The sequence below is a fragment of the Streptomyces sp. WM6378 genome, from assembly GCF_001279695.1.
In the GTDB taxonomy this organism is placed as follows: Bacteria; Actinomycetota; Actinomycetes; order Streptomycetales; family Streptomycetaceae; genus Streptomyces.
Genome location: NZ_LGDD01000306.1, coordinates 112,068 through 167,285, shown reverse-complemented (window position 1 = coordinate 167,285; position 55,218 = coordinate 112,068). Strand labels below are relative to the sequence as shown.

General features: G+C 70.8%; 53 protein-coding genes and 3 pseudogenes. 29 read left to right on the top strand and 27 right to left on the bottom strand.

Annotation, left to right across the window (positions count from 1 at the left end; translation table 11 throughout):
- Positions 1-105: 105 nt before the first annotated feature.
- From ADK54_RS28550 to ADK54_RS28535, 4 genes are all read left to right on the top strand, one after another.
- Positions 106-666 (top strand): hypothetical protein, encoded by a 561-nt coding sequence (locus tag ADK54_RS28550; RefSeq protein WP_053728678.1) that lies wholly within the window; start codon positions 106-108, stop codon positions 664-666.
- Between the two features lie 366 nt (positions 667-1,032).
- Positions 1,033-2,148 (top strand): mechanosensitive ion channel family protein, encoded by a 1,116-nt coding sequence (locus ADK54_RS28545; RefSeq protein WP_053728606.1) that lies wholly within the window; start codon positions 1,033-1,035, stop codon positions 2,146-2,148.
- A 138-nt stretch (positions 2,149-2,286) separates the two neighbouring features.
- Positions 2,287-2,745 (top strand): helix-turn-helix transcriptional regulator, encoded by a 459-nt coding sequence (locus ADK54_RS28540; RefSeq protein WP_053728605.1) that lies wholly within the window; start codon positions 2,287-2,289, stop codon positions 2,743-2,745.
- Between the two features lie 10 nt (positions 2,746-2,755).
- Positions 2,756-3,166 carry a VOC family protein gene (locus ADK54_RS28535; protein ID WP_053728604.1) on the top strand — a complete coding sequence of 137 codons (411 nt, stop codon included), beginning with the start codon at positions 2,756-2,758 and terminating at the stop codon, positions 3,164-3,166.
- A gap of 34 nt (positions 3,167-3,200) precedes the next feature.
- Here ADK54_RS28535 and ADK54_RS28530 read toward each other — a convergent pair whose 3' ends face one another.
- Complete coding sequence (locus ADK54_RS28530; protein ID WP_159047925.1) at positions 3,201-3,455, bottom strand: hypothetical protein; 255 nt, start codon at positions 3,453-3,455, stop codon at positions 3,201-3,203.
- On the opposite strand from ADK54_RS28530, the pseudogene ADK54_RS48895 reads away from it, so the two are divergent.
- The 8 genes and pseudogenes from ADK54_RS48895 to ADK54_RS28495 form a co-directional block, all read left to right on the top strand.
- Positions 3,448-3,699: pseudogene (locus tag ADK54_RS48895) on the top strand (hypothetical protein); the annotation flags it as partial. The gene ADK54_RS28530 and the pseudogene ADK54_RS48895 overlap by 8 nt on opposite strands.
- Positions 3,635-3,841: a hypothetical protein gene (locus tag ADK54_RS28525; protein ID WP_053728602.1), complete on the top strand. Its 207-nt coding sequence runs from the start codon at positions 3,635-3,637 to the stop codon at positions 3,839-3,841. The pseudogene ADK54_RS48895 and the gene ADK54_RS28525, both read left to right, overlap by 65 nt.
- Before the next feature lie 352 nt (positions 3,842-4,193).
- Positions 4,194-4,490 (top strand): ester cyclase, encoded by a 297-nt coding sequence (locus ADK54_RS28520; RefSeq protein ID WP_234392233.1) that lies wholly within the window; start codon positions 4,194-4,196, stop codon positions 4,488-4,490.
- A gap of 190 nt (positions 4,491-4,680) precedes the next feature.
- The gene (locus ADK54_RS28515) at positions 4,681-5,619 is read left to right on the top strand and encodes a ribosome-inactivating family protein (protein ID WP_159047924.1); all 939 of its coding nucleotides are present in this window, start codon (positions 4,681-4,683) and stop codon (positions 5,617-5,619) included.
- Positions 5,620-6,087: 468 nt separating this feature from the next.
- Positions 6,088-6,711, top strand: a complete 624-nt coding sequence (locus ADK54_RS28510; RefSeq protein WP_234392232.1) for a TetR/AcrR family transcriptional regulator — start codon at positions 6,088-6,090, stop codon at positions 6,709-6,711.
- A gap of 137 nt (positions 6,712-6,848) precedes the next feature.
- Positions 6,849-7,301 carry an ester cyclase gene (locus ADK54_RS28505; protein WP_053728600.1) on the top strand — a complete coding sequence of 151 codons (453 nt, stop codon included), beginning with the start codon at positions 6,849-6,851 and terminating at the stop codon, positions 7,299-7,301.
- Between the two features lie 120 nt (positions 7,302-7,421).
- The gene (locus ADK54_RS28500) at positions 7,422-7,997 is read left to right on the top strand and encodes an NADPH-dependent FMN reductase (protein ID WP_053728599.1); all 576 of its coding nucleotides are present in this window, start codon (positions 7,422-7,424) and stop codon (positions 7,995-7,997) included.
- Positions 7,998-8,067: 70 nt separating this feature from the next.
- The gene (locus tag ADK54_RS28495) at positions 8,068-8,442 is read left to right on the top strand and encodes a nuclear transport factor 2 family protein (RefSeq protein WP_053728598.1); all 375 of its coding nucleotides are present in this window, start codon (positions 8,068-8,070) and stop codon (positions 8,440-8,442) included.
- 229 nt (positions 8,443-8,671) lie between these two features.
- Here the strand turns inward: ADK54_RS28495 and ADK54_RS46285 are convergent, their stop codons facing one another.
- On the bottom strand, positions 8,672-9,088 hold the full coding sequence (locus tag ADK54_RS46285) for a hypothetical protein (RefSeq protein WP_159047923.1): 417 nt from the start codon (positions 9,086-9,088) through the stop codon (positions 8,672-8,674).
- 200 nt (positions 9,089-9,288) lie between these two features.
- Complete coding sequence (gene sigJ / locus ADK54_RS28490) at positions 9,289-10,221, bottom strand: RNA polymerase sigma factor SigJ (RefSeq protein ID WP_078966701.1); 933 nt, start codon at positions 10,219-10,221, stop codon at positions 9,289-9,291.
- Between the two features lie 170 nt (positions 10,222-10,391).
- Between sigJ and ADK54_RS28485 the strand changes: the two genes are divergently transcribed.
- Positions 10,392-10,862, top strand: coding sequence for a carboxymuconolactone decarboxylase family protein (locus tag ADK54_RS28485; protein ID WP_053728597.1), 471 nt, complete (start codon positions 10,392-10,394; stop codon positions 10,860-10,862).
- A 33-nt stretch (positions 10,863-10,895) separates the two neighbouring features.
- Entirely contained in the window at positions 10,896-11,096 is a 201-nt protein-coding gene (locus ADK54_RS28480; RefSeq protein WP_078966700.1) for a DoxX family protein, read from the top strand.
- An 89-nt stretch (positions 11,097-11,185) separates the two neighbouring features.
- Here ADK54_RS28480 and ADK54_RS28475 read toward each other — a convergent pair whose 3' ends face one another.
- Positions 11,186-12,103 carry an NADP-dependent oxidoreductase gene (locus ADK54_RS28475; protein WP_053728596.1) on the bottom strand — a complete coding sequence of 306 codons (918 nt, stop codon included), beginning with the start codon at positions 12,101-12,103 and terminating at the stop codon, positions 11,186-11,188.
- Positions 12,104-12,308: 205 nt separating this feature from the next.
- Here ADK54_RS28475 and ADK54_RS46885 point away from each other — a divergent pair, with 205 nt between their 5' ends.
- Positions 12,309-12,467 (top strand): hypothetical protein, encoded by a 159-nt coding sequence (locus ADK54_RS46885; RefSeq protein WP_199827047.1) that lies wholly within the window; start codon positions 12,309-12,311, stop codon positions 12,465-12,467.
- 296 nt (positions 12,468-12,763) lie between these two features.
- Here the strand turns inward: ADK54_RS46885 and ADK54_RS46880 are convergent, their stop codons facing one another.
- A complete protein-coding gene (locus ADK54_RS46880; protein ID WP_199827046.1) occupies positions 12,764-13,180 on the bottom strand; it encodes an Lrp/AsnC family transcriptional regulator in 417 nt (138 codons plus the stop codon).
- Positions 13,181-13,210: 30 nt separating this feature from the next.
- Between ADK54_RS46880 and ADK54_RS47760 the strand changes: the two genes are divergently transcribed.
- Positions 13,211-13,573, top strand: coding sequence for a hypothetical protein (locus ADK54_RS47760; protein WP_234392231.1), 363 nt, complete (start codon positions 13,211-13,213; stop codon positions 13,571-13,573).
- A gap of 34 nt (positions 13,574-13,607) precedes the next feature.
- Here the strand turns inward: ADK54_RS47760 and ADK54_RS48890 are convergent.
- Positions 13,608-13,718: pseudogene (locus tag ADK54_RS48890) on the bottom strand (AsnC family transcriptional regulator); the annotation flags it as partial.
- Positions 13,719-14,263: 545 nt separating this feature from the next.
- Entirely contained in the window at positions 14,264-14,464 is a 201-nt protein-coding gene (locus ADK54_RS28460) for a hypothetical protein (RefSeq protein ID WP_159047922.1), read from the bottom strand.
- A 157-nt stretch (positions 14,465-14,621) separates the two neighbouring features.
- On the opposite strand from ADK54_RS28460, the gene ADK54_RS28455 reads away from it, so the two are divergent.
- Positions 14,622-15,914 carry a CAP domain-containing protein gene (locus ADK54_RS28455; protein WP_053728592.1) on the top strand — a complete coding sequence of 431 codons (1,293 nt, stop codon included), beginning with the start codon at positions 14,622-14,624 and terminating at the stop codon, positions 15,912-15,914.
- A 503-nt stretch (positions 15,915-16,417) separates the two neighbouring features.
- On the top strand, positions 16,418-17,800 hold the full coding sequence (locus tag ADK54_RS28450) for an MFS transporter (RefSeq protein WP_053728591.1): 1,383 nt from the start codon (positions 16,418-16,420) through the stop codon (positions 17,798-17,800).
- A 48-nt stretch (positions 17,801-17,848) separates the two neighbouring features.
- On the opposite strand, the gene ADK54_RS28445 is transcribed toward ADK54_RS28450, so the two are convergent.
- The 6 genes from ADK54_RS28445 to ADK54_RS28420 form a co-directional block, all read right to left on the bottom strand.
- Positions 17,849-19,765 carry a helix-turn-helix domain-containing protein gene (locus tag ADK54_RS28445; RefSeq protein ID WP_078966714.1) on the bottom strand — a complete coding sequence of 639 codons (1,917 nt, stop codon included), beginning with the start codon at positions 19,763-19,765 and terminating at the stop codon, positions 17,849-17,851.
- Positions 19,766-19,861: 96 nt separating this feature from the next.
- On the bottom strand, positions 19,862-20,665 hold the full coding sequence (locus ADK54_RS28440) for a 3-hydroxybutyrate dehydrogenase (protein ID WP_053728589.1): 804 nt from the start codon (positions 20,663-20,665) through the stop codon (positions 19,862-19,864).
- A gap of 56 nt (positions 20,666-20,721) precedes the next feature.
- Complete coding sequence (locus tag ADK54_RS28435) at positions 20,722-21,204, bottom strand: NUDIX hydrolase (protein ID WP_053728588.1); 483 nt, start codon at positions 21,202-21,204, stop codon at positions 20,722-20,724.
- Between the two features lie 35 nt (positions 21,205-21,239).
- Positions 21,240-22,856, bottom strand: a complete 1,617-nt coding sequence (gene lnt, locus ADK54_RS28430) for an apolipoprotein N-acyltransferase (RefSeq protein ID WP_053728587.1) — start codon at positions 22,854-22,856, stop codon at positions 21,240-21,242.
- Positions 22,857-22,923: 67 nt separating this feature from the next.
- Positions 22,924-23,511 carry a hypothetical protein gene (locus ADK54_RS28425; protein WP_053728586.1) on the bottom strand — a complete coding sequence of 196 codons (588 nt, stop codon included), beginning with the start codon at positions 23,509-23,511 and terminating at the stop codon, positions 22,924-22,926.
- Positions 23,512-23,557: 46 nt separating this feature from the next.
- Positions 23,558-24,340 carry a glutamate racemase gene (locus tag ADK54_RS28420; RefSeq protein ID WP_053728585.1) on the bottom strand — a complete coding sequence of 261 codons (783 nt, stop codon included), beginning with the start codon at positions 24,338-24,340 and terminating at the stop codon, positions 23,558-23,560.
- An 81-nt stretch (positions 24,341-24,421) separates the two neighbouring features.
- On the opposite strand from ADK54_RS28420, the gene ADK54_RS28415 reads away from it, so the two are divergent.
- On the top strand, positions 24,422-25,597 hold the full coding sequence (locus tag ADK54_RS28415; RefSeq protein WP_053728675.1) for a glycosyltransferase: 1,176 nt from the start codon (positions 24,422-24,424) through the stop codon (positions 25,595-25,597).
- Positions 25,598-25,603: 6 nt separating this feature from the next.
- Here ADK54_RS28415 and ADK54_RS28410 read toward each other — a convergent pair whose 3' ends face one another.
- The 3 genes from ADK54_RS28410 to ADK54_RS28400 form a co-directional block, all read right to left on the bottom strand.
- Positions 25,604-26,938 (bottom strand): TerD family protein, encoded by a 1,335-nt coding sequence (locus tag ADK54_RS28410; RefSeq protein WP_078966698.1) that lies wholly within the window; start codon positions 26,936-26,938, stop codon positions 25,604-25,606.
- Positions 26,939-27,137: 199 nt separating this feature from the next.
- Entirely contained in the window at positions 27,138-29,714 is a 2,577-nt protein-coding gene (locus tag ADK54_RS28405; protein ID WP_053728583.1) for an AMP-binding protein, read from the bottom strand.
- Positions 29,714-31,114, bottom strand: coding sequence for an MFS transporter (locus tag ADK54_RS28400; RefSeq protein WP_234392240.1), 1,401 nt, complete (start codon positions 31,112-31,114; stop codon positions 29,714-29,716). Before ADK54_RS28400 ends, ADK54_RS28405 begins: the two co-directional genes overlap by 1 nt.
- Here ADK54_RS28400 and ADK54_RS47750 point away from each other — a divergent pair.
- Both ADK54_RS47750 and ADK54_RS28390 read left to right on the top strand, forming a co-directional pair.
- Positions 31,029-31,391, top strand: a complete 363-nt coding sequence (locus tag ADK54_RS47750) for a hypothetical protein (RefSeq protein ID WP_234392243.1) — start codon at positions 31,029-31,031, stop codon at positions 31,389-31,391. The genes ADK54_RS28400 and ADK54_RS47750 overlap by 86 nt on opposite strands.
- A 343-nt stretch (positions 31,392-31,734) precedes the next feature.
- A complete protein-coding gene (locus ADK54_RS28390) occupies positions 31,735-32,766 on the top strand; it encodes a hypothetical protein (RefSeq protein WP_053728580.1) in 1,032 nt (343 codons plus the stop codon).
- A gap of 117 nt (positions 32,767-32,883) precedes the next feature.
- Here the strand turns inward: ADK54_RS28390 and ADK54_RS28385 are convergent, their stop codons facing one another.
- From ADK54_RS28385 to ADK54_RS48590, 4 genes and pseudogenes are all read right to left on the bottom strand, one after another.
- Positions 32,884-33,771, bottom strand: coding sequence for an ArsR/SmtB family transcription factor (locus ADK54_RS28385; protein WP_159047919.1), 888 nt, complete (start codon positions 33,769-33,771; stop codon positions 32,884-32,886).
- 85 nt (positions 33,772-33,856) lie between these two features.
- A pseudogene (ilvN, locus tag ADK54_RS28380) lies at positions 33,857-34,084 on the bottom strand (acetolactate synthase small subunit); the annotation flags it as partial.
- Positions 34,085-34,091: 7 nt separating this feature from the next.
- Positions 34,092-36,014 carry an acetolactate synthase large subunit gene (locus ADK54_RS28375; RefSeq protein WP_420717419.1) on the bottom strand — a complete coding sequence of 641 codons (1,923 nt, stop codon included), beginning with the start codon at positions 36,012-36,014 and terminating at the stop codon, positions 34,092-34,094.
- 1,039 nt (positions 36,015-37,053) lie between these two features.
- Positions 37,054-37,224 (bottom strand): winged helix-turn-helix transcriptional regulator, encoded by a 171-nt coding sequence (locus ADK54_RS48590; RefSeq protein ID WP_324610201.1) that lies wholly within the window; start codon positions 37,222-37,224, stop codon positions 37,054-37,056.
- A 546-nt stretch (positions 37,225-37,770) separates the two neighbouring features.
- Between ADK54_RS48590 and ADK54_RS28365 the strand changes: the two genes are divergently transcribed.
- From ADK54_RS28365 to ADK54_RS28350, 4 genes are all read left to right on the top strand, one after another.
- Entirely contained in the window at positions 37,771-38,226 is a 456-nt protein-coding gene (locus ADK54_RS28365; RefSeq protein WP_053728576.1) for a DUF6643 family protein, read from the top strand.
- Between the two features lie 57 nt (positions 38,227-38,283).
- On the top strand, positions 38,284-39,117 hold the full coding sequence (locus tag ADK54_RS28360; RefSeq protein WP_053728575.1) for an MOSC domain-containing protein: 834 nt from the start codon (positions 38,284-38,286) through the stop codon (positions 39,115-39,117).
- Between the two features lie 138 nt (positions 39,118-39,255).
- Positions 39,256-39,861, top strand: a complete 606-nt coding sequence (locus ADK54_RS28355) for a hypothetical protein (RefSeq protein WP_053728574.1) — start codon at positions 39,256-39,258, stop codon at positions 39,859-39,861.
- Between the two features lie 113 nt (positions 39,862-39,974).
- The gene (locus ADK54_RS28350) at positions 39,975-42,377 is read left to right on the top strand and encodes a right-handed parallel beta-helix repeat-containing protein (RefSeq protein ID WP_053728573.1); all 2,403 of its coding nucleotides are present in this window, start codon (positions 39,975-39,977) and stop codon (positions 42,375-42,377) included.
- Here the strand turns inward: ADK54_RS28350 and ADK54_RS28345 are convergent.
- Complete coding sequence (locus ADK54_RS28345; protein ID WP_420717412.1) at positions 42,347-44,728, bottom strand: hypothetical protein; 2,382 nt, start codon at positions 44,726-44,728, stop codon at positions 42,347-42,349. The two genes, ADK54_RS28350 and ADK54_RS28345, sit on opposite strands and share 31 nt — an antisense overlap.
- 135 nt (positions 44,729-44,863) lie before the next feature.
- On the opposite strand from ADK54_RS28345, the gene ADK54_RS28340 reads away from it, so the two are divergent.
- Together ADK54_RS28340 and ADK54_RS28335 are read left to right on the top strand one after the other, a co-directional pair.
- A complete protein-coding gene (locus ADK54_RS28340) occupies positions 44,864-45,724 on the top strand; it encodes a DeoR/GlpR family DNA-binding transcription regulator (protein ID WP_053728674.1) in 861 nt (286 codons plus the stop codon).
- Positions 45,725-45,847: 123 nt separating this feature from the next.
- On the top strand, positions 45,848-46,330 hold the full coding sequence (locus tag ADK54_RS28335) for an SRPBCC family protein (protein WP_199827045.1): 483 nt from the start codon (positions 45,848-45,850) through the stop codon (positions 46,328-46,330).
- Between the two features lie 21 nt (positions 46,331-46,351).
- Here the strand turns inward: ADK54_RS28335 and ADK54_RS28330 are convergent, their stop codons facing one another.
- The 3 genes from ADK54_RS28330 to ADK54_RS28320 form a co-directional block, all read right to left on the bottom strand.
- Entirely contained in the window at positions 46,352-47,965 is a 1,614-nt protein-coding gene (locus ADK54_RS28330) for an FAD-dependent monooxygenase (RefSeq protein ID WP_053728570.1), read from the bottom strand.
- Positions 47,966-48,120: 155 nt separating this feature from the next.
- The gene (locus tag ADK54_RS28325; protein WP_053728569.1) at positions 48,121-49,026 is read right to left on the bottom strand and encodes a universal stress protein; all 906 of its coding nucleotides are present in this window, start codon (positions 49,024-49,026) and stop codon (positions 48,121-48,123) included.
- Between the two features lie 61 nt (positions 49,027-49,087).
- Entirely contained in the window at positions 49,088-50,188 is a 1,101-nt protein-coding gene (locus ADK54_RS28320) for a PLP-dependent cysteine synthase family protein (protein ID WP_053728568.1), read from the bottom strand.
- A 218-nt stretch (positions 50,189-50,406) separates the two neighbouring features.
- Between ADK54_RS28320 and ADK54_RS28315 the strand changes: the two genes are divergently transcribed.
- A complete protein-coding gene (locus tag ADK54_RS28315; protein ID WP_053728567.1) occupies positions 50,407-50,736 on the top strand; it encodes a hypothetical protein in 330 nt (109 codons plus the stop codon).
- Positions 50,737-50,886: 150 nt separating this feature from the next.
- Complete coding sequence (locus ADK54_RS28310; protein WP_078966696.1) at positions 50,887-51,411, top strand: ATP-binding protein; 525 nt, start codon at positions 50,887-50,889, stop codon at positions 51,409-51,411.
- Positions 51,412-51,448: 37 nt separating this feature from the next.
- Here ADK54_RS28310 and ADK54_RS28305 read toward each other — a convergent pair whose 3' ends face one another.
- From ADK54_RS28305 to ADK54_RS28295, 3 genes are read right to left on the bottom strand one after another with little or no spacing between them, the layout of a single operon-like run.
- Entirely contained in the window at positions 51,449-54,004 is a 2,556-nt protein-coding gene (locus ADK54_RS28305) for an ABC transporter permease (protein WP_053728565.1), read from the bottom strand.
- The gene (locus ADK54_RS28300; RefSeq protein ID WP_053728564.1) at positions 54,001-54,783 is read right to left on the bottom strand and encodes an ABC transporter ATP-binding protein; all 783 of its coding nucleotides are present in this window, start codon (positions 54,781-54,783) and stop codon (positions 54,001-54,003) included. Before ADK54_RS28300 ends, ADK54_RS28305 begins: the two co-directional genes overlap by 4 nt.
- On the bottom strand, positions 54,780-55,067 hold the full coding sequence (locus ADK54_RS28295) for an SHOCT domain-containing protein (protein ID WP_053728563.1): 288 nt from the start codon (positions 55,065-55,067) through the stop codon (positions 54,780-54,782). Before ADK54_RS28295 ends, ADK54_RS28300 begins: the two co-directional genes overlap by 4 nt.
- Positions 55,068-55,218: the final 151 nt, after the last annotated feature.

The window sequence follows — 55,218 nt, the reverse complement described above, 5'->3', positions numbered from 1 at the left end:
GGAAGCGGGCCGGGCGTATGGTCCGCGTCAATTCCGGCGGGCGGCACATCAGCGGTCCATCAAGGTATGGCGCCCTATGTGGTGCGGGCCCATAGCGTCCTCACCATGGGACGACTGACCACCCGCAAAGTGGCGGGACACGGCACCGCACCCCACCGCGGGGCCGAAGCAGTGGTGTATGACACCACATGGGCCGGCGAGGCCCGCTCGGCGGCGGGGTGCGCGGGGGTGCTGCTCGGCCTGCTCCTCGCCATCGACGCCGCGGCCGGCACCCTCAGCGTCGTACGGGCCGGACTGTGGAGCGTTCTCGCCGCCCTGCTGTTCGTCGTGCTCTGGCCCGCCCGGGTGTCGGTGGGGCCGGGCCGCCTGGTCTCGCGCGGGCTGCTGCGGCGGGCCGAGGTCCGCACCGACCGCCTGGTGTCGGTGCGCTGGTCCGACGGCGTCGCCCAGCGCCTGGTGCTGCGGGATACCGAGGGCCACCGGGCCGAGCTCGACCCGAAGGTGCTCGTCGCGAATCCCCCGCTGTGGCACATCCTCGACCGGGACGCCCGCACCAGCCTCGATCAGGGCGTGCTCCGCTGCGGCGAGACGGCCCTGCGGCAGATGGCGGCCCGGGTGGACCGCGAGACGGCCCGCACGGTCTTCAAGCTCTCCGGCCTCCGGTAGGCGCGGCAGCCGCCGGAGCGGGGTGTCGCCGTTGATGCCGGTCGCCTCGGGTCCGCCGTACGACATCGACGGCGACACCTGATGTGGTGACGTCCCGTCAGCTCGAAGTGCCCGATTCTGTACCCCAGTTGTGTCAGGCAATCCCGGGTATCTCTCGGCGGAGGCGGCTCGACACCGGCCCACCTGCGAGGACGCTCCGCCCATGGGGCAGGATGGCAGCCCGTTCCGGGTGCGTACCGCCCGAACGAGGCTCCGGGCAGCACGGTCCGACAGGCGACAAGGTGACAAAGTGACGACACATCGCATACGGCGATCGACGGCATCCCTCGCTCAACCCCCGGCCCCTCGCCGCCGGGAGTGTGTCCGTTGAACCGCGGTCTCGTGCTGCACGACTGGGTGGTGGCGTCCATAGCGATGGCCGCGGGCATCGCGGCCGGACTGCTCCTGCGCGTGATGCTGAGATGGCTGGGCGAACACGCGCGAAGAACGAAGTGGACCGGGGACGACATCATCGTCGACGCGCTGCGCACCATCGCGCCCTGGGCGGCCACGGTCGCGGGCACAGCGGTGGCCGCCTCGGCGCTGCCGCTCACCACACGGGTCGCGGGCATCGTCAACCATTCGCTGACCGCCCTGCTCATCCTCGTCATCACCCTCACCGCGGCCCGGGTCGTCGCGGGGCTCGTGCAGTCCCTCGCACAGTCACGGACCGGGGTGGCCGGCTCGGCCACGATCTTCGTCAACATCACGCGGGTCGTGGTGGTGGCGATGGGCGTCCTGGTCGCCCTCGAAACGGTGGGCGTGTCCATAGCACCCCTGCTCACCGCCCTCGGTGTGGGCGGCCTCGCGGTCGCCCTGGCCCTCCAGGACACCCTCGCCAACCTCTTCGCCGGAGTGCACATCCTCGCGTCGAAGACGGTGCAGCCCGGTGACTACATCCGGCTCAGCAGCGGCGAGGAGGGCTATGTCGTCGACATCAACTGGCGCAACACGGTGGTGCGCAACCTGTCGAACAACCTCGTGATCATCCCCAACGGCCGTCTCGCCCGCACGAACATGACCAACTACGCCCGGCCGGAACAGGAGTTGACGGTCCTGGTGCAGGTCGGGGTCGGCTACGACAGCGACCTGGAGCACGTCGAGCGGGTCACCCTGGAGGTCGTCGACAGCGTGATGGCGGACATCACGGGTGCGCTGCCCGGGCACGAGGCCGCGGTCCGCTTCCACACGTTCGCGGACTCCCGGATCAACTTCACGGTGATCCTGGGGGTGGGCGAGTTCAGCGACCAGTACCGGATCAAGCACGAGTTCATCAAGCGGCTGCACCGGCGCTACCGGGCAGAGGGCATCTCGATCCCGGCCCCGACCCGGACCGTCTCCCTCCAGCAGGACAAGGCCGAGCCGACCCGGTCCCCGTCCCCGTCCGTGTTCCCGCACCAGCGCGAGGCCCCGCCCTCGACGCTGTCGGACCCACAGCGCTGAGCGCCCGCCGAGCACAGCCGCGCCGCGTCGGCCGCGCCGCGTCGGCCGCGGCCATGGGCGGGCGGCTGCGGCCGTGTGCGTCTACCAGCGTTCTCGCAGGTCAGAGCCCCTGTCAGCGGGCGGTGGTAGCTTCGTGACATGACGCCGGAAGAGCTCGTCAACCTCGTGCACCTGCGCCGGGCGCGGGACCTCATCGACCGTGAGTACGCCAGGCCCCTGGACGTGCCGACCATGGCTCAGCACGCGCTCATGTCGCCGGCGCACTTCTCGCGGCGGTTCCGGGCCGCCTACGGCGAGACCCCGTACAGCTACCTCATGACCCGCCGGATCGAGCGGGCGATGGCGCTGCTGCGCGGGGGCATGAGTGTGACCGACACGTGCATGGCGGTCGGCTGTACGTCGCTGGGCTCGTTCAGCTCGCGGTTCACCGAGATCGTGGGCGAGACGCCGAGCGCGTACCGCGGCCGGGGGCACGACGCGGTCGCGGCGATGCCCGCGTGCGTGGCGAAGGTGCGGACGCGTCCGACGAGAAACTCCCCGAGCGCACCGGGCGCACCGAGCAGGATTCGAGAAGCGGGCGACAACGCCGCCGCCTAACGTTGACGGCATGACCATCGCACTCCAGTACTGCCACATCACCGTCAACGACGTGGACGAGTCACTCGGCTTCTACCGCGACGCGCTCGGGCTCGAAGTGCGCAACGACGTCGCGTCCGGCGGATTCCGCTGGGTCACCCTCGGCAGCACGACCCAGCCGGGGCTTGAGATCGTCCTTTCGGAGCCGCACGCCGGCCGCTCCCAGGCCGACGGCGACGCCATGCAGGAACTGCTCACCAAGGGTGTCCTGCCGATGTGGGTCTTCAGGACGGACGATCTCGACGCGACCTTCGAGAAGGTACGGGCCTCGGGCGCCGAGGTGCTCCAGGAGCCCATCGATCAGCCGTGGGGGCCGCGCGACTGCGGCTTCCGCGACCCCTCCGGCAACCTGATCAAGATCCAGCAGCAGGCCAAGGCGTAAGGCGTCCCGGCCGAGGGCTTCGCACCCGGCCGGATCACGGAAGTGACCGGGCGGCACGCAGCGCGACCGCCGGTACCGGATGTGTTTCGCGGCGGCGCCGGATCACCGAGACGGCACCGGCGACGAGCCCGGCGCCGGCCAGTGGCAGGCCGAAGTACTCGCCGCCGACGACCACTTGGTAGGCGGCACCGTCGGGGCCGAGCTCGTCCGGCCCGTAGAGCCGCCCCTTCCACGGGCCGAAGACGGCCACCTCGTTCGCGCGCGACTGGCAGGCGCGGCACCGTCTCATGGAAAACCGCGGCCACATCAACGCGGACAGCGGCCTCGGCGATTGGCCGGCCGAGAAGATCGTCCACTGCCCCGATCTGATGGGGCCCGACCAGGCGGCCCGACCAACCGCCGCTCTGGCGCTTCACCGCGAACGAGCGCTTCCTCTTCGCGGAACGCAACCTGGGCGAAGTCCAGGAGATGGACTGGGACTTCCTCCCGGCCGACCAGGGAAACATCGGCTCCCGTGCCGACGTCCAGTTTGAGCTCGGGTACTACCAGGACATCCGAGACGCGGTCACCCAGGCTTTCAAGGCCCATCCGTTCAGCGACTTCATCGACCCCTCGCAAGGGGCCCACTCGGCCTGGTTCCCGGCGCAGCTGGCCGCAGTGGCCAAGGAGGCGTAGACCTCATGCGGCCGAAGTACGGCCGGTTCTACGGCTTCGAGGCGAGCGCTCCCTCCAACACGGAGCTTGCCGCGTTCACCGTGTTCGCCTTTTCGCTAGCTGTGTCATCAGCTCAGGAGCCTGGTGACACACAAATGCCCTTCATCGTCGTATCGGTGCCCTCCTGGGGCCGGGCTCCGTCAGCGTCGGCGGGTTGGACTGGACAGTGGTCCGGGCGGCGTACCACGCGGCCGAGGGCGGGCGTCCTGAACGTCGAGGGTTCAGGGACCTGTTCGCCGAGGACGGCGTGTTCAACAATGTCGTCGCCGCGTAGAGCTACCGCGGAGAGCAACTGGGGGACCCGGTCCTCGCCATGGCCGGGCCGGCGCCCGACATCCACCGTGAGCTGCACCGGTTCCATGTCATGGGCGACATCGTCGCCGTCGAGCTGACGATCCGGGCCAGCTTCACCGGCCCGTTCAAAACACCCGTCGGCACCATCGAGCCGACCGGTGCCAAACTCACCGTCCCAACGGCCGACTTCTGTTACGTCGAGAACGGCAAGATCAAGGAATTCAACTGCTACGTCGGCCTCAGCGCCATGCTGGCCCAACTCGGCGTGCAGCCCGACTTCGCCAGCGCCGTCACGGCGTCGGCGGCGACGAGTTGACCCGCCCCGGCCGGGTGAGGAGTGGGTACGCGCTGTCCACTGCCTCACGCCCACTCCGTTCAACGGAGCCAGGCACCGAGGCGCACGAGCGGGCCTTGTGCCTTCTTCCGTCGGTGCCCAACCTGGTGCTGCACTTCTGGGCAGACAACGCCACGCCCGCATGGGCCGTCGAAGGGGAGTTGACTGCGTGATGCACAGCCGAAGAAATACCGCGACTGGTCGGGGCCGGTTACGCCGGACCCTGCTCGCCCTGGCCATGTCCCTCGCCGTCGTACCCGGGCTGCTCTCCACTGCCCAGCCGGCCGCGGCGCACACCGGCGATGGATCCGTCAACCACGTCTGGCTGGACCTGGGCGATGCCCCCAGCAGCCAGCAGACGATCGCCTACTCCACGTTCCTGGCCAGCCTGCGCGCCGCGGTCTCCGACACGTGGCGGGACGGTACGCAGTACACGCAGAACGCCTCCCAGCAGGAGGGGATCGTCCGGGTCTCGCTGTCCGCCCACGACGACAGCGGGAACCGGCGGGCGGTGGACCTGTGGGTCCAGCCCGACAACCTGTACGTCGTCGGGTACTCCCCGCAGGGCAGCGGAGTCTCCTACACGTTCAGCGACGCCAGCTTCAACCGCGCCCCCGTCGACACGTCGATCACCAACCTGCCCTTCGGCGGCAACTACCAGGCCCTCGTCCAGGCAGCCGGACGCGACCGGTCCAGCATGCCGGTCTGGTGGAACGACATCCGCGCCTCCATCCTCCAGCTCGCCAACCAGACCTCGGCCAACACCAACACCCAGAACACCGCCCGCTCGTTGATGCTGCTCATCCAGATGACATCGGAAGCCGCCCGCTTCAACGACCTCGAAGGGGTCTTCCGCGCCGCCGTCGGCGACTGGGGCTGGGGCACCAACGGCCTGCCGGCCTGGCAGCAGAACCTGGAGAACAACTGGGGCGTCCTGTCCAACTTCTACTGGAACCTCGTAGGCGCCGGTAACACCTCGACCCCGACTGTCCCCTACGTCCCCGGCATCGGAACCATCGAGAACACCGATCAGGTCCGGCGCTACCTACGCGTCCTGCACACCTTCAACGCCGGCTGGAACTACCCCAACCCCTCACGCGACGAACTCTGATCGCCACGCTCTCCCTGCCGCACGGTGCAGTGTCCTCACCCGGCGCCGCGCAGAGCGGCAGGGCCGGCATCCAAGGGATGCCACTGGATACCGGCGGGGCGTTTCAGCAGGCGGCACCTGAAGGGCCACAGGGTTGTCAGCCCCCTACCCGGGTCACGCCTCTGCGGCGATCATGTGGCCGGCTGGCCCCGACGACCTGCCGCCGGGGAGCCAGGCGGGCGGGCAGGTCCCTTAACCGGTGCAGTGGCCCCCCCGATGGCGCTGGCGGCGGGTTCCTGCGGTCCAGCGCCGCCAGCGCAGTACGGACCACGCCGGCTCCGCCGTCACGGCATCGACGGCCACGACCCACTGACCCGGCAACCGCCGACCCGGCAAGGCGGGTCGGCGGTTCCGCCTGGAGTTGCTGCCCCACCGTCCACGCCAGGCGACCGCTTGACAATGAAGTCAAGCGTTCGCTTGAGTTCTAACGTGAGACCAGAGAAAACGGACCTTCGCCGCGAGGCCGGTCAGCGAACGCGGGACGACCTGCTGGCGGCCGCTCTCGAACTGCTTGCGCAGCGCGGGCAGGAAGGAGTCACCCTCCGCGAGATCACCCAGAACGCCGGGGCCAATGTCGCCGCAGTGAGTTACCACTTCGGGTCGCTGAAGGCCCTGTGCGACGTGGCGATCGAGCACGCACTGGAGCGGTATCTGGACGCGCAGATCCGTGAGCTCGACGCTCTGGCGGGGAACGCGACGCTGAGCGAGCTGGCCGAGGCGTTCGCGCGGCCGATGGTGAGGGCGCTCGTGGCCGGCGGGCGGGATCTGGCCGTGATGCGGACCGTGGCGCGGGTGGGAATCGATCCGCCCGAAGGGTGGGAGAGGCTGGCCGGGAAGTTCGAGCAGGCCCGCCATCAGGCAGTGCAGATCCTGGCGGCGCACCTTCCCGAGGCCGACGAGCGAGAGCTCGTCTTCCGGATTCGCTGTGCGGCCGGGATGCTGAACTGGCTCGCACTGGCGCCCATCGGGGCCGAGCTGGCCACCGAGCCCCCCGAGCAGGTGGAGCGGATGCTCATCCCCGTGGTGGCCGGCGCGTTCCGGGGAGCCCGGTAGGCGCCCGATACCGCCGAAACGGGCCACATGGGCCCAGTACCACGATCAATCCAATCACTTGCTTGACAAGGCGGCCACCCTCTCACCACAATTTAAATCAATGGTTTGAATGGATTCTCTCAATACGGGAGGGCACCATGAGCACCGACACGGAGACCGTGGTCAGGGCGGCGTACCGGGCGGCCGAGGGCAGCGTCCTGGACGTGCAGGGCTTCAGGGACCTGTTCACCGAGGACGGCGTCTTCAACAACGTCGTCGCCGGCGAGAGCTACCGTGGTGAACACCTCGGCGACCAGGTCGCCTTCATGGGAGCACTCGCCCCCGACATCCACCGCGAACTGCACCGATTCCACGTCACGGGCAACGTCGCCGCCGTCGAGCTGACGATCCAGGGCACCTTCACCGGCCCGTTCGAGACACCCGTCGGCACCATCCGCCCGACCGGCGCCAAGCTCGACATTCCCACGGCCGACTTCTGGTACGTCGAGAACGGCAGGATCAAGGAATTCAACTGCTACGTCGGCCTCAGCGCCATGCTCGCCCAGCTCGGCGTGCAGCCCGACTTCGCGTCCGCCGTCGCACCGAGCTGACCCAACCGCTCAGGGCAACCCCACGCCCATGCTGCCGGGCACCACGCCCGCCCGGTCAACGGCCTTCCGGGCAGTGTGTGTCCGGCAGACGCAAGGCACCACGGAGAGGCAGGCCAAACCATGCCCACCATCGGCATCATCCTCGGCAGCACGCGGCCCAACCGCGTCGGAGACCAGGTGGCGCACTGGGTCCTCGGCCACGCCTCGCGCCGGACCGACGTCGGCTTCGAGCTGCTCGATCTGCGCGACCACCCCCTCCCCCACCTCGACGAGCCGATGCCGCCCTCCCTCGGCCAGTACCAGAACGAGCACACCCGGCGCTGGGCCGAGACCATCGCCCCGTACGACGGCTTCGTCATCGTCACCCCCGAGTACAACCACGGCATCCCCGGTGTCCTGAAGAACGCCCTGGACTACCTCTACGCCGAGTGGAACAACAAGGCCCTCGGCCTGGTCTCCTACGGCGCCACGGGCGGCACGCGGTCCGCCGAACAACTGCGTCTGGTCGCCGCCGAACTCCAGATGGCCGACGTACGCCAGCAAGTCGCGCTCTCCCTGTTCACCGACTTCCAGGACTTCAGCGTCTTCAAGCCCGGCGACCACAACCTGGCCGCCCTCACCACCATGCTCGACCAGCTCATCGCCTGGACCTCGGCCCTCGCCCCGCTCCGGACGCCCCCGGCCACCGCGACCTGAGCCACCAGGCCGCGCGGTCCGGTGGAACTCCGCCCGAACGGCCCACCAGCCCTGACGAACGGACTCCGCCATGACCAGATCCCCCGCCGACCTGATGCGGGTCAACCTGCTTGAGGTGTTCAACGAACCCGACCCGGACCGCCGGGCCGCCGTCATCGCCGAGAACTACGCCCACGACGTGGTGTGGCACGAACCGGACCGCATCAACCACGGGCGCACGGACTTGGTACGCCGCGCCGCGGAGTTGCGCGCCGAGAACCCGGACTGGGTCTTCCGACCCACAGGCGCCGCATCGGAGCTCGACGACATCGGCCACCTCGGCTTCGAGTACGGCCCGGCCGGCGGCCACCCCCCGACGATCAGCGGCATGGACATCGCCCGCACCAGAGACGGCGTCATCACCGAGCTCTACACGATCGTCACGGAGATCCATCCGCCGTCCTAGCGGCAGAGTCCCGTACCGGCCGTCGGAGTTGCCGGCGGACCGTCGTCTCACGCACCGCGGCCGCCCGCACCCCTGCATGCCCCGGCCCCGGGCCTCCGCCGCCATCAACAGCCGCCGCTGCCGGTCATCCAAGTGCGGGAACTCGGCAACGTTGGTCCCGTGGGCTCTCGCCCGGCGGGGTCGTCTGCCATGGACTGGCCGTCCCCTGATCGGGGAGTCTGGCCGCCGATCAGTCCCTCGCTCGGTTCAACTGCCTTGAATGTGCCCGCCGTTGTGTGCGAGGCGGCGAGACATTGATGTGGGCGATACTCACCTCTTGGGGCCGCTCAGGTGCCGCCGATCCCATGCCCGCACCGAGACCACCCCGGTCAGCGCGTGTTCCCGGCGTCCGTTTCGGCTCGTCCAGGCCGAAGCTGGATCCCGAGCTGCTGGAACGCATCACCGCATCACCACGCGGCGCACGGAACTGGACGAACTCGAAGAACAGCTGGCCAAGCAGTTGGCGGAAGTGCGGGCCGAGCGGGATGAACTCGCCATCGCCGAACGGGTCCTTGAGCGGGTGACCGAACAGCTCGCTGACGATCGCACCTCCGCCGCGCCGATGCCCGGGCAGGCGGGCGGACAGGCGGTGACGCTGATCCCGCACCGCGCACCGGGCGTGGAGGAGGCCGCGCTAGCGCCGGGCTACCAGCGCCTCCTCGCCGTCGGACGCACACCGGTTGAGCACGGCTTCGCCACCTCAAGAACTGGCGGATCCTCACCAAACTCCGCTCCGCCCCTGCCCGAGCCACCCACCTCCGGATGGCGGCATAGGGCTCAACGGCGAGCGGGCCGGGAGGGGATGGCTCATCTCTCCGGCAGTCGCCCGATATCGGACACCGGCCCGATGTGGCCGAGTTTGTCGGGGTTGGACACGGAGTGGATCGCCCGGACCACTCCGTCGACGACGTCGAGCTCGATCACGCCGGCCACGCGCCCTTCGGCGTCGACGACCAAGGCGCCCGGCCGACCGTTGATCCAAACCGGCCGGAGTGCGGCGCCGAGCGACCGCAGCCGCCGCAGCCCACCGACGAGCAGCCGCACGACGGGCAGCGGCTCGGTCACCGATTTCCCGATCGCCCGCGCCTTGCCCCCGCCGTCCCCGTGGAACACCACGTCGGGGGCGAGCATGCCTAGCAGCGTGTCCATTTCGCCGCCCGCGGCGGCCTCGAAGAACGTACGGGCGAGCTCCTCGCCCTCCGCGCGCCGCGCCGGGGGCGGCGCGCTGTCGGCCACCTGTCCATCAGCGGCGATGCGCTTCCTGGCGCGGGCGAGAATCTGCCGGCAGTTCGCCTCGGACTTGCCGGTGGTCCTCGCCACGTCCGGGTAGTCGTACCCGAACACCTCGCGCAGCATGAACACCGCCCGCTCGACCGGGGACAGGACCTCCAGCAGCACGAGGAACGCCATCGACAGGGAGTCGGCCAGCTCGGCGTGTTCGGCCGGCCCCGGCCGGTCGGTGAACACGACGACGGGCTCGGGCAGCCATTCCCCCACATAGGTCTCCCGCCGCACTCGCGCCGAACTCAGGTGGTTGATGCTCAGCCGCGTCACCGACGTGGTCAAGTACGCCTTCGGAGCGGCGATCTCCGTTCCCGCCCGGCGGGCGCGGGTCAGGCCGAGGAACGCATCCTGCACGATGTCCTCGGCGTCGCCCACGGACCCGGTCATCCCGTAGGCGATGGAGAACAGCAGTGGCCGGTAGTTCGACGCATCCGACACATCTGTTGATCCCGGCACGGAACCTCCCCCGATTCCCCCGACGCTCGTATCACGCAGGCTATCCGAGGCGCCCGGCCTGCGGATCACGCAAAGGGAGGGAGACGCGGGTCACATTCGACTCCTGTCACAGCTCGCCTGGGCGCCCTGTCTCAGAGGGGCAACAGCGAACAACGACAAAGGAATCCACGATGACCGCTCGTTTGAACGTCTTCGCCAGCCCGGTCGCAGCCAAGGCGTGGAAGCACATCATCGCGGCGGGCAAGGCACTCGGGGACTCGACCCTGCCGGCCGCGACGCGCGAGCTGGTGATGCTCCGCGCCAGCCAGATCAACGGCTGCGCCGGATGCATAGACATGCACACCAAGGACGCCGCCGCAGCCGGTGAGACCGCCGTGCGCCTCCATCTGGTCGTGGCCTGGCGCGAGGCCACGGTGTTCACCGATGCCGAACGCGCCGCCCTGGAACTGACCGAACAGGCCACCCGCATCGCCGATGCGGCCGGTGGCGTCAGCGACGAGGTCTGGGCGAATGCCGCGAAGCACTACGACGAGGACCAGCTCGCCGCCCTGGTGACCCAGATCGCCCTCATCAATGCCTTCAACCGCGGAAACGTCATCGTCCAGCAGCCCGCCGGCGGCTACGAGCCCGGCCAGCACTGACGACCACCCGAACGTCACCCCGGCGCGGCGGGCCTGGTCCTGCCCGCCGTACTCGACATCGCACCGTGTCTGGTGCCGCTGGCCGCCCTCGGTCTGGTCCTGCTCATGGCCGGTGCGACGATCACCCGCATCCGGCGTCACGAGACCAAGCTCGTGGTGGTGGACCTGGTCCATGTCGTCCTGGCCGGCTTCGTGGCGTGGGGCCGCTTCGGCCGCGAGTCCTTCATCGGCTGAGGGGACGACATGGGCGGCCGGTAGCCGTCGGCGGCCCATGCCGCACTGAGGTCGATGCAGGCCGTGTCAATGTGCCGAATAGGTCGCCCTCAGGGCAGCAGCACGATCTTGCCCCGAGTGTGCCCCTTCTCCAGCTCCTCGAACGCGGTGCGGACCTCGTCCAGCGGAAATACCGCGGCGATCGGCACCTCCAACTCACCCTCCGCGACCAGCGCCGCCAGTTCCGCGACGACCTTGACGTTGCTCGCCGCCGCGCTGCCTTCGGCCTTCACGCCGTACTCCTGAACGGCCGCGAAGTCGATGACCGTGTCGATCCGCGACGGGTCCACCCCCAGGTCGAGCGCCAGCTTCACGTAGCCGTCGCCGTGGGTGTCGATGAACGCGTCGATGCGATCCGCGGCCTTGCGCAGCCGATCGGACAAGCCCGGGCCGTACTCGACCGGCTTGACCCCGTGGGAGGCGAGCCACTCACGGTTGGCCGGGCCCGCGATGCCGATCACCTCGGCCCCGGCCCGCCTGGCCAGTTGCACGGCCAAAGAGCCCACTCCGCCGGCTGCCGCCGACACCACCACCGTGTCGCCCGGCGTGAGCGACACCGCGCGCACCGCCGCGTAGGCCGTGGTCCCGGCGACGAAGAGCGCCCCGGCCACTTCCCAGGGGACGCCCGCAGGCTTGGGAGTCAGCTCGCCAGCGTCCGCGATCACGTACTCGGCATGGCTTGCCCGCCGATCACTGAAGCCGACAACCTCGTCCCCGGGTGCGAAGCCCTCGACTCCCGCACCGAGCCGCACGACGATCCCCGCCAGGTCGCTGCCCTGCCCGGACGGAAAGGTTGCGGGCCAGCGGTCGTGCAACTGCCCTTCGCGGATCTTGGCCTCGCCCGGGTTGATGCCGGTGGCTTTCACCTTGACCAGCACCTCCCCTTCGGCCGGCTCGGGAAGGGGCACGTCCGTCACTCGCAGGACATCGATTCCGCCGTACTCATCGAACCGCACTGCCTTCGGCATGGTCCGCTCCTCGTGTCCGTCACATCCGTCACAGCTGAGCTCCTCCACGCACAACAGCGGCCGGTCCCGGTCTATGCCCCTCCGTCCGGGCGCATGCCGCCAGGGGGCCGGGCCGAGTCCGCGCGGAGATTCCGGACCGGTCCCCAAACGGGCGGCATCCGGCGCTGAACGCCGCCGCCCCCAGGTTCCCGTACGAGTCGCCATCGTGCCCGCGACAGTGATCGGACAGGGCATCGTCCACCTGTGCCGGCACGAGGGCACCAAGTCCGTGGACGCCCGCACGAGCGACGACTTCCCGCCCGACTTCGAAGTCGTCGCGGACGACCGGACCTCCCCCACCATCCGGATCCGATACGAGAACTGACCGCCCGCGGCAGTCCGTCGCACGACCGGAGCAGGCCAAACCCCGGCCGCCCCACAGCACATCCCCCGCGCGTCCCGCGAGCGGACACGGGGCCACTCGCGGGACGGGGTACCGGCCTGACAGGAGCCGGTGCCCCACGTGCGCCCCGGCCGGGACCGACCCCCTTCCGGCCCCACCGGGGCGCACACCATCCGCCCCCCGGCTGGTACGACCTGCTCGCTGCGGCAGGCTGGGGCGACAGGCCCGTCGGCGCCGCGGCCCGTCGCCATGCCGAGACGCCCGGGGTGGGTCGTGGTTCAGGGGTCGACGGGCTGCCGGCGGCCGTCGTGGAAGGTCATGCCGCTCTCCTTGATGAACGCGTTGACGAGGTGCACGCGGACGTGCCGGTCGCCGGGCAGGTAGGGGAGCTCTTCGGCCAGGAGGCGGTAGACGTCGTCGGTGTGGGGTACGACGACAGCGGCGATCATGTTGTCCGGGCCGGTCACCGCGGTGGCGAGGTGGACCTGGGTGCGGGCCGTGAGCTGCTTGACGGCGTCGGGCAGGGCGGCGGGGTCGGTCTGGAAGAAGAAGACCGCCTGGACGTCCAGGCCGACTTGGCAGCGGTCGACGAGGGTGGCGATCTCGGCCCCGCCGGTCAACCTCGGTCGGTGGAGCGGACGTTGGGCGGTCGCCGCTGAGGTGTGCGTGCTCGCCGCGAGCCGGGAGAAGCTCATGCGGCCGTCCACCGCGAGGGCTTCGACGAGGTGGTGTTCATCGGCGTCGAGGCGGGGGCCGGGCGCGAGGTTCGGATCACCGTAAGGATGACGGATCTTGAGAGTCTGGGCGGCGGTGACCAGGGGCGGCTGCGGTGGTCCGGCGAGCGTGTAGGCGCGCAGGACGGGCAGGGCGCGCAGATCGAGGGACTCGCCGGCGATCGGCAGGTGACGCAGGGTCAGTTCATTGCGTTCATCGTGCTTGCGGGGTGGACCAAGGCGAAGGTCCCGTTGTTGTCGAGCACCCAGATCGTCTTGACCGGGTACATGCGGGCCGGGTGGCGGGCCAGGCGCAGGGAAGACGAGGATGAGGGGCCAGCCACCCCAGGCGCGGTAGGGGTTCCAGGGCGGTGACCGCGAGGAGCCCGGAGTCCAGCAGTCGACTGCCCCGCCTGCGGACCGTGCCTTCGCCGAGGTCCGGGGCGTCGGCGATCGCCGTCCAGGAGGCGCGCCCGTTGGCCGGCAACGCCGAGACCACCAGCTTGTCCGTCGCATCCATCGTGCCGTCCCTTGGGCCCTGGTCTGGTCTGTTTGCCTGGCGTCGGATGCACCCGCGGTGGCGATTATCCGACGACAGGCGGGCGTTGGGCGCCGGAGTACGGAGATGCGCGAACGGAGTTCACATATCTCCGTGTTGCTGCTCCGGAGCCGCATTGCCAGCGTCGTCCGCCATCTGAACCGGCCGCTCGCACCAAACGGGAGCCGCGCCGTGGCTCGCATCCGTACAGGTTGGGGCAGGCTGAATGCATTTGTGGGCGGGATCGATCCGCGGACCCGCCGGTGCTACCTAGTCGCGGCAAAGGCGACGCGGATCGCCCGCAACCAGGCCCGAACCCTCGGCGCGGCAAGGGACACGAGTACCCCCGCCCCTGCCCGCCGGCGACCCTGCGTAGCGCCCCATCAGCGGACACGGCAGTACCTCGACAAGCCGATCGCGACATCAGCGACGAGCTCGTCAGAGCGGGGCGCAGCTATGCGGGCCTGGTCGAGCATGGTGATCTGGCTCTCGACCAGGTGGCCGAGCCGGAATCCCGTAAGGATTGATCACCTGACCGTGAGATATCCGCAGGGCTTCCAGCCGGACTGGCTGGGGTCGGGGAGGTTCTCCGTGGCGTAACGCTCCATCAGCTCCGTCGAGGGCTCGGCGACGCTGAGCTGCCGGATGGGCGGAGCCACGCACGGCTCGGGCGGCAGGGCGTTGGCGAAGAGGAGTTCCTCGATGCCGCCCGGGGTGAAGAAGAACATCTTGGTCGCGTGATAGCCGCGGTCGCGGAGGCGGTCTCCCGGTTCCCGGCCACCCGAGAATCCCGACTTCGGGAACCGGCCCCTCCCCCATCGGCGTTCTCTCACCAGCAGGCGCTCAGCGCGCCCAGGTGACGCGGGCCGTGAACAGGTGGTGGCGATGGCCGAGTTGGTCCCCGGAGGCAATCAGCCGCTCCCGGACGGCGTCCTGAAGATCAGCGTCCCCGGCCCCTTCGACCTGTCGCTCCTCATCACTGATGACACCGGGCAGGTCAGCGGCGACACGGACTTCGTCTTCTACAACCAGCCGTCCGCACCAGGCACACGGCTGGACGCCAACGTCATCACCTTGGAACCCGCCCGGCTACGGCCGGGGGCCAGCCGAGTGACCGTGGTCGTCAGCCCCGCCGAGGCAGGAACAGTGCTGGGGCGGCTGCCCGCTCCCGTCATGTCCCTCACCAGCGGCAGCGGAGCGATCTGCGCACGGTTCACCCCGCCGAAACCGGTCCACGAAACCGTCCTTCTCCTCGCGGAGATCTACCGTCGCGGCACCGCATGGAAGGTGCGTGCGCTGGGCCAGGGATACGCGGACGGCCTGGCCGGCATCGCCCGCGACTTCGGCGTGGACATATCCGACGATGCTCCGGAACCCGCAACGGGACGGGACGCTCTGACGGGCGACTTCACCGCACTGGTCAACGCCGAGCGGGCTCGCTCCGGTGTCCCGCCGGTGGCCCCGGACGCACGGCTCACCGCCGCGGCCCAGGCCCATGCCAGCGCCATGGCGGGCCAGGGCCGGCTGAGCGTGGAGAGTCCCGACGGCGCCTCGGTCTACCAGCGTGTCACCGCCCAGGGGTTCGCCTATCTCACCATCGCCGAGCACCTGGTCTCCGGCCCTCGGACACCCACGGATTTCCTCGCGTACTGCCTCAGCAGCCCCGCGACCCGGCGTCCCGTACTGGACCCCGCTCTCACGTCGGCCGGGATCGCCCGGAGCTCTGACGACCGCGGCGGCGACGCCTATTGGACAGCGCTGTGGGCCAGGCCCCTCACCCCGGACGGGCTCGCCCGCACGGCATCCGAGGTCGTCGCCCTCACCAACGCCGAGCGGGCAGCGGCCGGGCTCCGGCCCCTCGCCGCCGATCCGGGACTGTCCTCGGTCGCGCAGGCGTACAGCGCGGACATGGCGACCCGCGGCTTCTACTCCCACACCTCTCCCGAAGGGCTCGCACCATGGGACCGTGCCAGAGCGGCGGGCTGCACGCACCGCGGCATCGGCGAGAACATAGCCTGCGGGCAGCGCACCGCCGCGGAGGTGGTCCAAGGCTGGATGAACAGCCCGGGCCACCGGGCCAACATCCTCAAGACGGACTTCAGCCACATCGGGGTCGGCTACGCCGGGGGCGGCCGGGCAGGAACGTACTGGACCCAGTTGTTCGGCCTCGCCCCGTAGAGCACGCCCGAGACCGGACTCCTCGGCTCCCCGCCGTGGCGAACTGCCTTGCCCGGCATGCCAAAGGGGCCGCCGGGTGCCTGAAGGTCCAGCGGCCCCGCACACACCGCTCGTAATACGCCTGAGTGCGCGGATCCCAGCGCAACCGGGTCAGCACGATGGGGTACGGAGCAGTATTCGCCTGCCGGTCGCCACCGCGGCGTGGACGCCGCTGACCTGGACTGCCTGGACCACACAAGACGCTTCCGCCTACCTGTGAGTCAGCACCAAACCAGCACGGGGGTCAGCCCCGCACCCTCAAACTGCACCAAATCCGGTGGCCTTCCCATCCGGCGTCCAGGAGCCGTCGGCCGCCTTGGCGACGCCCGCCACAGCCCCTCATAGTGGCTCCCTGCATAGCCTGCCTCCGAAGTGTGGTGCCCCACCACATACTCGGCTGACCAGCACATTCCTACGGTGTGGCAACACGTATCGTCCCCGCCCACCGCCCGGAAGTGGTACCCATGGCCGCCTCTGCAACCGCTCCCCCGCCCGCCACCAACCTCAAGCGCATCGTCGCCGCCAGCCTGATCGGCACCACCATCGAGTGGTACGACTTCTTCCTGTACGGGTCCGCCGCCGCGCTCGTGTTCAACAAGCTGTTCTTCCCCGAGTCCGCCCCGCTCGTCGGCACGCTGCTCTCCTTTCTCACCCACGCCGTGGGTTTCGCGGCGCGGCCGCTCGGGGCGCTCGTGTTCGGGCACTTCGGGGACCGGCTCGGTCGTAAGAAGCTGCTCGTGGTGAGCCTGCTCATGATGGGCGGGGCCACCCTCGGCATCGGCCTTCTGCCCACCCACGCCACGGTGGGGGCCGCGGCTCCCGTGCTGCTCACGGCGTTGCGTCTGGTGCAGGGGTTCGCGCTGGGCGGCGAGTGGGGCGGGGCCGTGCTGCTCGTGTCGGAGCACGGGGACGCCCGGCGGCGCGGGTTCTGGTCCTCGTGGCCCCAGACCGGCGCCCCCGCGGGCCAGTTGCTGGCCGCCGGGGTCCTCTCCGCGCTCACCGCGCTGCTGAGCGATGACGCGTTCACGGCATGGGGCTGGCGCATACCGTTCCTGCTGTCGGGTGTGCTGGTGCTCGTCGGCCTGTGGATCCGGCTTTCGGTCGATGAATCACCGGTGTTCAAGGCCGCGTTGGCGCAGGCCGAGGCCCGCGAGGCGGACAGCGTCACCGAGAAGCTGCCGCTCGTCGCGGTGCTGCGGGACCACTGGCGCGATGTCCTGGTCGCCATGGGGGCCCGGATGGCGGAGAACATCAGCTACTACGTGATCACCGCTTTCATCCTGGTGTACGCGACCACCTCGGCCGGAATGGCCAAGCAGACCGCGCTCAACTCCGTGCTCATCGCCTCCGCCGTGCACTTCGTGGTGATCCCGGCGTGGGGCGCCCTTTCGGACCGGATCGGGCGCAGGCCGGTGTATCTGATCGGCGCCCTCGGCGTCGGCGCCTGGATGTTCCCGTTCTTCACGCTGATCGACACCGGCAGCTTCGCGAACCTGATCCTCGCCGTCACCGTCGGCCTGGTGTTCCACGGGGCGATGTACGCGCCGCAGGCGGCGTTCTTCTCGGAGATGTTCGCGACCCGGATGCGGTATTCGGGGGCTTCGATCGGCGCGCAGTTCTCCTCCGTGGCGGCCGGTGCGCCCGCGCCGCTGATCGCCACGGCGCTGCTCTCCGACTACGGCACGTCGACGCCGATCGCGCTGTACGTCATCGCGGCCGTGCTGCTCACCGTGGTCGCCGTCGGGTGTGCGAAGGAGACGCGGGAGAGGGATCTGCAATGCATTGACAGTGCTGGACAGGGTGCTCCCGCCACATCTGCACGCGGGGTGGATGCCCGAACTGCCTGATGTTTGGCGGGAGTTGGGTGGGGTGACAGTGTGGTGCTGCCCCACCCTTCAGGGCGTTATGGCCGGCGCCGCCACATGGAGGCGCAGGGCCAGCTGGATTTCCAGGGCGCGGGCGGGTGTCTGCCAGTCGGGGCCGAGGAGGCGGCCGATCCGTTCGAGGCGCTGGGCCACCGTGTTCACATGGACGTGCAGGTGCTCCTTGATGCGGGCCGGGCTCATGCCGTTCGCGAAGTACGCGTCGAGGGTGCGGACCAGGTCGCTTCTGCGTTTCCTGTCGTACGCCACGACCGCGCCGATCGTGCGGTCGACGAACCCGCCGATGTCCTGGGTGTCCGCGAGCAGCAGCCCGAGGAATCCGAGGTCCTGGGCGGCGGCTCCCTCGCCGGCGCGGCCGAGCAGGCGTAGCGCCTCCAGGCAACGGCGGGCCTCGGCGTACGCGGTGGCGACCGCGGCGGGTGTCGCGGCGGGGGCCCCGACGGCGGCGGACGCGCCGACCGTGACGGGCTCGTGGAGGGCGGTGCTCAGCTGTTTCGCCGTCTGCCGGGCGATCTCGGCCGGGGTGTCGCCCGGGCCCAGCGGAAGGAGCAGCACCGTACCGCCGTCGCGGGTCGAGGCCAGACCGTGCCGGGTCGCGGCCAGGTACGCGGCGGCGGAGCCGATGCGCCGGCGGTCCGCGGTGCGGCGGGCGGCGGTGCCCGGGTCGAGGCCGTCGATGCGGGCGGCGAGCACCACGTGCGGGGCGTCGAGGTCGGCCCGCAGCCTGGCGGCGCGTTCGCGCAGCAGGCGGGGGTCGCGGCCCGGCGCGTCCAGGAGGTCGTCCAACAGCTCGCCCCGCACGCGCTGTTCGGCCTCGCCGGCCGAACGCCGGGCGAGCAGCAGGAGTGAGGTGACCAGGGCGGCCCGCTCCAGGGTGCGCCGGTCGACGGGGTCGAGGCCCGGCTGGCCGTGCAGGACGAGGGCGCCCAGGAGCTCGCCTCCGGCCGAGACTCCGGCGAGCCAGTCCTCGCCGTGGCGCAGCGCGTGGCCGTCGGTGCCGCTGAGGCGGAGGACCGCGGTGTGGGCCGAGTCTGCGTCGGCGAACTCGACCGTCCCGTCGAGGACTTCGGACACCGCGTCGGCCACGTCGTGGACTCCGCCGCCGCGCAGCACCAGTTCGGTGAGCCGGTCGTGGACCTCGGACGCCCGTTCAAGGACCGCGCTGTGGTCTCGGATGGTCTCGTTGGCCTTCTCCAACTCGGCCAGCGCAGAGCGGGTTTCGGCCAGGAGGTTGGCGGTGTCGATGGCGACGGCGGCGTGCGCGGCGAAGGAGCCGAGCAGGGCGATCTCCTCGCGTGCGAAGACCCGCGGGTGGCGGTCGGCCGCGAAGAGCACCCCGATGACGGTGCTGCCGAGCATCAGCGGCACCCCGAGGATGGCGACGAGTCCCTCGTCTCGCACGCCGGTGTCGATGGCGCTGGTGTGCTGGAAGCGTTCGTCGTCGAAGTAGCTGGAGGTGACGTACGGGCGGGCGGTCTGCGCGACGAGCCCGCCGAGCCCTTCGCCCATGCCGAGGCGCAGCTGCTGGAAGCGGGCGGCCACCGACCCTTCGGTGACGCGCATGTAAGTGTCGCCCGCCGCACGGTCGTTGAGGCTGAGGTAGGCGACCTCCGTGCCGAGCAGCGAGCGGGCCCGCTGCACGATGGCGCGCAGCACGGCGTCCAGGTCACGCAGGCCCGCGAGGTCGTGGGCGGTCTCGAACAGGGCGGACAGTTCGGCCTCGCGGCGTCTGCGTCCTTCGAGGTCGGCCCGTACGCGCAGGGCGAGTTGTCTCGCGGCGTCCAGGGCGGCGAGCGCCTCGGGTGGCGCGCCGTCGGCGCGGGCCAGGAGCGCCGGGCGGTCGTACGCCTCGGCCGGTGCGCCCCGCGCGAGAAATTCCAGGTAGGGGGCTTCGGGGTGGTCGTGGGGATGCGCTTGATCGTGGGACATGGTCACAGGGATACCTGCCGGACGGTCGGCCTCGCCAGGCCTGTGGACAACTCTTGAGGGGTGCAGAACAAGCGCGAGTACGGCGGTCGCCGACGCTCAGTGCGCGGTCCAGCCGCCGTCCAGGGCGAGCGAGGTGCCGGTGATGAAGGAGGCCTGCGGGGTGCAGAGATAGGCGACCGCTTCGGCGACCTCGTGGGGTTCGACGAGCCGCTTGAGTGCCGCGTCCTTGAGGAGCACCTCGGTGAGCACGCGCTCCTCGGGGATGCCGTGCGCCGTCGCCTGGTCGGCGATCTGCCGTTCCACCAGGGGCGTACGCACATATCCGGGGTTGACGCAGTTCGAGGTGACTCCATGTGGGGCGCCTTCGAGGGCGGCTGTTTTGGAGAGGCCTTCGAGGCCGTGTTTGGCGGACACATAGGCCGACTTGAACGCCGAGGCCCGCAGGCCGTGCACCGACGACAGGTTGACGATGCGGCCCCATTCCTGCCCGTACATGTGCGGGAGCGCGCCTCTGATCAGCCGGAACGGGGCTTCCAGCATCACGGTGAGGACGGTGTGGAAGACCTCGGGCGGGAACTCCTCGATGGGGCGGACCAGTTGGAGCCCGGCGTTGTTCACCAGGATGTCCGTTCCGGCGGCGGCCTGTTCGGCGGCGTCGAGGTCGGTCAGATCGAGGACGAGCGGCTCCACGGCGCCGCTGAGCCCGGCGGCCTGAGCAGTGAGATCTTCGAGCCCTGCCGCGTCCCGGTCCACCGCCTTGACCTTGGCTCCGGCCGCGGCGAGCCGCAGGGCGCAGGCCCGGCCGATGCCGCCCGCGGCGCCGGTGACGAGCGCGGTGCGTCCGCCCAAGTCGACGGAAACGGAGTGCGGGAGGGGCGCGGGGGCGAGGGGCGCGGTCATGCTCCCGACCCTAGGCAGCCCGCCCCTCACCCACCCATGTGGTCAGCGCACATAGTTCAGAGCCCAGTGCTGGGCTGGAACCATGTGGGGCTGTCCGACTGCGCCTGCTTGATGCGGAACAGCGCGAACTCGCTGAGCGCCGGCAGTGCGTCCATGGCGAACCAGCCCACTTCGAGGGACTCCTCGTCGTTGACACGGGCCTCGCCTCCGATGGCCCGGCAGCGGAAGGTGATGTCCAAAAACTGGCACTGGTCGCCGTTGGGGTAGGTGATGGTGCTGTGCCCTGCCTCCACCAGGACCACCCGCTCGGCGACGCACCGTACGCCGGTCTCCTCGTACACCTCGCGCACCGCGGTGTGGGCGGGCTCCTCCCCCGGCTCGGGAATGCCGCCGATCGTCGACCACTTGCCGTTGTCCGCCCGGCGGCCGAGCAGGACCCGGCCCTCGTCGTCGAAGACGATCGCGCTCACACCGGGCAGCAGGAGCAGCTGATGTCCGGCGAGGGCCCGGATGTCTTGAATGAAGTCGGGAGTTGCCATGCCCCGACCCTAACCGGCCGGCCGGAACCGGCCAGTCAGTTACCGGTGCCGCGCCGCCCCCGCACGGACCGGGTGGTCGCCCAGGCCAGGCCCGCGGCGGCGGCCGCGACGAGCGCCCACTCAGGCAGCGTGCCCAGCTTGGTGGCGGGCGTCTGCGAGGAGCGCAGCGGCACCTTGGCGACGAGGGAGGCCGGGGTGAACATGGCGGTCTTCTGCACGACCTTGCCGTCGGGCATGATCACGGCGCTGACGCCGCTGGTGACCGGGACGGTGACGGTCCTGCTGTGCTCGACCGCCCGCACCCGTGACATGGCGAGCTGCTGGTAGGTCATCTCGCTGCGGTCGAAGGTGGCGTTGTTGCTCGGCACGGAGATCAGCTGGGCGCCCGCGGTGACGGTGTCGCGCACCGCCCAGTCGAAGGCCGCCTCGTAACAGGTGGCGATGCCGACCTTGGTGCCGGCCATGGTGAACAGGCCCGGCTTGGTGCCGCGGTTGAAGTCCTCGCGCACCATCGAGGTGTAGCCGGGGGCGAAGGTGCCGATGAGTCCGCGCAGCGGGATGTACTCGCCGAACGGCTGGATCTGCCGCTTGTCGTACGTCGCGACGGGGCCCAGCTTGGGATCCCACTGGACCTGCTCGTTGTAGAGCTTGGTGCCGTAGCCGCCGACGACGGCGCCGACCGAGATGGGTGCGCCTATGGCCTTGGCGGCCTGGTCGATGACGGCGCGGGCGTCGTCGTCCACGAAGGGGTCGACGTCGGAGGAGTTCTCCGGCCACAGGACGAAGTCGGGCTGCGGCTCCTTGCCGGCCCTGACCTGGTCGGCGAGCCGCAGCGTCTCGCGTACGTGGTAGTCGAGCACGGCCCGGCGCTGGGAGTTGAAGTCGAGGCCGAGGCGGGGCACGTTGCCCTGGATGACGGCGACGGTCGCGGTGCCGTCCTCGGCGGAGTCGCTGACCAGGCCTCGGGCGCCGAAGGACGCCGCGACCGGCACGACGACCGTGAGCAGCGCGGCCGCCGCCGCTCCCTTGCGGACGCTCCCGGTGCTCCTCAGCCGGAGCGCTTGGCGGACACATTCGTACAGGCCGAAACCGCACAACACCACGGCGAAGCCGAGTACGGGGGTGCCGCCCAGGGCGGCAAGCGGCAGGAAGGTGCCGTCGGCCTGTCCGAAGGCGACCTTGCCCCAGGGGAAGCCGCCGAACGGCGCGCGGGCGCGGGCCGCCTCGGCGGCGATCCACATGGTGGCCGACCACACAGGCCACAGCGGAAGCCTGGAGACCACCGCCATACCCGCTGCGGCCGCTCCGATGAACAGCGCCTCGATGGCGGCGAGCCCCAGCCAGGGCCCTGGACCTACCTCCACACCGGTCCACACAAGGAGCGGGAGCAGGAAGCCGAGGCCGAAGAGGTAGCCGAGGCCGAGACCCGCCTTCCAGCCGCGGCCGCGCAGGACCCAGCCGAGGACGGCGAACGCGGGCAGCGCCAGCCACCACAGGGGCCTCGGCGGGAAGCTCAGGTACAGGAGCACCCCAGCCAGCGCGGCCACGGCGGGCCGGGCGAGACGGTTCAGCAGTCCCCGCAGCCGCGAGGGTGCGGCAGGCTGCGGTCCGAGCTGTTCCGGCTCGGTTGTGGGGGTTTCGGTGGTGCTCACCCGGCGGAGTCTACGGCGGGTGGCTGTGTACCGGGGAGTCCGGTCTCAAGGGACCCGGCGCGGAGGGTCAGGCCTCGACGGGCTTGGCGGTGCCGAGCAGCCGCAGCCGGTCACGGATGACCCGCACCGCCGCTTCGGCGTCGTCCACGGTGACGGTGAAGACGCGTCCGTCGCCGAGCTTGAGCGCCACGCCCTCGCCGCGGCGCACGACCACTGCGGTGCCGATCTCGGGCCGCCAGCGGTAGCCCCAGCCGCCCCACTGGCGCGGGGTGACGCGCGGCACGAAGTCGGCTCCGACGACGTGGTCGAGAGGGATGGTGCGGCGCGGCAGCCCGATGTGGCCGCAGCGCACTTCCAGGCAGTCGCCGTCGACCTTCACCGATACGTGGACGAAGGCGAGGGTCCCGAAGAGCACCAGGATCCCGGCCGCCAGACAGCCGACGACGGACATCAGGAGCGGCGCGATGCCGGACGTCCAGTTCGAGTCGACGGCGAGCTCGACTCCGAGCGCGATACAGGCCGCGCCGCCCGCTGCGAGCAGCCACTGGACGCGGTTGGTCGCCCGGCCGGTCCAGACCTCTGGCGCCTGCTCGGCGGCACCGGATCCGTGCTGGGACTCGGGGGGCGTGGGGTACTCCGGGGACGGTTCCCTCATGGGTAGCAGCGTACTCAGGTTCCGCTGCCACGGCACTGTTCAGCGCTCAGCGAGCAGGGCTGACGGCCTGTAGCAGGCGGCCTTCGGGGTAGGCGAGGGCGACGTCGGGCAGGGTGCCGGTGCGGCCGCTGAGCAGCACGGTCAGGCCTCCGACCTGGGGGGCTTCCGGTGCCGGCAGGATCCCGGCCCGGCGCAGGCCCTGGGCGGCCACGGCCTCGGCGCTGCCGAAGAAGGTGAGCGGGCCGCCGTCCGGGCGCAGGGCCGTACGGATGCGTTCGGCGACCAGCTCGTAATGGGTGCAGCCCAGGACGACGGTCCTTACCTCCGGCGGCGTGAGGGCGGCGGCCACGGCGACGGCCCGGTCGATCGCGGCGTCGTCGGCGTGCTCGACGGCCTCGGCGAGGCCGGGGCAGGGCACCGCGGTGACGTGCACGCCGTCGGCGAATTCGCGGATCAGGCCGCGCTGGTACGGGCTGCCGGTGGTGGCCGGGGTCGCCCAGATCGCGAAGGGTTCCCCGCCGGCCGCGGCGGGCTTGATCGCGGGGACGGTGCCGATCACCGGGATCCGCGGTTCCAGGGCGGCGCGGATCGCGGGCAGGGCGTGCACGGACGCGGTGTTGCAGGCGATGACCAGGGCGTCCGGTTCGAGGGCCGCGGCGGCCCTGGCCACGGCGAGGGCTCGCTCGGTGACGCCTTCGGGCGTGCGCGGGCCCCAGGGCATGCCGTCCGGGTCGTTCGAGATCACGAGTTCGGCGTCGGGCCGTAGCCGACGTACCGCGGCGGCCGCGGCGAGCAGGCCGATTCCGGAGTCCATGAGCGCGATCTTCACCCGGTCACCATAGTCGACGGGCCCCGGCGAATCCGGCCGAGGTCCCGTGTGGAGCACGGGATGTGGGGCAGACTGCGGCGGATGAGCGCCCTTGCATGGATCGCCCTGGTGTCCCTGGTCGTCTGGCTCTGGCTGCTGCTCGGGCAGGGCTTCTTCTGGCGCACCGACCAGCGGCTGCCGCCCAGGGCGGCACTCGAACATTGGCCGGATGTCGCGGTGGTGGTGCCGGCCCGCGACGAGGCGGAGGTGCTGCCGCTGAGCCTGCCGTCGCTGCTCGCGCAGGACTACCCCGGCCGCGCGGAGATCTTCCTGGTGGACGACGGGAGCTCGGACGGCACCGGTGAGCTCGCCCGTTCGCTCGCCGAGCGGCACGGCGGTCTGCCGCTGAGCGTGGTCTCGCCGGGTGAGCCGGAGGCGGGCTGGACCGGCAAACTGTGGGCGCTGCGCCACGGCATCGCGCTCGCGCGGGCACATGAGCCGGAGTACCTCCTGCTCACCGACGCCGACATCGCGCACGGGCCGGACAGCCTGCGGGAGCTGGTCGCGGCGGCGCGCGGCGGCGGCTTCGACCTGGTGTCGCAGATGGCGCGGCTGCGGGTGGCCAGCGGCTGGGAGCGTTTGATCGTCCCGGCGTTCGTGTACTTCTTCGCGCAGCTGTATCCGTTCCGCTGGATCAATGCCCGCAGGCCGCGCGCCACGGCAGCGGCGGGCGGTTGCGTCCTCCTGCGTACTCAGGCCGCGGAACGGGCCGGGATTCCGGACGCGGTGCGCCAGGCGGTGATCGACGACGTGTCCGTGGCGCGCGCGGTGCGCGGGTCCGGCGGGCGGGTCTGGCTGGGCCTCGCGGACCGGGTCGACAGCGTGCGCCCCTATCCGCGCCTCGCGGACCTCTGGCGGATGGTCTCGCGCAGTGCGTACGCGCAGTTGCGGCACAGCCCGCTGGTGCTGCTCGGCACGGTCGCGGGTCTGGCGCTGGTCTATCTGGCGCCGCCGGTCACCTTCGTCGCGGGCCTGGCCACCGGGAGTGCCGGGGCCGTGTGGGCGGGCGGGGCGGCCTGGCTGGTGATGACCGGAACGTATCTGCCGATGCTCCGCCACTACCGCCAGCCGCTCGTGCTCGCCCCGGCGCTGCCGTTCACGGCGCTGCTCTACCTGCTGATGACGGTCGACTCGGCGGTGCAGCACTACCGGGGGCGGGGCGCGGCCTGGAAGGGCCGCACCTACGCCCGGCCCGAGGCCGCACCCGAGCAGCGGTGACGCGGGCTACTTGCGGCCGGGCGTCCAGTTCATGCCCCAGCCGTAGGCCTGGTCGATGGTGCGCTGCGGGCTGACGCCGCGCGCGGGCACCAGGTAGCGGGCCTCGCGCTGGACGACCAGGTCGCCGTTGTTGTTGGTGATCAGGGCGAGCGCGCAGACCGTGGACGGGACGGTGCACTCGTCGAGGAAGAACTCGATCGGCGCGCCGAACTGCGGCTGGAGGGTCACCGTGGCGTGCAGGTCGGCGAAGCTGCGGGCGCCCTCATAGATGGTGACGAAGATCAGCAGGCGGCGGAACTTGTCCTTCTGGTCGAGATTGACGGTGAGGTTCTCACCTGTTTCGACGGCGCCGGTGCGGTCGTCGCCGTCGAGGTGGACGTACGGAGGCTGGTGGAGCGCGCCGAAGGCGTTGCCCAGGGCCTGGACCACGCCCTTGCGGCCGTCGGAGAGCTCGTACAGGGCGCACAGGTCGAGGTCGAGATCGGAGTGGTTGGCGGCGGCGCGCCCCAACTTGGCGCCCCAGCCGCTGAATTGCTTGCGGCTCTGCCAGTTGAGATTGACCCGCATCGCACCCGAAGTGCCGCCCTGTTTGGCGAGCGAGACCCTGGGTGCGTCCTTGGTGAGGGTGACTTTGGACAGGCGCACAGGTGACGGCGGCGTCAACGGCGGAGCGGTCGGGGGCGCCGGAATCTGGGCGGCCGGCTCGGGCCACACCGGGGCCGGGGGTGGGGTGTAGGCGGCCGGGGCGGGAGGCGGCGTCGGCGTGAAGGGCGCCTGTGCGGGTGACACGGCGGGCGGCTGCTGCGGCTTGTCGACGGTGATCCCGAAGTCCGTTGCGAGGCCTTCGAGTCCGCTGTCGTAGCCCTGGCCGACGGCGCGGAACTTCCAGGCGCCCTGGCGGCGGTAGAGCTCGCCGAGGATGAAGGCGGTCTCCACGGTGGCGTCCCGGCTGTCGAAGCGCGCGAGCTCCGCGCCGGTGGCCGCGTCCAGGACACGGATGCCGAGGCCGGGGACGCGGCCGAAGGTTCCGCCGTCGGCGGAGGCGGCGAGCACCACGCGTTCGACGGCCGGTTCCACCTGCGCGAGGTCGATGAACAGGGTGTCCGTCACCGCGTCGGGCCCGGACCGCTTGCCTTCGTGGCGCACGGCTCCCGAGGAGTGGGTGGGCTGGTTGTAGAAGACGAAGTCGGCGTCCGAGCGGACCCGCCCTTCGGTCAGCAGAAGGGCCGAGGCGTCGACGTCGGGGACGCCGGGACCGGACCGCCAGGCCAGTTCGACACGTACCGAGTGCGCAGGCACCGGAACATTGGCTCCTTTAAGCATGGACATGCTCTCCCCCATCACTCGGTGCGGTGCCGAAAGATTTCTGCCCCGTCAACCTAGTGCCCGATCGTCCCCCCGGCACCTCTCCCGGCCGCCCGCCGGCAACCCCTGATGACCCGCTGATCACGCGCTGCCGGATCCCGTTCGGTGCCGGCCCGGTTCGCCGGGCCGGCACCGAACGGCTGCGCAGGGTCCCGGCGGCCGCGCACCGTGTGGGTCAGCGGCGGGCCTGGGCGTCGAGCCAGTCCCGGACCAGTTCGTCGTTGGGCGATTCGAGCAGGGCGAAGTGGTCGACCGGCAGCTTGTCCACGGCGTCGTCCGGCAGGACGTCCCGCCACTGACCGATGGCGTGTCCGCGTGTCCACGGCTTGCCGCCGCCGGCCGTGACGGTGGTCGGCCCGCGGCGGGCGTAGTCGATCTGGCCACCGGTGTCGCCCTGCAGGATGCGCACCCGCAGCCCGTCGGGCGGGCTCAGCAGCAAGCCGTCCAGGACCCGTGCGTTCGATTCGTACACCGCCCAGGCGTCCTCGATCTCCTGCTGGCCGGCGTCCCGCGCCAGGGTTCCCGCGTCCTTGGCCGCCGCGGTGACCGCGGCCAGGTCGAACCCGCCGTGCTCGTCCACAAACCGCTGGGCGGGGGCGGTGATCGACCAGCCGACACGGACGAAGATGTCGAAGGCGTCCTCCACGCGGACGCGGTGGGCGCCGGGGTCCGGCGGGTCGATGAGCAGGGCCCGCACCGCGTCGCCGCAGCGGTCGTGCAGCCGGCGGGCGACCTCGTAGCCGAAGACGCCGCCCAGCGAGAACCCGGACACGCAGATGGTGCCGAACCGTTCGACGCCGCCCGCCAGGAGGACCTCGGCGAGTCCGTCGGCGAGCGCCGCCATGCCCTTGCCGGACAACTCGGGAGGCGTTTCCATGGCCCACACGGTGTCGTCGGCGGGCAGCAGCCTGGACAGTGACGCGTAGCGGGTGACCGCGCCGGACAGTGGTGGCAGAAAGACCCACAGCCGGTCCTGTCCCGCCGGACGCATCCGGACAAGGGTGGTGCCGGTGGTGTGGTGGGCGGTCGGAATCCCGTCACGCCGATCGGCCAAGAGGCGTGCCAGCGCGTCGAATTGGGGTGTCCGGTAGAGCTCGGCGGCGCGCAGGCCCACGTTCAGCCTGCCGCGCACCTCGGTGATCAGCTCGATCGCCCTGACCGAGTTGCCGCCGGCCGCGAAGAAGCTCGTCGACTCGTTCTCGGGCGGGGCGCCGAGGACCTGTCGCCAGGCCCGGCGCAGTTGTGCGGGCACGTCCGTCGGATCGGCGTCGTCCTCGACGTCCGTGCCCGGCAGGGTCTTCGCCCGGTCGAGCAGCGCCGCCCGGTCGACCTTGCCGCGCGATGTCAGCGGGAACTCGTCGAGGACGGTGACCCGCGAGGGCACCATGTAGTCGGGCAGGGCAGCCGCGAGCCGCCGCACGATCGCGGCCTCGGGATCCGATGGCGGCGCGAGGCTCTTGTCGAGCCGGACGTACGCGGCGAGGAGCCGGCCGCCGGCGGTGTCGAACGGCACGACCACCGCGTCGACGACGAAGTCGACGGACAGGAGCCGGGAGACGATCTCACCGGGTTCCACCCGGAAACCGCCGTTGACCTTGACCTGCGCGTCGAAGCGGCCGTGCAGGTCGTAGCCGCCGTCGCCCTTCGCGGTGGCCACGTCGCCGGTGCGGTAGGACCACTCGCCGTCGAGCAGGCAGAACGCCGGGGACGACGCCGCCTGCCCCAGGTAGCCGCGACCGACCGCGACGCCCTGGATGACGAGACCGGATGCGTCGCCGTCTTCACCGAGGGGTTCGAGAAGGAACCGGACGCCGTCGATCGGTGCCCCGATCGCGATGGCGTCGCCGGGCAGCAGGTCCCGGTAGCAGACGACGACGGCCGTCTCGGTCGGACCGTACCCGTTCACCACGCGGGTGCCTCCCGGTGCGATGCTCGCCCAGGCGGCCACCGCGCTCTGGGTCGGGGCCTCGCCGCCGGCCATCACCAGGCGCAGGTCCGGTGCGGTGTGCCCGGCCGACTCGGCCAGCTCGGCGCCGAACCTGTTGAACACGCCCGTCGGCAGGCTCAGCACGGTCACACCGAGCCGACGGCAGTGGTGCAGGAAGTCCTCGGCTCCGCCGTACACGAACGCCTCGTCCCGGAAGACGAGTTCACAGCCGGCCACCATCGACGTGCAGATCTGTTCGAGCGCGAGGTCGAACGCGATCGAGGAGAAGAGCAGTCGGGTGTCGTCCGATGTCAGGCCGTACCAGTCGATGGTGCGCAGGACGTGGTTCGCCAGGGCGGCCTGCTCGACGACGGCTCCCTTGGGGACCCCGGTCGACCCCGACGTGTAGGCGACGTACGCGGCGGGCGAGGTGCGCCGGACCAGCCGTTCGTCCAAGGGCAGCCCCGGTCGCGGGCCACGCGTCGGTCCCAATTCGGTGATCAGCGCGGCCGGGCCGCAGTCGTCGACGATCAACTGCTTGCGGCTGTCCGGCAGATCCGGCTCCAGCAGGGTGAAGGCCGCGCCGACCTGGCCGACCGCGGCCATCGCGACGATGGTGTCGAAGCCGACCGGCAGGTCGATGACCACGACGTTCTCCGCCCCGACGCCGAGCTCGCGCAGGCGCGCGGCCAAGGTGTCGGCGGCCGCCGCGAGTTCGCGGTAACTCAGCTTGTGCTCGCCACGGGACAACGCGACCTTCTGGGGACGGTCGACCGCGTGCGCGGCGATCGCGGCATACAGCGTGCCGCCGGTTTCCGAAGTCATCAGGCGTTGACCTTTCGCGAGCGGGGAATGGCAGAGGTACTCGTGGTGGTGGGCAGGATCACCAGGACGGCGATGACGGCGAGGGACGCCACCGCGGCGCCGGTGATCCAGGCGGCGAGCAGGCCGGAGCTCACACCGTCGGCGAACCACGTCGCGGCCCGCCCGGACCCGTGGGCGAGCAGGTCGTAGCCCTCACTCACCGAGCCGGCCGAAGCGGGCAGACCGGGCGCCGACTCGACGTGCTTCGCGTAGCCCGTCGAGAACACCAGGCCCATCACCGCGACGCCCCCGGCGCCCCAGATCTGCTGGAACATGGCGTTCACGGAGGACCCGACGCCCGCGTCGGCCGGTCGCAGACTGGTGACGATCAGCGTCAACGCGGGTCCGACGGACAGCCCCATGCCGAGCCCGCAGCACAGCAGCCCCGCGGCGAGCAGCGGATAGCGAAGATCGGCGGCGGCCATGGCGCACAGCGCGCAGCCGAGCGCACCGAGGCCGAGCCCGGTGGCCACGGTGGCCTTCGGCCCGATGCGCGCGGTGACCGCGACGCAGGACAGCGAGGCGATGGTCAGCCCCACCGCGAGCGGGAGCAGGCCGGCACCGGCCTGCAAGGGGCTCCAGCCCAAGCCGTACTGGGTGAACTGACCGGCCAGGAACACCGTGCCGAACAGGGCGAAGAACAGTCCGGACATGGCCACGACGGCGCCGGTGAACGTACGCGTCCGGAAGTAGCCGAGGTCGAACAGCGGCCGGTCGGTGCGCCGTTCGTGGACGGTGTACCCGATCAGCGTCAGCAGACCGGCGGCGCCGAGGCCGAACCGCAGCCAGCCGGGGAGCCGGTCGTCGACGGCGAAGATGATCGCCGAAGCGAACACCGCGACACCTATGAGGAGCAGCACCGCTCCGACGGGGTCGGGGCGCCTCGTGACGGGCTCGGGTTTCCGGCGCCGGACGAGGGTGGCGGTGCCGATCAGGGCGATCGCACCGACCGGCACGTTGATCAGGAAGATCGATCCGTACCAGAACCGGGTCAGCAGCAGGCCGCCGAGCACCGGGCCGACGGCCACGCCGAGACCGACGACGGCCGGCCACAGCGCGAGCACGCGCCGTCTGCCGCTGTCGGTCAGTTCGTTGGCGAACAGCTTGAAGATGCTCGGCACGATGAACGCCGCGCCGATGCCCATGCCCGCGCGGGACAGCACCAACATCGACACCGAGGGCACGAACGCTCCGAGGAGCGAGGCGGCCGTGAAGGCGCTGACGCCCACGGCGTACGAACGACGCGCACCCACGCGGTCGACGACGCTGCCCGCGATGATCAGCGACGAGGCGAAGACCAGCATGTACGCGTCGATCGCGAACTGCACGTCCGGCGTCCCCGCCCGCAATGACGCCGATATTCTCGGTACCGCGGTGTTGATGATGGAATTGTCCGCGGACACCATGAAAAGGCTCAGGTACGCGGTGCCCACGACACCAAAGGTGCGCGACCTCATCCTTGGTCGACTTGCGGTCAGCGACATGTGGTTCTCGATCTTCTCGAAAGGCCTGCGGTCGGCCGTTGACCAGGAAATCGACGGCTTCCACAAAAGTGCATATGCCGGGCAGCTGAATCGAGAATTGTCGCTGTTCTGCGCCACGGCAAAAAAGGGGGATGCGGGGCGGCTTTCCGGCTGATGGCCTTGTACGCCCCCCACCTGCAAGCTTTTTCGGCTCGCCGGTTTCAGACGCTAGCAGTCCACTGCCGGGAAGATCAATCACAGGTGGCTCGGATCACACCTGGGCCTACTGCCCGGCCGGGCACCGAAGCTCCGCCCCGAGATTAAACCGGTCATTCCGGTAATTCCCCGCCACTTCGCCGGAACCCGAATGATGATTTTGACTCTGCCTCAAATACATGGACACAGCGAAAAGACGAGAGTTGACTGCCCTTGTCGCAGCGCCGAACTCGTAATCCGGCCCTGCATCGAACGAAAGCATTCCCTGCGTCATCGATGAGGGAATTTCACAAGGAGCGTTAATGACTGTTGAAGCTGCTGCCGGAGCCAACTGGACCATCGCTCCAGAGTTCACGTTCACGGATGCGGAGCGCGAGGCCCTGGAGTCTTCGCTCGACAGCCTCACCGCCAACCCTTACCGCCTTTACGAGGCGCATCGCTTCCAGGTCGGCCGGCTCATCGCCGAGGGCGTGATCCCGGAGCGTTTCCGTGCTTACGTCGACTCGCTGGCCACCCGCGACCGTACCGCCGAGCCGGTAGTAGTCCTGAAGAACGTCCCTCACGACCGTGATGTCCCGGTGTTCGACTTCGACCAGCCCGTGCGTTCCAAGTACGAGCTGAAGAAGACGTTCGTCGCCGAGGGGTTCCTCGCGCTGTTCGCCCAGCTCGCGAACACCCCGGCCATCGGGTACGTCAACGTCAACGACGGCGATGTCTTCCAGGACATCTACCCGCAGCGGCATCTGCAGGGCAGCCAGTCGCAGAAGGCGCTCAAGCAGATCCACTTCCACAAGGACCTCGCCAACCACTTCGTGCGGCCCGACCAGGTGTACATGGTCGGTATGCGCAGCAATCCCGTGAACGAGGTCTACACCTCGTTCGTACGGAACATCGACGTCATCGCCGCCTTCACCGAGGAAGAGCTGACGCTGCTGCGCTCCAGCGAGTTCTACACCCCCTTCGACGACCTGAGCACCATGGGTGGCGGACGGGTTCAGCTCGGGGAAGCGGACATGCACCCGATCATCGGCGGCCGGGGCCCGGAAGACCTGCGGTTCTTCGAGAACCGGACCGTGGGGGTCACCGAAGCCGCCAAGGCCATCGTCCCCAAGGTCGCCGAAACCCTGCACTCCCTCAAGCGGCGGGTCTTCATCGAGCCCGGCGACTTCGTGATCACGTACAACAACCACACGATCCACGCCAAGGAGGTCCTCAACGTCGGCGACCCCGAGGCGCTGCAGAGCCGCTGGATCATCAAGACGGTGAACGTGGACGACATGGCACCGCACCAGGGCCACTTGGTCCCCGGCACCGACCACCTGATCAACGGCTGACCACCGTCCGACGAACCCCTGCAGGCATCCCGGTGTCGCCTGTGGTGCCCGTCCCCTTCCGGGACGGGCACCACAGTTGGTTCGCCCTCACCACCTCCGAGCCGGATCGCGTCGGCGTCAGCGCATCCGCGGGAGCATGGTCGGCTCCGCGGTGAGCTGCGCCGTGATGAGTGCCGAACCGACGGGCGTCAGCACGTGGTTGACCGCCTTGCCGACACGATGGGTGGCGACGAGGCCGCCGTTGCGCAGGGCGGTCACGTGCACGGAGGCGGTGCCCGCGCTGACGCCGAGCCGGTCGGCGAGTTCGGTGGTACCGCAGCCCGCGCCGATGTTGAGGAGCGCCGCCGCGCGACCGCGGCCGAGCAGCGCGCCGAGCTGGGTGGGGGCCACCGCCTCGCTGTCGTCCCAGAGCCGGCGGTGTCCGGACGCCGGGTAGGTGATGACCGTCCCCCACTCGTTCGTCAGGAGTACCCGGGTCCGCTGGAAGACCGAGGGCACCAGGATCAGCCCGCGCCCGGCGCGTCCCGGCGCGTCCCGCACTTCTCGCACGGTGAGGCCGGGCAGGCTGTCGACGACCTCGCGGACTCCGAACGCCGCCAGGTTGTGGGCGCGCAGCGCGACATCGGACTCCAGCGCGGTCCTGATCCGGGGCCAGTCGTCGGCGAGGCAGTCCTGGAAGAACTCCCGGGCCGGCTCCTCCAGCGGCCCCAGCGCCGAGAAGTCGGCCTCCTGACGGCCGGTCGCCGCCCCTTGCCGGCGGAGCAACTGCCCTGCCGTCAACCGAATCCGGTGCTGCACTTCGGCCTGGGGGATGTTGAGCGCGTGCCGGTTTCCGAACTTCAGGCTGTGCCGGAGCCGGCCGCGCAGGGCTGGGTGCTGTCCGCGCAGGACTTCGCTCGCCGCCAGCGCCTCGAGCAGCGGCGAGACGAGGAAGCGGCAACTGGACAGGTCACTCGCTGAGACGCTCAGTACCACCTGGCCGTTGTGCTCCGGTCGAGACGCCACCGGCAGGGGAGTTCGCCGACGGGTCTGCGCCGGCGGGGGCTGAGTAATCGTAGTAGTAGACATCAGCCTTTGCTCATGCGCTCCGCTCTTGGATGGAGATGACGTTCACCAGCTTGTCGAGCTGCTGGATGACCTGCTCCAGGGGGCGTTCGTCCACATCGACGACGATCGTCATCTCGGAGGTGGCGGGTTCGTCGGTGGGACGCACCGACAGCGAGTCGATGTTGAACGCCCGGCGGGAGAAGAGACCGGCTATCCGCGTGAGGGCACCGGACTTGTTCTCGACGCGGACAACGAGTGTGTGCTTCTGCATGGCGTTCCTACTCCTCGTCGTCACCGAAGTCGGGACGGCTGTCGCGCGCGGCCAGGATTTCGTCGTTGGAGGTGCCGGCGGCGACCATCGGCCAGACCATGGCGTCCTCGTGGACGATGAAGTCGATGACGACGGGGGCGTCGTTGATCGCCATCGCCTTCTCGATCGTCGCGTCGAGCTGGTCGGGGGATTCGCAGCGCAGCGCGTAGCAGCCCATGGCCTCGGCGAGCTTGACGAAGTCCGGGACGCGGGTACCCCGGTTGGGTTGCTCGTCGGGCGCTTCGCCGGAGTGCAGCACGGTGTTGGAGTACCGCTGCCCGTAGAACAGGGTCTGCCACTGGCGCACCATGCCGAGGACCCCGTTGTTGATGATCGCGACCTTGATCGGGATGTTGTTGAGCGCGCAGGTGACCAGTTCCTGGTTGGTCATCTGGAAGCAGCCGTCACCGTCGATCGCCCAGACCGCCGCCTCCGGCTTGCCCGCCTTGGCGCCCATCGCGGCCGGGACCGCGTAGCCCATCGTGCCCGCGCCGCCGGAGTTGAGCCAGGTGTAGGGCCTGTCGTAGGCGATGAACTGCGAGGCCCACATCTGGTGTTGGCCGACTCCCGCCGCGACGATCGTGTTCTCGTCGGTCAGTTGGCCGATGCGCCGGATGACCTGCTGGGGCGAGAGCTCGCCCGGAGGGGCCGGCTCGTGGCCCAGCGGGTAGGTGCTGCGCCAGCGGTCGAGTTGCTCCCACCACGCCGCGTAGTCACAGGTCTTTTCGGGGTCCTCCGCGCTCTGAAGTACGTCCCGGACGGCGGCGGTGAGGTCGGTCAGCACCTCACGGGCGTCTCCGACGATCGGAACGTCCGCGAAACGGTTCTTGCCGATCTCGGCGGGATCGATGTCGGCGTGCACGATCGCGGCGTGCGGCGCGAAGCCGTCGAGCCTGCCGGTGACCCGGTCGTCGAACCGAGCGCCCAGGGCGACGATCAGGTCGGCCTTCTGAAGGGCCGTCACCGCGGCGACCGTCCCGTGCATGCCGGGCATGCCCAGGTGTTGCGGATGGCTGTCGGGGAAGGCTCCGATGCCCATGAGCGTCGTGGTCACGGGGATCCGGGCGAGTTCCGCCAGAGCCTGCAGCTCGGCGCTCGCCCGTGCCTTGAGCACACCGCCACCGACGTAGAGCACCGGCCGCTCGGCCTCGGCGATCAGGCGGGCGGCTTCGTGGATCTGCCTGGCGTGCGGCTTGGTGACGGGCCGGTAGCCGGGCAGTCGGTGCTCCGTCGGCCACCGGAAGACCGTGTCCTTCTGCAGCGCGTCCTTGGTGATGTCGACCAGGACGGGCCCGGGCCGACCGGTGGACGCGATGTGGAAGGCCTCGAAGATCGCGCGGGGAATGTCGTCCGGATTCGAGACGAGGAAGCTGTGCTTGGTTATGGGCATGGTGATGCCGCAAATATCGGCTTCCTGGAAAGCGTCCGTGCCGATCAGTGAACTTGCCACCTGCCCGGTGATGGCCACGATGGGAACCGAATCCATATAGGCGTCGGCAATCGGAGTGACCAGATTGGTCGCTCCCGGGCCGCTCGTCGCCATGCAGACCCCGACCTTCCCGGTGGCCTGGGCGTAGCCGGTCGCGGCGTGGCCCGCGCCCTGTTCGTGCCGCGCCAGAATGTGACGCACCTTGGTCGAATCCATGAGGGCGTCGTACGCAGGGGTGATCGCTCCACCTGGGATCCCGAACGCGATTTCGACGCCCACTTCCTCAAGAGAACGGACGAGGGACTGAGCCCCCGTCATCGTCTCGGCGGAGTGCGAGGGGACGGGTGTTTCTACGGTCTGAGTCATCGTTCTGTATTTCTGTTCTTGGCGCCGCTCCAGGCGGCAGCAACCGCCTGAGGAACCTGAGTTCCGAGCCCGCCCAGCGGGTACGACAGCGGATATGTGCTCAGCGAGTACGACTCCGTACGGTGAAATTCTCGACCATACGGCCAGGTCGGGGGGTTGCCTTCGTTCCGGCATCGTGGCAGGTGTGAGCGCCGATCAAGATCCATCCACCTCTGCTCACGGAGGAGCCGGCCGACCGTGATTGCGCACGGAAGTCGTTACTGGATGGGGATCAGACGGGGATCAGACGGGGTGACGGACGCTCAGGCATCACACATTGTTCACGTGAAGCGGCAGGATATGCCGACACGGAAAGCCGAAACTCGGCGCATGGTCTGCGCCCACCCCTCAGGGGCGAACGCGGGTCCGCGTTCACACCTCAGGCATGCGCTGTCCGACGGGCGGGGCCCATCGGCTTGCGTGGTGCGTATCCGCTGGTGAGCGGGTGTTGATCATAAGCACAGGTGATCTACGGAAGGAAACGGGTTCTCAAATGCTGAGAGCCTGTTGTTATTTGCCCCTCATCCGGTGTAAGCAGAACCGCCATCCCGCGCGGGTGATCTGGGTAGGTTTTATCCCGGAAGGCTGATTTATCTCGTCGCCGGGAAGGTCTTTTGCCCCTTCGGCCGATCTGGCGATGCACTGCTTCCACGCAGGCGGCCCGGCCGAGACGAATTCGCTCATGGCCATGCGACACGGCACCCTCCAACTCCTCACCGACACCCACCCCTTGGCCCCACACTGACCGCCCCCGCCCGCGCTGCCACATCCTGGGCAGCGGGCCATACGCCGCAGGCGCTCCAGGCCCGGGCGGACCGCCTCCACCAACACCTCACCGCACACCCCGCGTTGGGCTCCACCGACGTCGGGCACTCCCGCGCCCCCCGCACCCACTTCGACCACCACGCCGTCGCCACCGGCACCGACCGGGAGTCCCTCCTCGACCAGCTTGCGCAGGTGACGGCCGACGAGGCGGCACCGAGCGCGACGCGCAGCCGGGACAAGGTCGTCTTCGTCTTCCGGACGAAAGTGCCTTCCTGGCCTGGGACGATGAACCTTGCCGAGGGGCTCTGCCGGTCCAAGCGGAGGGCGCTTTCTACGCGCGGGCCATCGGTTCGCGTCCCAAGGCCCTTGTCACGGCGGACGATTCGGCGGTGGTCGGCGGGATATCCTGATAGACGGTCCGCCGGACGAGCCCGTCCTCCTCCAGATCGCGCAGCTGGCGGGTGAGCATCCGCGGCGTGATGCCGGGCATGGCCCGGTTCAATTCACCAAAACGTCATGTTCCGCCGAACAGACATTTCAGGATGCTGAGCTTCCACACACCCCCGCAGACGGTCATGGCGACCTCATGCTAACTACACCCACCTGAAGGGACATTGGCCGAACCGGTCAGCGTTGGAAGCCGGGAGGCCCACACCAGAACGCCTGCACAGCACCGGGCCCGGAATGCCCCGCCCCTCGGGGAGCCCACCACTCCTCCACACCCCGGCCCCATAAGACGAGGCACCTACCGCCAAGTGCCGGCTCGACCCAGCAAGTCCTTGAGCGAGAAGCCGACGTCCTCATGAGTTGATACCGCCGCCCGGCCGTCGGAGCGGGGCTCCCCCGCCCCGGCAAGGACCACGCGGCCGTCACCCTTCGTAGATCCTCCGTCGCTTCGCGTCAAACGGAGAGCACGATTGGAACCCCTCACTTGCTAAGGCTTCATTAACGACGTTTCAGCAGGTCAGGCGGGCAAAACCAGCGTAAAAGGGATGACCCGAAGATTGGGGCTCCCCAACGACCACATCGTGGGCTTAACTTATGTGCCATGACCTCCCCCCGCTCCACCTATGGCGGCGGTTACTACTCCGCGCCGTTCTTCCCGGACACCCCCATCTACGACTCCCTCGTCGCAGAACGGGGTACGCCTCAGATCGCCCCGATCCGAGTGCCTTCCCTCTATGACACCGGCAGCAGCTACCTGCCGGCGCTTCCCTCGGCGCTGCCCGCGCTGCCGGCCGCCCCTTCGCAGCCGAGCCCCTCCTACGCCTCGTCGTACGGGTACCAGCAGCAGATGCAGCAGCCGGTGCCGCTGCAGCACGCGCCCGCTCCGTACATTCCGCAGCAGCCCTCGGCCCCGCGCGGCTACCAGGGGCAGCAGGCCATGCCGCAGCGACCGATGCAGGGCACCGGGTACGAGGCCATGCGGCCGGCCGCGCCGCGGCCGACGCCCGCACCGTACGAGGATCCGTACAACCGGCCCTACCAAGGCACCGGGTACTGATCAAGAGCGGGACCGGCCGCCCGGACGCTTGTCCGAGGCGGCTGGCAGGATGTGTTCATGAGCAGTGCACTTGATGCAGTTGTCCACGGGATGCGCATTCATCCCGTCAAGTCGGTCGGGGGATACGACACGGCACAAGCGGCGGTCGAGCCATGGGGGCTCGCCGGGGACCGCCGCTGGATGCTGGTGGACACGCACGGCACGGCCGTCACTCAACGCGAGCGGCCGGCCCTCGCCCTGAGCAGTGCCGCCACACTGCCGGGCGGAGGCGTGCGGCTTTCCGCGCCGGGGCGTGACGACCTGGTCGTCGAGCCGCCGCAGCCGATGGCCGCCGTCGGCGTCACGCTCTTCGGCAACAAGTTCGAGGCGGTGACCGCCGCCGATGAGGCCCACGCGTGGTTCAGCGCCTACCTGGGCACCGAGGTCCGGCTCATGCACCTCGACGACCCGGCGCGCCGCAGGGCCATCAACCCCAAGTACGCGCCGAACGGCGAGACGGTCAGCTTCGCCGACGGATACCCGCTCCAGATCGCCACGTGCGCCTCGCTCGACGCCCTCAACTCGCTGATCGCGCAGGGCGACGATCCCGCCGAGGGCCCCCTGCCGATGAACCGGTTCCGGCCCAATGTGGTCCTCGACGGGACGGAGGCCTGGGCCGAGGACACCTGGTCGCGGATATCGATCGGGGAGGTCACCTTCCGGGTGGCGAAGCCCTGCGGGCGCTGCGTCATCACCACCACCGACCAGGCCACCGCGGAGCGCGGCAGGGAGCCGCTGCGCACCCTGGCCCGGCACCGCCGGATCGGCGGCTCGCTGGCGTTCGGCGTCCTGGTCATCCCCGAGGACACCGGCACCATCCGCATCGGTGACACGCTGAAGGTGCTCGCATAGCTCCGCGCCACGCGGGAACTCCTGTGGGTAGCAGACGCGTTGGACGGGGCAAGCCGGGTGGATCAGATCCCTGTTCGTGCCACCCGCGCGCCTGCCGTCCCGCCGGGGCGGCACGAAGCGGAAGGGGGTGCGTGGCCCGTGCGAGCCATTACGGGAGTGTGGCGTTGGCGGCACAATCCGCTGCGCCGCCGCACCGACTTCGCGGAGGCCCATCTGGCGCTCGTGGCCCTGGTGCTCATGGTGTTCGCCGCGCCGGCGGTGGGGGTGCTCTGCGGATCCCTCACGGATGCGAGCCTGCGTCAGGCGGTCACCGAGCAGCGCCGGCACCGGCATGTGACCGCGGCCGTGGTGGTGGGCCGGGCCGAGCAGCGCGCGCCGGCCTCGGAGCCCGACGGCTCGATGGGCCGCGCCGCCCGCACTCGGGTGATCGCCAACTGGACGGCGCACGACGGCAGTTCACACACCGGGACGCTGGCCTCGCCACTGAAGGCGCCCGCCCCCGGCGCCACTTTCCAGATATGGACCGACGACCACGGGCGCCCGGCGCCCCGGCCGATGGCGCTGTCCGCGGCCGACACTCACGCCGTGTTCTCGGGGATCTGCGCGGCCGCGGCGGCCGCCGGACTCGTCGAGGGCGTACGGCGGTTGATCGTATGGCGGCTGATACGCCGACGGTATGAGCGACTGGACCGGGCGTGGGCCCGATACGGTCCGGACTGGGGCCGTACCGGCGCAGGCAGCTGACCGGTCAACTCACCGGCCCCGCGCGCGCTACGGTGGACCATCAGTCGCACAAACCAGGTCACGGTCGAGGTGTGTGCGAGGTCGCACGCACGAGGTGGGGGCACGGCAGCACCATGGCTCAGGGCACGGTCCAGGTGACGCACACGGGCACGTCGAGGTGGCGCCGCCGCACGGGTGAGTACGCCTCTCTGGCCGCGGCCCTGGAGGCCGCCGGCGACGGGGACGTCCTGACCGTCGCCCCGGGCACCTACCGGGAGAATCTGGTGCTGTGCCGCTCCGTGACGCTGCGCGGCCCCGAGGGCGCGGTCGGCTCGGTCCGGATCGCGCCGGCCGACGGCGTGGCGCTGACCGTGCGCGCCTCGGCGACCGTGCGGGACCTGTACCTGGAGGGCCAGGACGCGGCGGCGCCCGCGCTGCTCGTGGAGGACGGTGCGCCCGAGCTCGTCGATCTGCGGGTGGTGACGCGCTCCGCGGTGGGCATCGAGGTGCGGGGCGGGGCGCGGCCCACGGTGCGGCGCTGCACGGTGGACAACCCCGGCGGCGTGGGCATCGGTGTATTCGACGGTGCGGGCGGGGTGTTCGAGGAGTGCGAGGTCGTCGCGGCCGGGCAGTCCGGGGTCTCGGTGCACAGCGGCGGGCACCCCCGGCTTGAACGCTGCCGGGTGCACCACTCCAGCGGTGCCGGGCTGGCCGTCAGCGGCGAGGGCAGCGGGCTTGAGGCGCTCGGCTGCGAGGTGTACGAGATCAAGGGCGCCGGGGCGCAGATCGCCTCGCGCGCCTCGGCCCACCTCACCGACTGCACGGTGCACCGCACTTCGGCCGACGGCATCACCCTGGACACCGACGCGGTGCTCACGCTGGCCGACTGCGACATCCACGACATCCCGGAGAACGCGGTCGATCTGCGCTCGCGCTCCGTGCTCACACTGACCCGCACCAAGGTCCGTCGCTTCGGGCGCAACGGCCTGTCGGTGTGGGACCCGGGCACCCGGGTGGACGCCAACCAGTGCGAGATCCACGACAGTACGGGCGACTATCCGGCGGTGTGGGTCAGCGACGGCGCGACCGCGGTCCTGGAGGGCTGCCGCGTCCATGACGTACCGGACGCGATCTTCGTGCTCGACCGGGGCTCGCGTGCCGACGTCGTCGACAGCGATCTCACCCAGGTCCGCAACACCGCCGTGTCGGTGAGCGACGGCGCGACCGCGCAGCTCGACGACTGCCGGATCAGGGAGGCGTCCACCGGCGCCTGGTTCCGCGACCACGGCAGCGGCGGCACGCTCGCGGGCTGCACCATCGACGGCGCGCAGACCGGCGTCATCGTCACCAAGGGCGCCGACCCACGCATCGAGCGCGTCACGGTCACCTCCCCCGCCGAGGCCGGTTTCTACGTCTCCGCCGAGGGCCGGGGCACCTTCCACAGCTGCCGGGTGACCGGCAGCGGCGGCTTCGGCTTCCACGTCATCGACGGCTGCCGTACGACGCTGACGCGCTGCCGCACCGAGCGCTGTGCGCGCCGGGGCTATGAGTTCTCCGAGGACGGCGCGGTCGTCGAGGACTGCACGAGCGACGAGAGCGGCGTCAAGGCGGGCGCCGCCGAGCCGCCCGCGGTGCAGAGCGCGACGCAGACCATGGGGCTGCTCTCCGCCGTCCCCGGCCCGCGCCCCGCCGAGCCCCCAACGGCGGAACCGGTGACCGAGCCCGCGCGCACTTCAGGGGCCGTGCTCGGCGAGCTGGACACGCTGGTGGGCCTGGAGAGCGTCAAGCGCGAGGTGCGGGCGCTCACCGACATGATCGAGGTCGGCCGCAAGCGGCAGCAGGCCGGCCTCAAGGCGGCCTCGGTCCGCCGCCACCTCGTCTTCACCGGCTCCCCCGGCACCGGAAAGACCACGGTGGCGCGTCTGTACGGGGAGATCCTGGCCTCCCTCGGCGTCCTGGAGCGCGGTCATCTCGTCGAGGTGTCCCGCGTCGACCTGGTGGGCGAGCACATCGGGTCCACCGCGATCCGCACCCAGGAGGCCTTCGACCGGGCGCGCGGCGGGGTGCTGTTCATCGACGAGGCGTACGCCCTGTCCCCCGAGGACTCGGGCCGCGACTTCGGGCGCGAGGCCATCGACACGCTGGTGAAGCTGATGGAGGACCACCGCGAGGCGGTGGTGGTCATCGTCGCCGGGTACACGGCCGAGATGGAGCGGTTCCTGAGCGTCAACCCCGGTGTGGCGTCCCGTTTCTCACGGACCATCAGGTTCTCGGACTACTCCCCCGAGGAGCTCCTTCGCATCGTGGAGCAGCAGGCGGACGAGCACGAGTACCGGCTCGGCTCCGGCACCGCGGAGTGCCTCCTCAAGTACTTCACGGTGCTGCCCAGGGGCGCCGCGTTCGGCAACGGGCGCACCGCACGCCAGACGTTCGAGTCGATGGTGGAGCGGCACGCGGGCCGGGTCGCCCAGCTGGCCGAGGCCAGCACCGACGATCTGACCCTGCTCTACCCGGACGATCTGCCCGAACTGCTCTGATCGACCCGTTGGTTCGGCACGCCGCTGGCCAGCTCGGCCAGGAGCAGGGCGCGTTCGCGGCCGAAGGCCGGGTCGGCCTGGTAGTCGGAGTGGCCCAGTATCGGCGCGGGCAGCGGGTGTTCGCGGGTACGCCCGTAGGCGAGCGGGTCGAGCAGCGGGCCCTTGTCGACGTCGTCGCCGGTCAAGACGGGTCCGCCGATGGGGTCGGTGGCGCGCCACAGGTTCCGCCAGCAGTGCACCTCCTGGTGGAGGGCCTGGAGCGGCGCGGGACCGAAGTAGGTGGGGAACCAGCGTCCGTAGAGCCGCTCGACGGGGCAGCCGTAGGTGAGCAGGGCGACCCGGCGCCGGGCGGCGGCGGGCAGTTGCCAGACGGCGGCCGCGGCGAGGACGCTGCCCTGCGAGTGGCCGGAGATCACGAGGCGGCCGCCGGTGCGTTCGGTCCAGGTGTTCATGCGCCAGGCGAGGTCGGGCACGGCCCGCTCGGCGTAGCAGGGCGGCGCGAAGGGGTGTGCGGCGCGCGGCCAGAAGGTGCCGACGTCCCACAGGATGCCGACGGTGCGGCGGGCCGCCGCGTCCTTGTAGGCGCGCCGGCCCCAGGTGACGAAGAGCAGGAAGCCGAAGCCGGTGCACCAGGAGCCGAGCGACTGGGCGGCGTCGGCGGCGAAGGCGATGGGCGTGGCCGCGCCGTCGGCCGCCTGCTCCGGTACGTCGCTGGTCCACCACGCGCCGACGAGGGCCGCGGCGCCGAGCAGCAGGGACGCGCCGGAGACGATGCCGAGGAAGACGGGGGCGTGGTCGGTGAGCCCGGCCATCGCGCGGGCGCTCGCGATCTGGCGGGTGCGGGCGGTGTCGGGCTGTTCGACGGGGTAGTCCGCCATGACGCGCGGGGCGTCGGCGCGGGCGGTGCGCCACGTGCGGACGGCGAAGAACAGCACGACGGGGATCAGCAGGGCCAACAGGACGGGGATCACCGAGGCCTGCCACGTCAGCAGCGCGGGCGGCCCGATGAAGGACGCCCGGTGGATGGCGCCGTGGTCCACCCAGTCGGCGACGCGCTGGGCCACGCCGCCCGTCATCACACCGCCGAGCGCGCAGGCGAGCATGGCGACGGCGGGACCGCCGAGTCCGTACAGAGCGGTGCGTTCCCCCGGTGCCCAGCGTCGCAGGTGCCAGGCCACGGCGGCGAGCGCGGTGATCAACACCCCCTGGGCGAAGGTCAGGAAGCCGAAGGCGCGGTCGCCGGGCAGGGTGCCGGAGGAGGCCCAGTCGGCGCGGTCCCAGGCCGCGTACACCATGGCGAGGGCGAGCAGGGCGAGCGAGGTGACGGGCAGCCAGGCGGTGACGGCCCGGTCGAGCTGCTCGTCGAGATGCGTTTCGGTACGTCCCCTGCGGCACACCACCCACACCACAACTAGCCCAGCTACGGCGAGAGTTGACTCCAGGAGCAGGCCCAGGGTCTCGAAGACGGCGCTGGTGGCGGCACGGTCGTAGCGGGCTGCGGCGGCCGTCACGCCCGCGGCGGCGGTCAGGAACCCGGCGGCGGTGTGGGCGGCGCGGAGCCGCGCCACCAGACGCCTGCCGTACCAGAATCCGGGCCTGCTGAAGGCGGGCTTGACGGCCTCGACGGGGTCGGCGGCAGGCTCGGCGTTCAGCGGCTGCTGGGACTCGTACGCGCTCCAGGTGCGGTTGGAGAGGTACCAGAGCAGGAAGGTCAGACCCGCGGGCGCGAGCGCCGCCAGGGCCAGGCGGCGGCCGGGCTGTGACCACCAGCCGTGGTGGGCGACGGAGGTGAAGCCCAGCCAGTACCAGGACCGCGAGCAGGCGGCCGAGCCCGCGCACTGCCAGGCCGTGAGATCGAGCGCGACCTCGCAGGCGGCGGCCACCAACAGCACGGTGAGGCTGAGCGCGATGAGCCGCACCAGGACCCCGTACAGCCGGATCGCCCAGTGCGGCTCCTTGGCGGGCGGCCGCATCCAGTGCGCGAGGTTGATCACCATGAACGGCAGCAGGAGCAGCCACAGGGCGCGGGCGCTGTTGCCGGAGGTCAGGTTGCACCAGACGTACGCCTCGGGCACCGGACGGTCGCGGTAGCGCTCGGGGTGGGCTTCGGCGTCGGCGTCCTCGCCGCGCCGGTAGATCGCGGCGGTGTCGTCGCCGGTGACGCACACGGTGCGCGGGTCGTCGAGCATCTTCTGCGGTGTGGTGCCCCCGACGCCGTGGACCAGCAGTTCGAGGGCGGGGCCGCCGCTCTCGGCTGCTGGGGCACCGGCCTGGGCGGCGGGTGTGGCACGGGACACTTCTGCGACTCGCTCTCGTGATGGCAGGATCGGCGGCGCGAATGGCACGGACATTCAGGATCTCGGATCCGGGTGCCCTGGTGCAGTGCTCTCACGGAATCTCCCCGTGACAGGATGGGGTGTCCGTAGCCGGGGGTGCAGATGTGCCCGGCGAGTGTGTTCGACGATGTGGAAGGGGCCGGCCCGGCAGTGAGCGACCACCAGAATCTGCTCGCGGAGCAGCGTCGCGCGCTGATCCTCGATGAGGTCAGACGGCGTGGCGGGGTCCGGGTCAACGAGCTCACCCGGAAGCTCAACGTCTCCGACATGACGGTCCGCCGGGATCTGGACGCCCTCGCGCGCCAGGGCGTGATCGAGAAGGTGCACGGCGGGGCGGTGCCCGTAGCGGAGGCCACGGCGCACGAGCCCGGCTTCGAGGCGAAGTCGACCCTTGAGCTGAGCGCCAAGCAGGACATCGCGCGGGAGGCGGCCAGGATGGCCGTGCCCGGCAGCGCGATCGCGCTGGCCGGCGGCACGACGGCGTACGCGCTCGCCCAGCAGCTGGTGGACGTGCCGGAGCTGACGGTGGTGACCAACTCGGTGCAGGTCGCCGATGTGTTCCATGCCGCCCAGCGCTCGCCCGCGGGCTCCGGGCCGCGTCCGGGGGCCGCGACCGTGGTCCTCACGGGCGGGGTGCGGACGCTCTCCGACACGCTGGTGGGGCCGGTCGCCGACGCGGCGATCCGTTCGCTCCACTTCGATGTGCTGTTCATCGGGGTGCACGGCATCTCGATGGAGGCCGGGCTCTCCACGCCCAACCTCGCGGAGGCGGAGACCAATCGCCGGTTCGTGCAGTCGGCGCGGCGGGTCGTGGTGATCGCGGACCACACCAAGTGGGGGACGGTGGGGCTGAGTTCGTTCGCCTCGCTCGACCAGGTCGACTCCTTGGTGACGGACGCCGGCCTGTCGGACCGGTCCCGCGAGGAGATGACCGAGCATCTGCGCGACCTCGTGGTGGCGGGGGAGATCCCCGACAACGGCGTCGAGACCGGCGGCTCCGCAGACTTCTGACGGTCCGCCAGTTATGGTGTGCGGGCCTTGCCACGCCGGATTCGTACGGCTGTCTCGTACGCGATCCGGCGCGGGCCCGCCCACGAGGGTTCTCGCTCACCCGACCGCCCGGAGGTATGCGTCATGGCTCGCCGACTCAGGTCCGTGGAACTCGACTTCGCCGAGTCGGCGCCGGTGCGGCTGGTGTTCACGACCCGCGTCTCGGCCGGGCCCGCGGCCGTCTACCGCGCGCTCGCCGAGGAGGTGTCCGAGACGCCCGCCTGGTTCTCCCCTGTCGCCGCGGCCCGGCCCCTGGACGGCGGGGCCGGGCGCGAGATCAGGCTGCGGGGCGGGGTGTTCTTCCACGAGACGATCATGGCGACGGTCCCGGGCGAGCGCTACGCCTACCGGATCGACGAGACCAACGCCCCGGGCATGGGGGCCCTGTTGGAGGACTGGCGGCTCACTCCGGCCGGCTCCGGGACCACCGTGCGCTGGACGATGGCGAGCGACGGCCCTGCGCTGTTCCGCCTGGCGATGCGGGCGGCAGGGCCGGGCATCGGCCAGTCCTTCAAGGGCGCGATGCGCAAGCTGGACCGTCGACTCACGGGCTCGCAGACCACCTGAGCAGCCTCGACTCGCCCTGTATCAACGGCTGGTGACGGATCGCCATGTCTCGTCGAGGGTGTCGGGCGTGAGCCCCTCGTCGGAGCGGGCCGCCACGAAACCGTCCGGGCGGACGAGCAGCGCGCCCCGCGGAGGCAGCCCGACCAGGCTCGGCCAGGCGCCCTCACCGTCACGCAGTACGGCCTGCTCCGCAGCCAAGTCCGCCTCCACGCCTCGGATGTGATGGACCGTCACCGGCAGCGCCTTGGCCGCGTCGGCCCAGGCGGCGTCCCCTTCGGCGTCGCCGCCGGTGAGCAGGGTGAAACCCGGGCCGCACAGGTCGAGGGTGGACAGGCGGACGCCGTCGCGGTCGAGCCAGAGGTGCGGGGTGCGGGTGCCGGTCTGGCCCGCGAGCAGGTCGACCGTGTCCCCGGCCGGGGTGCCGTGGACGGCGGCAGACGCGTACCGGTAGCGGGTCATGATCTCGCCGGTGCCCAGCTGGCGGTCCAGCGCCTCGGCGTTCCGCGGGGTGCGGATGCCGTACCGGGCGAGGAACTCGGTGCGCAGCCAGGCCTGTTCGGCCACGAGCAGGCCGCGCGGGCGGCGCTCGGGCTCGTATGTGTCCAGGAGGGCGTCCGGCGCTTCCGCGCGCAGGACCGCGGCCAGTTTCCAGGCCAGGTTGTGCACGTCGGCGATGCCCGTGTTGGCGCCGAAGCCGCCCCAGGGGGCGTGCCGGTGGGCCGCGTCGCCGGCCAGGAAGACCCGGCCGCCGCGGTAGGCGTCGGCGACCGCGGTGCCGGTGTCCCAGGCGGCGCGGGCGAGCAGGTCGATGCGGAGCTCGGGGTCGTCGGCGCCGATGGCGGTGCGCAGCAGGGCGACGCACCGCTCGTCGGAGTAGTCGCGCGGGCTCTCGCGCGCCGGGTCGTAGGCGAGGTGGAAGGACCACTCGTCGGTGTTGTTCTTGGCCAGGAACAGGCCGGACACCTCGGGGCCGGTGATCTCGCACTGGCTGAAGGTGCGGTCGCGCACCAACTCGGTGAGGTCGGCGCGGAAGTAGAGGTTGAGGTAGTGGTGGGTGGCGGGGCGGGTGGTACTGGTGATGCCCAGGGTGGTGCGGATCGGGCTGCCCGCGCCGTCGGCCGCGAGGAGGTAGTCGGCGTACACGGTGTCGGTGCGGCCCGTGGTCCGGTCCCTGAGGGTGGCGGTCACCCGGTCGTCGTCCTGGGTGAACGCGGTCAGCTCGGTGCCGAAGCGGATGTCGCCGCCGCGCTGTTCGGCCAGTTCGCGCAGGACGGGTTCGAGGAGCACCTGAGGGCAGAAGCAGAAGGCGGAGGGGCTTTCGTCGGCGCCGACCATGGCGCCGGTGGCGAAGACGTGGCGCAGGTCGAGCGCCTCGGATTCGGCGATGCTCCGGCCCCTTCGCGCGCCGCCGAACCTGCCCATTTTAAGGGCGGACGCGCTCGCGGCCTGTACGGCGTCCTCGACGCCGAGCTGCCGGAAGATCTCCACGGCGCGGGTGTGCATGCCCCGCGAGCGGGGCAGCACCGTCGGCTCGGTGTTGCGCTCCACCAGGACGTAGTCGACCCCGTGGTACTCCAGGCACAGGGCGGCGGTCAGGCCCACCAGTCCCCCGCCGACGATCAGTACAGATGGCATGACAGCTCCCCGTGTTCCCCGTGCCGCCGTTCAGTGGATCTTTCCCACCGTAGACAGCAAAGTCGCCGTCGGGGGCAAACTGCGGGTCAACGCTGTGGCGGGCTCAACACGGCGTCGGCGGGCGGCAGTTGAAGGGGCCGGAAACAGGGCCCCGCTCAGGCCTCCTCCCGTGCCGGCACGACCGCCACCGGGCACTCCGCGTGGTGCAGCACCGCATGAGCCACGGAACCCATCAGGAGGGAGCCCGGCTTCAGGCGGCGGCGGTGGCGGCCGACCACGATCAGCGCGGCCGAGGCCGAGGCGTCGACGAGGTGGCCCGCGGCGTCCGCGGGCGCGATCACGGCGTCCACCTCGACGTCGGGGAACCGCTCCTGGAAGGGGCGCAGCCGCTCGCCCTGCTCGCGCTTCACGTCCCGCTCGGCGGGTTCGTACTGATCGGCGTCCAGCCTGCCCGGCGGGAACTCGCCCGCGACCATCAGGGCGGCCGGAGGCGGTGCCGGATAGGCCGAGAGCACCTGGAGCGGCACGTTCCGCGCCCGGGCCTCCACGAAGGCGAAGTCGATGACTTCGTCCACGGTGTCGCCGAGGTTGAGGCCGAGCACGACCCGGCCCGTCGTCCGCTCGTCCTCGCCCGTGCGGGCCAGGGGCGGCACGACCACCACGGGGCAGGGTGCCCGGCTCGCCACGGCCAGGCTGTTGGAGCCGAGCAGCAGGCTGGCGAAGCCGCCTCGGCCGCGCGAGCCCATCACCAGCATCCGGGCCTCGGCGCCCAACGCGTGCAGCGCGTCGGCCACTTCGCCCTCCAGCGAGTCGAACCGCACCGAGGGCAGTTCGTCGCGGCCCGAGAGCGCGGCGCGGACCCGGTCGGTGACCGGGTCGTTCAGCGCCGGGCCCGGGCCGAGCGTGGACCGGCGGGCCGCCCAGAGCTGTGCGGCGTCGGGCAGGACATGAGCGATGACCAGGTCGGCGGCCAGTCTGCGGGCGGTGGGAATGGCCCATTCCAGGGCCCGCAGACTGTGCTCGGATCCGTCTACGGCGACAACTACCGGGCGCGTGTCCATGACGTCACCCTGGCACGCGTCCCGGGGTCCCGCACGGGCAGAAGGTCCCGTTCCGGACAGCTCACCGGGCCGGCCAGACCCCGGTCTCCAGGAAGGTGTCGAGCGTCTCGGTGTACGGGGCGATGTCGAGGCCCTGCTCGGCGAGCCAGCCGTCCGAGTAGTACTTGTCGAGGTAGCGGTCGCCCGGGTCGCAGAGCAGGGTGACGATGCTGCCGGTGCGGCCCTCGGCGACCATCTCGGCGACGATCTTCAGGGCGCTCCACAAGCCGGTGCCCGTGGAACCGCCCGCCTTGCGGCCGATGGCCTTCTCCAGGGCGCGTACGGCCGCGACGCTCGCCGCGTCCGGCACCTTCATCATCCGGTCGATGGCGCCGGGCACGAAGCTGGGCTCCATGCGGGGCCGGCCGATGCCCTCGATGCGCGAGCCGCAGTCGCTGGAGGCGAGCGGGTCGCCCTGGGTCCAGCCGTCGAAGAAGCAGGAGTTCTCCGGGTCGGGGACGCAGATCATCGTGTCGTGCTGCATGTAGTGCACGTAGCGCGCGATGGTGGCCGAGGTGCCGCCGGTGCCGGCCGTGGCGACGATCCAGGCGGGCTCGGGGTAGCGCTCCAACTTCAGCTGCTGGTAGATCGATTCGGCGATGTTGTTGTTGCCGCGCCAGTCGGTGGCCCGCTCCGCGTAGGTGAACTGGTCCATGTAGTGGCCGCCGGTCTCGGCGGCGAGCACCGCGGACTCCTCGTACATCTTCATCGAGTCGTCGACGAAGTGACACTGGCCGCCGTGGAATTCGATCAGGCGGCACTTCTCGGCGCTGGTGGTGCGGGGCATCACGGCGATGAAGGGCACGCCGATCAGCTTGGCGAAATATGCCTCGGAGACGGCGGTCGAGCCGCTGGACGCCTCGATGACGGGCTTGCCCGGCCGGATCCAGCCATTGCACAGGCCGTACAGGAACAGCGAGCGGGCGAGGCGGTGCTTGAGGCTGCCGGTGGGATGCGTCGACTCGTCCTTGAGGTAGAGGTCGATGCCCCAGGCCTCGGGGAGGGGAAAGCGCAGGAGATGGGTGTCGGCGGAGCGGTTGGCATCGGCCTGGACCTTGCGCACGGCCTCCTTCAGCCAGGCGCGGTACTCGGGATCGCTGCGGTCCACATCGATGGTTTCCATGCCACTCCTCGTCGTGTCTGTGTGCCGCCCCCACGCTTGACAATACCGCTCCCACCTGCACAAACGTTCCCTTTGGGGATCCATAGGAGTGGCTTGTGGGGCGCCTGGTGACCACCGGACGACGCTGGCCCGGACCCGATCCTCCGTGCGCCCTGGTGCGTAGGCTCGTCGTTGTGCACACTGCCCACCAGGAACGATGCGAAGGGGGCCGGACGGTCATGGCGGAACCCGAGTTCAGTGCGAAGGGCGTACGGATCGAGCGGTGGACCCGCTCGCTGACGAGGGCCGGCCAGGTGCTGATCAAGGACGGTCGGCTCGCCCTGCTCACCAGCAACGGGCGGGAGATCGACAGTGCGCCCGTCGACACGGTCAGCGCGGCGCGCCCCTGGCTGCCGTGGCTCGCCAAGGAGGACCGGACGGTGGCACGGCTGAACGGCACCCGTTACCGCTTGACGATGGGCGAGGAGCCGGACCGCTCACGCGGCCCCGATCTGACCCAGCGATTCCTGCAGGCCATACGGCAGACGACGCACGGCGCGCACAGCTGAAACGCGTGTGGCCCCGGGGGCGGAGTTGCGCAGTGCGAACCCTTGGGCCACGCTGGTGTCACATCACTGAGGGTTGACCGGCGGTGACGCTGCGAGCAGGGCCGCCGGACCAGACAGCTACTTCCGGACCTCATTCGGGGAGTCGCAACCGTGATCAGCCAGCCAAGCAGGCAGTGCACGGTGGAGCTCCAAGCCCTGCCGTCGCGGATCGGACAGGTCCGCAGAATCGTATCGGCGCAGTTGCGCTACTGGCATCTGGACCCGTTGATAGACGAGGCGGCGCTCGGTGTCACCGAGTTGCTCACCAACGTCCACCGGCATGCCGAGCCGGACAAGGTATGCACCGTGGAGATCGAGCTGCTGCTCGACCGGCTCACCATCTCCGTCCACGACCACGATCCGACGCTGCCCGCCGTGCGCAACGCCGAAGCGCTCGCCACCAACGGCCGCGGTCTTGCCCTGATAGCCGCGGTCAGCGAGAGCTGGGGCGTCCGCCCGCTGGGTGAGTCCGGCAAGGCCGTGTGGTTCACGCTCACCGCGCCCTCCCCCGCCATCGCTCTGCCGCCGTACCCGCTGTACGGCGCGGCGGCGAGCACTCCTTTCACTCAGGCGCGGCCCTCGCGCGCGGTGCGCGGACGGGCGACCGGCGTCACCCGGTCGCCCGTCGCGCGCTGAGAGCCCGTGCCTGACCGGGCGGGACGGGTGACGGGTGCTATTCGGTCGCGATCGCACGCAGTACGTCGAGTCGCGCCGCCCGGCGCGCGGGCCGCAAGCCCGCCACCGCCCCGGCCAGCAGGCCGACGAGGGCGACCACCGTCAACGGGAGCGGCGGCAGCGCGAAGGCACTGGTGCCCGCCGAGTCGGACGCCTTGACGAGCACCCAGCCGAGGAACGCGCCGAGCCCGAGCCCGCCCGCCGTGCCGAACGCGGCGACCAGCACCGACTCCCAGCGCACCATGGCCCGCAACTGGGCCCGGGTCTGGCCGACCGCGCGCAACAGCCCGAGTTCCCGGGTGCGTTCGTGGACGGCGAGGGTCAGGGTGTTGGCGATGCCGAGCAGGGCGATGACGACGGCGAGTGCCAGCAGGGCGTAGACCAGGGTGAGCATCATGTCGATGCCGCTCGCCGAGGAGGCGGCGTACTCGGCACGGGTCTGTACCTCGGGGCTCCCGTACGCGGCGGCGGTCCGCTCGACCGCCCGCTTGCCCTCGGCGAGCGGGACGCCGGGCTTGAACGAGACCGCCACCAGGCTGTCGGAGTCCTGGCCGCGGTGCGGGGCCCAGGCCTCGCGGGTGAGCAGGTAGTCGCCCGCCAGGTCCTTCTCCGCGTAGACGGCGCGGACGGTGAAGGTCTGCTTCTGGCCGTCGGGGAAGGCGAGTCGGGTCGTGGAGCCGACGTGCCAGCCCTTCTTGTCGGCCTCGTCGGTGGAGACCGCGAGGCCGTCCGCGCCGAGGCTGCTCAGCGATCCCTCGACCCTGCCCAGGTCGAGCACGCCGGAGAGTCTCGCCGGGTCGGTGACGGTCAGGGCGCGCCCGCCTCCGTCGACGTCCGCGACGCCCTTGCCGAGCCCGACGGCGGTCCTCACCTCGGGCAACTCGGCCACAGCGGGGGCGAGTTGGGGGCTGAGGCCGGCGCCGCCCGCGCCGAACGCCCGGGCGCTGACGGCGACATCGCCCGCGAAGGACTTCGACACCGTCTGGTCCATGGTCGCCTTGAGTGAGGCACCGAAGACGGTGAACAGGGAGACGACGGCGACGCCGATCATCAGCGCGGTCGCGGTGGCGGCGGTGCGCTTGGGACTGCGCAGCGCGTTGCGCCGGGCGAGCGAGCCGGTGACGCCGCGCACCCTGTCGAGCGGGCCGCCGAGGAAACGTACGGCGTACGTGGACGCGACGGGGCCCAGCACCACGAAGGCGGCCAGGGTCAGCACCGCGCCTGCCCCGGCGAGCAGCACGTTCGGGCCGGCGAGCACTCCGGCGAGGGTGACCGCGACACCGGCCGGGAGCAGGATGCCGCCGGTGAGCTTGCGCGTGCGGGAGGCGCCGGACTGGTCGACGGCCGTCTCGCGCAGCGCGGCCAGCGGTGCGGTGCGGCCGGCCCGCAGCGCCGGCAGCAGCGCCGAGCCGAGGCAGACCAGGACGCCGACGGCGATGGGGAGTGCGACGGAGAGCGCGCTGATCACCAAGTCTCCGTCGGGGAAGGGGAATCCGATGGCCGGGAAGAGTGCTTGGAGTCCGGCCGCGATGCCGATGCCGGCGAGCACACCGACGGCCGACGCGGCGAACGCGACGGCCGTGGCCTCGGCGAGCGTGGCCGCGGTGACCTGCCGCCGTGCGGCGCCGAGCGCGCGGAGCAGGGCGTTCTCGCGGGTGCGCTGGGCGACGACGATCGCGAAGGTGTTGTGGATGGAGAAGGTCGCGACGAGCAGGGCTATGCCGGAGAAGACGAGGAGGAGGGTGGTGAAGAGGTCGAGGAACGTTCCGGCGACCATGTCGAGGCTCTCGGCCGAGGCGGCCTTGCCGGTGATGGCCTCAACTCCGGTCGGCAGTACGGGAGTCAGCCGGTCGACGAGCTGCTGCTGGCTGACGCCGGGGCCCGCGCGGACGGCGATGGAGGAGGCCTCGCCCGGCTTGGGGGTGAGGTACTTCTCCGCGTCGGCCAGGGTCAGTCCGGCGTAGGTGACCTGCCCCATGCCGTCCTGGCCGCCGAAGGTGGCGATGCCGACGATGCGGACGGTGACGGGGTCCGGGGCGCGCAGCACGGTGGTGTCGCCGAGCTTCAGGCCGCCCTTGCCGGCGGCACCCCGGTTGACGACGACCTCGCCGGGCGCCTGCGGGGCACGGCCCTCGGCCAGTTGGTACGGGTTGAGCTTCGGGTCGGCGATCCAGTTCCCGGCGCGGGTGGGCGGGCCCTGGCCGCCGATGGGCTTGTGGTCGGCGCCGACGAGCTGGCCCGAGCCATCGACGACGGGGGCGGCGGCCGCGACGCCGGAAACGGCTTGGATCTTGGTCAGTAGCGCGGTGTCGACGGGGCGGCGGGCGCCCTGGCCCTGCCCGGCGACGGTGACGACGTCGGCGCTGCGGACGACGGCGTCCGTGCCGCCGTTGGCGCTGGTGAAGAGGGTGTCGAAGCTGGCGCGGAGGGTGTCGCCCATGACGAGCGTCCCGGCGAGGAAGGCGACGCCGAGGAGGACGGAGACGAAGGTGCCCGCGAAGCGGCGCCGGTGGGAGCGCAGGGAGTTGAGGCTGAGGCGCAGCGAGGCGTTCATGTCCCTTGCCTCCCAAGGGAGTTGATGCTGTCCTCGCCCTGCGAGAGCAGGCGCATGCGGTCCAGGACACGGTCCGCGGTGGGGTCCGGCATCCGGTCGACGAGTCGGCCGTCGGCAAGGAAGAGCACCTCGTCCGCGTGGGCGGCGGCGACCGGGTCGTGGGTGACCATGACGACGGTGCGGGCGGTCTGGCGCACGGTCCGGCCGAGCAGTCGAAGGACTTCCTCACCGGAGCGCGAGTCGAGGTTTCCGGTCGGCTCGTCCGCGAAGACGACGTCCGGGCGGCCGGCGAAGGCGCGGGCCACGGCGACCCGTTGCTGCTGGCCGCCGGAGAGTTCACCGGGGCGGTGGTGAAGGCGGTCGCGGAGGCCGACGGTGTCGATGAGCGCGTCGATCCATTCGCGGTCGCCGCGCTGCCCCGCGAGGTCGAGGGGCAGCGTGATGTTCTCGGCGACGGTGAGCGTGGGGATCAGGTTGAAGGCCTGGAAGACGAATCCGACGCGTTCGCGGCGCAGCAGGGTGAGCCTGCGGTCGTCGAGGGCGCTCAGGTCGGTGTCTCCGATGAAGGCGGCGCCGGCGCTGAGGGTGTCGAGCCCGGCGGCGCAGTGCATGAGGGTGGACTTGCCGGAGCCCGAGGGCCCCATGATCGCGGTGAAGCGTCCGGCGTGGAAGTCGACGCTCACCCCGTCCAGGGCCCTCACTTCGGTGTCACCGGTGCCGTACACCTTCACGGCGTCGACGACCCGGGCGGCGATGGCGGTGCGGACGGCGGTGCTCATGCCGCACCACCCTTGCCCCCAGGAGTCGGGTTCGTCCGTCCGAAGTGTTCCTCCAGGACGGAGATCCGGCGCCAGTACTCCTCCTCGTCGATCTCTCCGGCCGCGAACCGGCGGCCGAGGACGGCGATGGGCGAGCGGTCGTCCATGGGCGGGCGCCACGGTCCGCGGCGGCCCCGCCAACCGGTGCGGCGCAGCACCGTGACGACGGTGAAGATCACGGCCGCCCATACCAGCGGGACGAAGAAGATCCAGGGTCCGGGTCCTGCGTAGGCCAGGGTGTTCATCTCGGTCAGCTCCCTCGGTGGGGTGGTTTCTCGCTGCTTCGAGCCTCCCGCCGCAAGGGGGTCCGAGTCGTCGTACGGCCAGCGGCAGTCGGCGTACCCCGCAGGGAGTAGATCGGGTTCCGGTGACTGCTCTGGATTCTGTACCTACTGG

Excerpts from the sequence above, each read along its gene's own strand:
- ADK54_RS28550 (WP_053728678.1), top strand. The coding sequence starts at position 106 with ATGGGACGACTGACCACCCGCAAAGTGGCGGGACACGGCACCGCACCC.
- ADK54_RS28540 (WP_053728605.1), top strand. The coding sequence starts at position 2,287 with ATGACGCCGGAAGAGCTCGTCAACCTCGTGCACCTGCGCCGGGCGCGG.
- ADK54_RS28535 (WP_053728604.1), top strand. The coding sequence starts at position 2,756 with ATGACCATCGCACTCCAGTACTGCCACATCACCGTCAACGACGTGGAC.
- ADK54_RS28530 (WP_159047925.1), bottom strand. The coding sequence starts at position 3,455 with ATGAGACGGTGCCGCGCCTGCCAGTCGCGCGCGAACGAGGTGGCCGTC.
- ADK54_RS28525 (WP_053728602.1), top strand. The coding sequence starts at position 3,635 with ATGGACTGGGACTTCCTCCCGGCCGACCAGGGAAACATCGGCTCCCGT.
- ADK54_RS28520 (WP_234392233.1), top strand. The coding sequence starts at position 4,194 with ATGGCCGGGCCGGCGCCCGACATCCACCGTGAGCTGCACCGGTTCCAT.
- ADK54_RS28515 (WP_159047924.1), top strand. The coding sequence starts at position 4,681 with ATGCACAGCCGAAGAAATACCGCGACTGGTCGGGGCCGGTTACGCCGG.
- ADK54_RS28505 (WP_053728600.1), top strand. The coding sequence starts at position 6,849 with ATGAGCACCGACACGGAGACCGTGGTCAGGGCGGCGTACCGGGCGGCC.
- ADK54_RS28500 (WP_053728599.1), top strand. The coding sequence starts at position 7,422 with ATGCCCACCATCGGCATCATCCTCGGCAGCACGCGGCCCAACCGCGTC.
- ADK54_RS28495 (WP_053728598.1), top strand. The coding sequence starts at position 8,068 with ATGACCAGATCCCCCGCCGACCTGATGCGGGTCAACCTGCTTGAGGTG.
- ADK54_RS28485 (WP_053728597.1), top strand. The coding sequence starts at position 10,392 with ATGACCGCTCGTTTGAACGTCTTCGCCAGCCCGGTCGCAGCCAAGGCG.
- ADK54_RS28475 (WP_053728596.1), bottom strand. The coding sequence starts at position 12,103 with ATGCCGAAGGCAGTGCGGTTCGATGAGTACGGCGGAATCGATGTCCTG.
- ADK54_RS46880 (WP_199827046.1), bottom strand. The coding sequence starts at position 13,180 with ATGAGCTTCTCCCGGCTCGCGGCGAGCACGCACACCTCAGCGGCGACC.
- ADK54_RS28460 (WP_159047922.1), bottom strand. The coding sequence starts at position 14,464 with ATGTTCTTCTTCACCCCGGGCGGCATCGAGGAACTCCTCTTCGCCAAC.
- ADK54_RS28455 (WP_053728592.1), top strand. The coding sequence starts at position 14,622 with ATGGCCGAGTTGGTCCCCGGAGGCAATCAGCCGCTCCCGGACGGCGTC.
- ADK54_RS28450 (WP_053728591.1), top strand. The coding sequence starts at position 16,418 with ATGGCCGCCTCTGCAACCGCTCCCCCGCCCGCCACCAACCTCAAGCGC.
- ADK54_RS28445 (WP_078966714.1), bottom strand. The coding sequence starts at position 19,765 with ATGTCCCACGATCAAGCGCATCCCCACGACCACCCCGAAGCCCCCTAC.
- ADK54_RS28440 (WP_053728589.1), bottom strand. The coding sequence starts at position 20,665 with ATGACCGCGCCCCTCGCCCCCGCGCCCCTCCCGCACTCCGTTTCCGTC.
- ADK54_RS28435 (WP_053728588.1), bottom strand. The coding sequence starts at position 21,204 with ATGGCAACTCCCGACTTCATTCAAGACATCCGGGCCCTCGCCGGACAT.
- ADK54_RS28425 (WP_053728586.1), bottom strand. The coding sequence starts at position 23,511 with ATGAGGGAACCGTCCCCGGAGTACCCCACGCCCCCCGAGTCCCAGCAC.
- ADK54_RS28415 (WP_053728675.1), top strand. The coding sequence starts at position 24,422 with ATGAGCGCCCTTGCATGGATCGCCCTGGTGTCCCTGGTCGTCTGGCTC.
- ADK54_RS28410 (WP_078966698.1), bottom strand. The coding sequence starts at position 26,938 with ATGGGGGAGAGCATGTCCATGCTTAAAGGAGCCAATGTTCCGGTGCCT.
- ADK54_RS28405 (WP_053728583.1), bottom strand. The coding sequence starts at position 29,714 with ATGACTTCGGAAACCGGCGGCACGCTGTATGCCGCGATCGCCGCGCAC.
- ADK54_RS47750 (WP_234392243.1), top strand. The coding sequence starts at position 31,029 with ATGATCAGCGACGAGGCGAAGACCAGCATGTACGCGTCGATCGCGAAC.
- ADK54_RS28390 (WP_053728580.1), top strand. The coding sequence starts at position 31,735 with ATGACTGTTGAAGCTGCTGCCGGAGCCAACTGGACCATCGCTCCAGAG.
- ADK54_RS28365 (WP_053728576.1), top strand. The coding sequence starts at position 37,771 with ATGACCTCCCCCCGCTCCACCTATGGCGGCGGTTACTACTCCGCGCCG.
- ADK54_RS28360 (WP_053728575.1), top strand. The coding sequence starts at position 38,284 with ATGAGCAGTGCACTTGATGCAGTTGTCCACGGGATGCGCATTCATCCC.
- ADK54_RS28350 (WP_053728573.1), top strand. The coding sequence starts at position 39,975 with ATGGCTCAGGGCACGGTCCAGGTGACGCACACGGGCACGTCGAGGTGG.
- ADK54_RS28345 (WP_420717412.1), bottom strand. The coding sequence starts at position 44,728 with ATGTCCGTGCCATTCGCGCCGCCGATCCTGCCATCACGAGAGCGAGTC.
- ADK54_RS28335 (WP_199827045.1), top strand. The coding sequence starts at position 45,848 with ATGGCTCGCCGACTCAGGTCCGTGGAACTCGACTTCGCCGAGTCGGCG.
- ADK54_RS28330 (WP_053728570.1), bottom strand. The coding sequence starts at position 47,965 with ATGCCATCTGTACTGATCGTCGGCGGGGGACTGGTGGGCCTGACCGCC.
- ADK54_RS28325 (WP_053728569.1), bottom strand. The coding sequence starts at position 49,026 with ATGGACACGCGCCCGGTAGTTGTCGCCGTAGACGGATCCGAGCACAGT.
- ADK54_RS28320 (WP_053728568.1), bottom strand. The coding sequence starts at position 50,188 with ATGGAAACCATCGATGTGGACCGCAGCGATCCCGAGTACCGCGCCTGG.
- ADK54_RS28315 (WP_053728567.1), top strand. The coding sequence starts at position 50,407 with ATGGCGGAACCCGAGTTCAGTGCGAAGGGCGTACGGATCGAGCGGTGG.
- ADK54_RS28305 (WP_053728565.1), bottom strand. The coding sequence starts at position 54,004 with ATGAACGCCTCGCTGCGCCTCAGCCTCAACTCCCTGCGCTCCCACCGG.
- ADK54_RS28300 (WP_053728564.1), bottom strand. The coding sequence starts at position 54,783 with ATGAGCACCGCCGTCCGCACCGCCATCGCCGCCCGGGTCGTCGACGCC.
- ADK54_RS28295 (WP_053728563.1), bottom strand. The coding sequence starts at position 55,067 with ATGAACACCCTGGCCTACGCAGGACCCGGACCCTGGATCTTCTTCGTC.